We start from the raw sequence: 57671 nt of genomic DNA on the forward strand, positions 1-57671 counted from the left end.
CCCGGCGAGACCGACCTGCGCCAGCAGTTCCTGCGCCCGCTCACGGGCGAGTTTGCGGTCGATCTTCTTGACCAGCACCGGCCCGGACATGACGTTGTCCTCCGCGGTCATGTTCGGAAACAGATTGAACTGTTGGAACACCATGCCGACGCGGGAACGCTGCTCGGCCAGCCGTTGCGGGCGTACGGCGTGGTAGGCGTTGTCCTTCTCGACGTAGCCGAAGTCCTCGCCGTTGACCCGCAGCACGCCGCGGTCGACGGTCTCCAACCCGTTGACACACCGCAACAACGTCGACTTCCCGGACCCGCTCGGCCCGATGATGCACGAGATCTCGCCCGCCGCCACGGACAGGTCGATCCCGCGTAGGACCTCGTGACTTCCGAAGCTCTTGTGCAGCTTGCGGGCGACGATCGTTCCATCGGCCTTCACAGCAGCGACTCCTTCGTGGCGACGGCCACCGGGGCGGGCCTGCGGGTCGAGCGGGAGAAGCGGCGCTCGATCATGGACTGCGGCACGCTCAGCGCCATCGTCATGATCAGGTACCAGAGGCTGGCCACGATCAGCAGTGGAATGGTCTGGTAGGTGCGGGCGTAGATCGACTGCGCGCTGTTGAGCAGTTCGGCCACACCCAGCACGCTCACCAGCGACGTCTCCTTGAGCATTCCGATCACCTGGTTGCCGGTGGCGGGGATGATCGCGGGCATGGTCTGCGGGATGATCACGTGGCGGAGCCTGGTGAAACCGCTCATGCCCAGCGAGTCCGCGGCCTCGTGCTGGCCGCGGTTCACCGAGGCGAACCCACCGCGGATGATCTCCGCCATGTACGCGGCCTGGTTCAGCGTGAGTCCCACGATGGCCGCGGTCAGCGGGGTCATCAGGGCGTTCACGTCCACCGGGGTGGAGATGTCGGTGAAGGGGATGCCGATGGAGACGTTGGGGTACAGCGCGGCGATGTTGAACCAGAAGATCAGCTGTACGAGTACCGGAGTGCCGCGGAAGAACGTGATGTAGAGCCGGGCCAGACCGGAGATCGGTGCCTGGTGCGACATCCGCATGACCGCGAGCACCAATCCAAGGAGCGTGCCCAGCACCATGCTGGCCGCCGTCAGCACCAAGGTGAGTACCAGACCGTCCAGGATGGACTCGGTGGTGAAGTAGCTGAACACCACCGGCCACTGGTAGTTCTCGTTGGTCACCGTCGTGTGGACGAGACCGCCGACGATCGCGAGCGCGACAGCCCAGCAGAGATAGTCGCGCGGACGCTTCGGCGTGATCCGCTTCTTCTCTTCCGGCAACAGTTCAGGCACCGGCCGACTCCTTGTAGGTGAACCGATCGTCTTGGTGGACATCATCACCCCAGTGGGACGGCCGGCGCCGCGGTCTCGATGCCCAGGCCCTGGAAGCCCCAGCGGTCAAGCGCTTCGGCGTACTTCGGACTGTCGATGATGGACTGAATGGCTGCCTGGATCGCGGGCGTCAGCGGAGAACCCTTGGGCAGCGCCACGTTCACCTTCGTGGTGACGACCCGCTCCTGCAGGACCTCCAGCACGTTCGGCTGCCGCTTGGCCGCCCACGACAGCCCGGTGAAGTCGGACATCACCGCGTCGAGACGCTTGGAGGACAGCTGGGTCAGCGCGTCGTTGACACTCGGCAGGGTCACACCGGTGATGGCGGGCTTGCCCTGGCTCGTGCAGTCCTTCTCGGACAGCTGCGGCAGCCACTTGATCTCCTGCGTGCTGCCGGACTGCACGCCGACCCGACGCCCGCACAGCTCGTGCACGGCCAGCTTCTGCGGGTTGCCCTTGGGGACCGCGACGCCGGTGCCGTTCTGGAAGTAGTTGATCATGTCGAGCACCTTGAGGCGTTCCGCGGTGGCACCCATGGTGGACGCGGTGAAGTCGAACCGGCCGCCCTGCAGACCCGGAATGATCGTGTCGAACTTGACGTTGTTGATCTGCAGCTTCACCCCGAGCTTCGCCGCGATCAACCGCGCCATGTCCGGGTTGAAACCGATCGGCGTCTTGTTGTCCGTCGCCATGAACGTCGTGGGCGCACTCGTCAGGTCCATCGGCACCGACAGCGTGCCCTTGGCCTTCACGGCTTCCGGCAGCAGCTTCACCGCGGCGGGATCAGGCTGCACACCGGCTGAGATGTCATCGGTGTGCTCGACCTGCTGGCCGGAACCGCTGATCTGCGGAGCGCTCTGAGGAGCGCCAGTCGACCCGCAAGCGGCGAGCGCGACCGCCAAGGCCGTCGTGACCATCGTTACGCTCAAGCTTCTGCTGACTCGCATGGGTTTGCTCCTACTCAAAGGAAAAGCACGCCGGGGCGGGCGTGATGTCTGTCAATCGCGGGGGGTGGCGATGGCGGCGAGGTGCGTGCCGGGGCGAACGGACAGCCCGTTCATGTGGTAGATGACCGTTCCCGAGGAGACGGCGGCGATCTTGTGCTCGGCGCCGTCGACCGGGTTGACGACGCGGCCGATGGTCTGGCCCTCGGTCACCTCGTCGCCCGTGACGGCGTCCGGGTACCAGAGGCCGGTAACGGAAGACTCGACTTCGCCGGTCCAGATCCAGTCGCGCGGCGGCACGGTCACCGGTGCGAGGTCCTGCGGCGCCTCTACGACGCCGAGGTGGTGCAGGAGCCGGTACAGGCCGTCGAGCAGCCTGCGCACGGTGGCGGGCTCCCGGTCGCCGAGTTGCCCGGTCTCGATCAGGATCGCGGGGACACCCTGCCGGTTCGCCGCGGCGTGGCTGTTGCCGCCGTCCGGGTTGGTGCCGAAGATGACCCGCTCGTAGCCGACCGCGTGGGCCATTCCCCTGATCTTCGCGTTCAGCTCGTCGTCGGAGGTCACGCGATACCCCACGAAGTCGAGCAGGTACTGGTCGATGCCGCCGCTGTGCAGGTCCGCGTAGGCGTCGGCGCCGTCGATCAGGTGCTCGAACAGCCAGGCCGCCATCCGGTCGGTGGGGCCACCGTTCTCGTCTCCTGGGAAGACGCGGTTGATGTTGACGCCGTCCAGTGGAGAGATGTTGAGCCGCCCCCCGTACACGGCCGGCGGATTGGCCACGGGGCAGATCACCACCTGACCGGCGACGTCGTCCGGTTCCAGCAGCCCGGCGAGGCGGGTGGTGGCGTCGAGGGGGATGAACTCGCCGCCGTGGACACCAGCGGTGAGCACGACCCTGGGGCCGGGACGGGAGCCGTTGATGAGGATCAGGGGAACGTCCACCGTCGTGGTGCCGAGGTCGGCCGTCAGACTCCCGCGGGTCTTCTGGCCGGGCTCGGCACTCAGCGGACCGATGGTCAGATTCATGTCTCGCTTACCTCGTTCGGGCTCAGGCCACGGTGCGGGCGTGGGTGGTGACGAAGTCGATCGGCTGGGAGGTGCGGCCCTGCAGGACGAGGTCCGCGGCGATGTCGCCCATGGCGGGCGCGAGCTTGAAGCCCTGGCCGGAGAAACCGGCGAGCAGGACGATGTCGTCGCAGCCCGGCAGGGGGCCGACCAGCGGCAGGTTGGTCTCGGTGTAGCCCTCCATGAACACGGACACGCGCACCGGGTCGGGGTTCAGCCCGGGCAGGTGTCGCCGCACGACCGCCGTGAACGTCTCCAGTTCCTCCGGTGCGACGGTCCGGTTCAGCCGGTTCGGGTCGTCGACCGGCTGGTGATGGGCCTGGGACAGGCCGAGTTTCACGGCCAGGCCGTCCGGGGACGGGATGCCGTAGAAAGGTGTGTCCCCGCAGCGGATGAAGGCGGGACGCTCGGCGTCTGCCGGAGGATCCTCGTGGGGCAGGAACCAGGCGCTGATCGCGCGGTAGACGCTCACTTCCCACGGCAGGCCGGGCAACAGGTCACCCGCCCACGGGCCGGGAGTGACAACCGCGGCGTCGAAGCGCTCGGTGCCGGTGTCGGTGCGGATCTCCACTCCTCCCCCGGCGACGGGAACGACCTCCCGCACCGGGGTGTAGCGGCGGATCCGGGCCCCCAGCTCCTCGGCACGCCGGGCCGCGGTCTGGACCGCCAGCTCCGGTCGGATGAAGCCCGCGCGGCGATCGAGGATCACCAGCTCACCGTCGTCGACGCGGAACTGCGGGAACCGCTTGGTCATCGCCTCGGCGTCGATCACCTCGTGGTCGAGGCCGTGCCCGGCGATGCCGTCCACGACGGTGCGCATCTGGGGGTCGTCGGCCGGCCCCATGACCAAGGCTCCAGTCAGGCGGCGCAGTTCCCGCCCGGTCTCCGCCTGCAGCTGCTCCCAGAGGACGTCGGCGTGCCGGACGAGCGGCACGTACCGGCTGTCGTGGGTCTGCAAGCTGCGGAAGACCCTGGTCTCTCCACCTGCGGCACTGCGGTCGTGACCGGGAGCGAACCGGTCATAGCCGACCACCTCTGCACCCCGTGCAGCCAGCCGCCAGGCTGCCTGGCTGCCCACCGTGCCCGTACCGACGACGGCGACTCGTTTCTTGCTGGCCATGTCGTTTCCTTGTCGGATGGCGGGTGCGGGAGAACTCAGGCCGCGACGCGGTCGGCGGTCGAGATGAAGTCGATGGGCTGAGACGAGGAGCCGTTCAGCGCCAGGTCCGCGGCGATGTCGCCGAAGGCCGGGGAGAGCTTGAAGCCGTGGCCGGAGAAACCGGCGAGCAGGATCACGTTCTCGTTGCCCGGCAGCGGACCGACCAGCGGGCGGCTGCTCTCGGTGTAGCCCTCCATGTAGACGGCCAGGCGGGTCGGGTCGGGGCACAGGTCGGGCAGGTAGCGGCCGATCAGGTCGCGGTAGATCTCCAGCTCCGACGGCTGCACCGTCCGGTCCAGCTGGTTCGGGTCGTCCGCGAGGCGGTGCAGGGCCTGGGAGAGGCCGAGCTTGACCGACACACCGTCCGGGGAGGGCAGGCCGTAGCAGTGGGTGGGTGACGTGCGGATGAAGGCGGGGCGCTCCTCGCCGAACCAGGCGTCGGGGGCGGTGGACATGAACCAGGCGCTGATCACCCGGCGGACGTCCACCTGCCACGGCAGGTCGGGCAGGAGGTCGTTGACCCAGGGACCGGGGGTGACGACGGCCGCGTCGAAGTGCTCGCTGCCGGCGTCGGTGCGGATCTCCACGCCGTTCGCGACGGGGACGATCTCGCGGACCGCGGTGTAGCGGTGGATCACCGCCCCCAGCTGTTCCGCGCGGCGGGCGGCGGTCTGGATGGTCAGTTCGGGGCGGATGAAGCCGGCGCGCCGATCCAGCACGACGGCGTCACCGTCGTCGAGCCGGTGCTGCGGGAAGCGCTTGGCCAGGGACTCGGCGTCCAGGACGTCGTGGTCGAGGCCGTGCTCGGCGATGGAGTCGAGGACGGTGGCCATCTGCTCCCCCTCGGGGGATCCCATGAGCAGGCATCCGGTCAGCCGGCGCAGCTCACGGCCGGTCTCCTGCTGCAGCTGCTCCCAGAGGGCGTCGGCGTGCTGGAGCAGCGGCACGTACCGGGTGTCCTCGAAGTGCGCGCTGCGGAAGATGCGGGTCTCGCCGCCGGCGGCACTGCGGTCGTGGCCGGGGGCGAACCGGTCGTAGCCGACGACCTCGGCGCCGCGGACGGCGAGCCGCCAGGCGGCCTGACTGCCCATCGTTCCCACGCCGACGACCGCGACGCGTTTCTTGGCAGCTGACACAGGAGCTTTCCTTTCGTGTCGCCGGGCCCAGCCGGCCCGAGCGTGAAGCTCTTCGACTCGCGGCCCCCGGAGAGGGTCCGTGCCACAATGTAGAACGGCGTGCTAGGATCTGGCACAGAACGATGACAGTGGCACCGAGGGGAGTCAAGAGGGTGTTCACAGGAAATTCAGAGAGTTAATGGGGGTAACAGCATGGAGATGAAGAGCGTCACCAGGTCGTTGCGTGTCCTGGAGGCGGTCGCCCAGCATCAGCCGGTCACCGTCGGGGAGCTGACGAAGCTCTTCGGCCTGCCGAAGTCGACCGTGCAGCGCACCCTGGTCACCCTGGCGGAAGCCGGATGGCTGCGAGCCAGCCGCAAGGACACCACCCGCTGGGAGATCGGCGCCCGCGTCCTGGCGGTACGGCCCGCCGCACTGCAGGGCTCCAGCCTGCTCGCGGTCACGCACGAGCCGATGGTCCGCCTGCGCGACGCACTGAACGAGACGATCCACCTGTCGGTGCCGGACGTCCTGCAGAGCATGGTCGTGGTGGACCGCGTCGATTGCGACCACCCGGTGCGAACCTTCCACGCCATCGGCGACACCTCGCCACTGCACGCCACCGCAGCAGGACGCGCCGTCCTCGCCCATCTGCCGGCGTCCGAAGTGGACGAGTTCATCGCGCACGGGCTGGAGCGCTTCACCGACACGACCCCGACCGACCCCGACGAGCTGTGCGCGGAGCTCGACCGGATCCGCGCCGACGGCTACGCGGTCAACCACAACCAGTACCGACCCGGCATCTGCGCTGTCGCCGCGCCCGTCCTGGACGAGGACGGCACGCCACTCGCCGCCGTCGCGGTCTCCATGCCCGACTCCCGCTTCGACCCGAACCTGCTTGCCGAGTGGGGCCGCCTGGTCGCCAACGCGGCCAAGGACGCCACGGAACGCCGGAGCGCCTGAACGTCACCCACACGGCAAGGGCCGGCCCTTCACACACACCAACAAGAAGGGCCGGCCCTTGTGCACGTCGCCACTCCACACCGAGCCGACCTTGAACTGGTGTGACACGTGCCCCCTTGACCTCTTTGGACTCCATTGCCACCATGATGTGCCAGATTCCGGAACATCGTTGCACAATGTGGCACGACCCTCGGGATTTCGACGAAGTTGAGGAGCACACCGTGAAACCCACCTGCCTGCTGCTCGACCTCGACGGCACGCTGGTGGACTCCGCGGACGGCATCACCGCCAGCGTCGCCGCCACGTTGACGCTGATCGGCGTGCCCGTGCCCGACACCGACACCTTGCGCAGCTTCGTCGGCCCACCGATGTACCTGACGTTCCGGGAGGTCCTCGGCCTGGACGTGCCGACCGCCGAACACGCTCTGCGGCTGTACCGAGCGGACTACGCGGAGAAACACGCGCTGAACAGCCGGGTCTTCGACGGGGTTCCCGGCCTGTTGGAGACACTGGCCGCGGCCGGTTTTCCCATGGGCGTGGCGACATCGAAAGTCGAGGACCAGGCTGAGCGGATCGCCGAACATCACGGCCTGGCCGCACATCTGGTGACCGTGTGCGGCACATCCGACGCGGAGGGCCGAGCCACCAAGCGTGATGTCATCCGCGAGTGCCTGCGGCGCATGCGGGAGCACGGCGTCGACGTCTCGCGGCCCCTGATGGTGGGTGACCGCGGCTACGACGTACTGAGCGCCGCAGCCGAAGGCATCCCCGCAGTCCGCGTGTTGTGGGGCTGCGGAACCCCCGCCGAGTCGGTCAATGCCCACGCGACCGTCGACTCGCCACAGGCATTGGCCCGGCTGTTGATGCCGTCGGGCCGGCCGGAGGAGGACCTCCTGTCTCGCACCCTTTCCTGACCTGCTCTGGTCATCATCGCGGAGGATTCCGTCCACCATGGACAGTGTCGATGAGAAGATCATCGCTGAGCTCACCCGCAACGCCCGCATCTCGCACGCCGAGCTGGCCGGCCGGGTCCTGCTGTCCCGCAACGCGGTGCGCCAGCGCATCGAACGGCTGGAGCGCCAGGGACACATCGCCGGGTACACCATCGTCCGCGCCGGCGACGACTCCGGCGATGTCGTCTCGGCGCTCGTACTCGTCCACCGCCAGGACCGCATGCGCGGCGGCGACGTTCTGGCCGCGCTCAAACGCATCCCGGAGGTCGTGATCTGCGAGGTCCTCAGCGGCGACTTCGACATCATGGTGCGTCTGGAGGCCGCGACGCTGCAACGGCTGCGGGACATCTGGGAGGACATCGCGGAGATGCCCGGCGTACGTGACACCGTCACGGCACTCACCCTGTCCGCGGTGGTCAACCGCACGCGAGCCGGAAGGGGGGCTTCGGCCGCACCGGGGTGAGCGGCGACGCCACGGCCGCCCAGGTCGCCCACACCGTCGGATACACCAGCGCCACCCAGTTCAGCCGCGAACACCGGGCCTTCTGCGGACTCCCCCTGGTCCAGGACATCACCCGCCTGCGCGCCAACTCCACGCCGACCGCCCGGCACTTCGACCAGGCCGACCGAGGCGATCAACGGACGCCTCGAACACCTTCGTGAATCCGCCCTCAAATCCCGCAATCCGACCGACCAAAGCTCACAACGCGATCGTCTGTCCGCGTATGCGTTTCGAACAGACGGCACGTCGTTGACGCGATGCGGACCATGGCGCAAACCTTCAGGACAGACAAGTCGCGGTCATCGCGAAACGCTGTCACGACACACCGCCGAGGTGGTTGACGCACACGACCTTGGGCTGGGTCATCTCCTCGAAGGCGAAGCGCACGCCCTCGCGGCCCATGCTGCCGTACTTGAACCCGCCGAACGGCATGGCGTCGAACCGGTAGTCGGACGAGTCGTTGATCATCACGCCACCTGCTTCCAGCAGCCTGGCCGCGGTCAGAGCTCGGTCCAGGCGCGCGGTGAAGATGCCCGCGTGCAGGCTGTAGTCGATGGCGTTGGCCCGCTCGATGGCGTCCTCGAAGGACTCGACCGGCTGCAGCACCACGACCGGCGCGAACGCCTCGTCCTGCCAGATCGAACTGGTGCTCGGAACACCCTCCAGCACGGCAGGCGTGTACACCGAGCCGGTGACCTCGTTGCCGCACAACAGGATCGCGCCCCGCTCCACCGCCGCGTCCACCTTCACTTGAACGGCGAGCGCGGCCTGCCTGGTGATCATCGGGCCGACGTCGGTGCCCTCGTCGAGTGGGTCGCCGACGCGCAGCAGTTTCGTTCGAGCGACGAAGGCGTCGCGGAAGCGCTCGTAGACCTGGTGGGCGATCAGGATTCGCTGGGTGCCGATGCAGTTCTGGCCCGCGGCCCAGAACGCGCCGGACACGCAGGACTGCACTGCCTCGTCGAGGTCGGCGTCGTCCATCACGATGACCGGGGCGTTGCCGCCCAGATCCATGGCGAGCTTCTTCAGGCCGGCCGTGCGGGCGATGGCCTCGCCGGTGGCGAATCCCCCGGTGAAGGACACCATGCGCACGTCGGGGGCGGAGACGAGCGCTGCGGCGATGTCGGCATCGCCGTTGACGACGGTGACGACCTCGTCGGGCAGGCCGGCCTCGACGAGGGTGTCGACCAGGCGCAGCGCGGACAGTGGTGTCAGGGCGGACGGTTTGAGGATGACCGCGTTGCCGCCCGCGATGGCCGGTCCGAGCTTGTGGGCGACCAGGTTGAGCGGGTCGTTGAACGGGGTGATCGCGGCGATGATGCCCAGCGGTTCACGCGTGAACCAGCCCTGCCGGTTCTCCGAGCCCTCGTACGAGTCGAACGGGACGACCTCACCGGCGTTGCGCCGGGCCTCGGCCGCGGACAGCGAGAGGGTGTTGACCGCGCGGGCGACCTCCTTGCGGGCCTGGGTGATGGTCTTGCCGGCCTCGCTCACGATCAGCCGCGCGAAGGACTCCGCGCGCTGCTCGACCAGACGGGAGGCACCTTCCAGGGCCGACGCCCGAGCAGCACGGGACAACGCGGCCGCGATACGCCGCCCGCACCTGGCCTGCCGCAGGACGCTGCCGATGGCGGTGGCATCGACGGTGGGGACCGAGGCGATGATCTCGCCGGTGTAAGGGTTGCGCACGGGCGCCATCTCGGCTCCGATCTCGACGCCGGCGTGCGTGATGGTGTCAGACAAGGTGGGTCTCCTGGAGGACGCGGCCCGTGGCGGTGGCGTGACGCTGGTGGATGGCGATGATGTCCGAGAGCAGGGCGTAGGCGGTTTCGATGCGGCCGGCACCAGGGCCGGACACCGTAACGGTGCCGAGGAGGTCGGTGTGGAACGCAACCGCGTTGACCGGGCCTGAGATGCCGGCGAGCGGGTGGTGGGAGGGCAGGGCGAGCGGGGCGACGCGGGCGTCGACGCTCCCGTCCTCGTTGCGGGTGGCGGAGCCCACGAGCTTCCAGCGCAACCCCTCCGAGGCGGCGTCCCGCACCTGGTCCGGTGTGATCGCGGAGATGCCCTCACAGAAGATGTCCTCGCGGCGCAGGTCGGCGCCGAGGACCTCGTTCGCCAGGATCATGACCTTGAGTTGGACGTCGTGACCCTCGATGTCGGCGGTGGGGTCGGCTTCGGCGTATCCCAGTTCCTGCGCTTCCGCGATGGCCGCCGGCAGATCGACGCCTTCCTCGAGCCGGCCGAGGACGTAGTTCGACGTGCCGTTCATGACGCCTTGGAGGCCGGTGATCTCCAGCCCGCCGAACAGGCTCTGGGCGGTGCGCAGGACAGGGGTGCCGCTGAGCACCGAGCCCTCGAACTCGAAACTGACACCGTGCTCGGCGGCCAGCGCCTTGAGCGCCTGGCCGGCGAGGGCCACCGGCCCCTTGTTCGTGGTGCACACGTGTTTGCCGGATTCGAGGGCCCAGCGCACGTGAGAGAGGGCGGGCTCACCGTCGGTGGGATTGGTGAACGTCGCCTCCACGACGACGTCGGACGGCACGTGGCGGATCACCCACTCGTTGCGTGGATCGGCGCTTCCACCCGGCAGACCCGCGAAGTCCAGTTCCCCTGGCTCGGCGGCCAGCAGCGGCGCCAGATCGATGCCGTCGGTGTCCACCAGGGAACCGGCCCGCAAATCGGTGATCGCCACGACGCGCAGGGCGAAGCCCAAGTCCTCGGCGAGGCGGCCCCCGCGCTGGGACACCAGCTCGGCGAGCGCGCGGTTCACGCCGCCGAAGCCGATGAGGGCGAGGTCGTATCGGCTCATGTGAAAGGCTCCTTCGCGATCCACCGCATCCCACTGCGGTGCGGATGCTCAAAGCCTCGCCGCCAGACCCGTCACCTGCTCCATGCCACAACGCTCAGAGAGCATGCCGATGTGCGCCGGACTGATGACAATTCGCGCAGCACGGCGCAGTCATAAAGCCGTGTGACCCCCGTCCACGGGGAGAACGACCACGTCGGCGGTTCTCCAGCGGTCCGCCGCCTTGGCGCCGAGCTCGGCAACGAACGCCTCCCGGCGGAAGTGAGAGGTGACCGCCTGGCCGATTCCGCTCGATGCCCCGGTGATCACGGCGTTGACGTGCTGCAGTCTCATGAAGCACATATCCCACTATGTGGCACACCGTGCTAATTTATGGCATGACTATCCCCACCCCCGGAAGGGGTGGTCAAGAGCTGTGAGAAGAGAATGCAGAAGACCAACAGGGGGTAACGCGTGGAGATGAAGAGCGTGACCAGGTCGCTGCGCATTCTGGAGGCGGTTGCGCAGCACCAGCCGGTCACGGTGGGAGAGCTGACCAAGCTCTTCGGACTGCCCAAGTCGACTGTGCAACGCACGCTCGTCACGCTGCACGAGGCAGGATGGTTGCGCGCCAACCGGAAGGACACGACGCGCTGGGAGATCGGCGCGCGCGTGCTCGCCGTGCGTCCGGCGGCACTGCAGGGCTCCAGCCTGCTCGCGGCGGCCCGTGACCCGATGATCCGGTTGCGGGACAAGGTGAACGAGACGATCCACCTGTCCGTGCCCGATGCATTGGACTGCATGGTGGTGGTCGACCGCATCGACTCGTCGCACGCGGTGCGCACGTTCCACGAGATCGGCGACATCTCACCATTGCACGCCACGGCGGGTGGGCGGGCGGTACTGGCCAACACGGGCAAGTCCGATCTCGACGACGTTCTCGCCAGGCCGCTGGAGAGCTACAGCGAGATCACCCTCACCGATCCGCAGCAGCTCAGGGCGGAGCTGGAGCAGGTGTCGGCGAACGGCTACGCCATCAACCGCAACCAGTTCCGGCCCGGTGTGTGCGCGATCGCCTCGGCGATCCTGGACTCCGACGGCTCACCGCTGGCCGCGGTGGTGATCTCCATGCCGGACTCCCGCTTCGAGGAGGCCCGGCTCCCAGAACTGGGGCGCCTGGTCGCGGAAACCGCCAAGGAAATCTCCGCCCGCAGACTGGGTTCCTGACGTCGACGGGGAGCTTTCCCGACGTGGAAGGCTCCCCGTCGATCTCTCGGTCAGGAAACCGGCACGGCGACGTACTTGTAGTCCAGGAACTCGTCGATGCCGACGCGGCCGCCCTCGCGGCCCAGGCCGGACTGCTTCACGCCACCGAACGGGGCGGCGGGGTTGGAGACGAGGCCGGTGTTGAGGCCGACCATGCCCGCCTCCAGCCGTTCGCTCACCCGCAGCGCCCGGTCCAGCGACTCGGTGAACACGTAGCCCACTAGACCCCATTCGGTGTCGTTGGCTTGGCGCACCACCTCGTCCTCGTCGTCGAACGTCAGGATCGCCGCGACCGGACCGAAGATCTCCGTGCTCATCAAGTCGCTGTCCGGCGACACCCGGCTCAGCACCGTCGGCGGGTAGAAGCTGCCCGGACCGTCCGGAGTCCGGCCGCCGGCGAGGACTCGCGCACCACGTTGAACCGCGTCCTCGACCAGGCGCTCGACCTTGCGGCGGCCGTTCCGGTCGATCAACGGACCGACGTCGACCCCCGGCTCGGTGCCGGGACCGACGTTGAGCGCGCTCATGCGTGCAGACAGCCGCACGGCGAACTCCTCCGCCACATCGCGGTGCACGAAGAACCGGTTGGCCGCGGTGCAGGCCTCGCCCATGTTGCGCATCTTGGCGACCATCGCGCCGTCGACCGCCTTGTCCAGGTCGGCGTCGTCGAACACGATGAACGGCGCGTTGCCACCCAGCTCCATCGACGTGCGCACCACCTGCTCGGCCGACTGCTCCAGCAGCAGCTTGCCCACGCCCGTGGACCCGGTGAACGACAGCTTGCGGATGCGCCCGCCGCGCAGCAGCGGTTCGACGACCTCGCCCGGCTTGGACGTGGTGACCACGTTCAGCACGCCGTCCGGCAAGCCCGCCTCGCGCAGGATCTCCGCGAGGACGAGGCTGGACAACGGGGTCTGCGGCGCGGGCTTGAGCACCATCGTGCAGCCGGCCGCGATCGCCGGGCCGATCTTGCGGGTACCCATTGCCAGCGGGAAGTTCCACGGCGTGATCAACAGACACGGCCCCACCGGCCGCCGCATCAACAGCATCCGGTTGCGGCCGTCGGGCAGCGTGCCGAAACCACCCTCGATCCGCACCGCCTCCTCCGAGAACCACCGGAAGAACTCGGCCGCGTAGGCCACCTCTCCCCTGGCCTCGGCCAGCGGCTTGCCCATCTCCGTGGTCATGAGGTGAGCAAGCTCGTCCGTGCGCTCGATGATGATGTCGTAAGCACGGCGCAGGATTTCGCTGCGCTTGCGTGGTGCGGTGGCGGCCCACTCCTCCTGGACCCGCACCGCCGCGTCCACCGCCAGCTGCGCGTCCTTGGCTCCCGCGTCCGCGACATGACAGACGACCTCACCGGTCGCCGGGTTGTCGACGGGCATCGTGGCGCCGTCCGCGGCGTCCACCCACGTACCGCCGATGAACAACTGCTTCGGAACGTCGATCATGGGTTACCTCCTGGGTCGAGCAGCTCTGCCAGGTGCACGGCGCGAACGCCGAGGTGGTCGACCTGGGTGGCGCAGCTGAAACCGTCCGCCACGACGACGGCATCGGGGTTTTCTTCCAGTCGTGGCCGCAGGGCGAGGTCCGCCACGGCCATCGACGTGTCGTAGTGCTGTTCCTCGAAACCGAAGTTGCCCGCGAGCCCGCAGCAACCTTCGGCCTCGGTCACCTTCCGCACACCGAGCTTGCGCAGCAGGTCACGCGGACCGCCGAAGGTGGCGTACTCGTGGCAATGCGTTTGCAGCACCACGGAATCCGGTACGGCCGGTTTCCAGTCCGAAGTGGACAGTTCGGTGAGCGCGCCGGTGAGGGTGTGCACGCGCGCGGCGACCCGCCGGGCGGCGTCGGTGTCCAGCAGTTCGGGCACGTCGCGCTTCAACGCCGCCGCACAACTCGGTTCCGTCACCACGATCGGCAGGTCGCGATGCGGGCCACGGTCGAGCCGGGTGATGGTGCGGGCCATCACCCGGCGTGCCACCGAAAGCTGACCGGTGCTGACCCACGTGAGGCCGCAGCACAGTCCGCTGCTCGGTGTGCAGGGCACCCCGGCGGCGCCGAGCACGCGTGCGGCGGCACCGGCGACGTGCGGGCGGAAGGCGCGCGTGAAGCTGTCGACGAACAGCACCGCGGCCGGTCTGTCGACCGCCGTGCGCAGAACGGACTTCAGCGCACGGCGGGACGCGAAGGCAGGGATGGCCCGGTGCCGGGTGACACCGCCCAGCCAGGCGGCGACCTTGCCCAGCGGCCCGCGCAGGACCGCGTTGAGCGGCCGTGCGACGTACGCCGCGAGCTTGGACGTCGCGGGCAACCATCCCAGCGAGTAGTGCGAGCGCGGCCGGACCCGGCCGCGGTAGTGCTGGTGCAGGAACTCGGCTTTGTAGGTGGCCATGTCCACGCCGGTCGGGCAGTCGGTGGAACACGCCTTGCACGACAGGCAGAGGTCCAGCGCGTCCTTCACCTCGGTGGAGCGCCAGCCGTCCCGCACGACGTCGCCGCGCAGCATCTCCTGCAGCATCCGGGCACGGCCGCGGGTGGAGTGGTTCTCCTCCCCCGTCGCGCGGTAGCTGGGGCACATCACGCCACCGGAGTTGCTGCGGCAACGGCCGACACCGACACAACGCCGGACCGCGCCCGCGAAGCCGTCTTTGTCGTGGGGGAAAGTGAAAAGCGTTGTGCGCCCCTGCGGCTGCGCGGCGTCGAACGCGAGACCGACATCGCCGCGGCGGAACAGGGATAGCGTTGGGCGGCCCTGTGGATGTGGGGTGTCCGACGCGAGATCGGTGCCGTCGCGGCGGAACAGCGCCCGACGCCCCTGTGGCATGTCCAACGCGAGGTCCGCGTCCACCGCCGCCGGCGCCACGATCACGCCGGGGTTCAGCAGACCGTCCGGGTCGAAAACCCGCTTGAACCCCTCGAACGCCCCGATGACCGCCGGGCTGTACATGACCTCCAGCAGCTCACTGCGCGCCCGCCCGTCCCCGTGCTCGCCGGACAACGTGCCGCCGTGCCGCACGACGACCTCGGCCGCCTCGCGCAGGAACCGGCGAGTGGCGGCCCTGCCCTCCTCGCTCGCGAGGTCGAAGTCGATCCGCACGTGCACGCACCCCGCACCGAAGTGTCCATAGAGGACTCCGGTGAGCCGGTGCGCGGCCAGCAGCGCGCGGAAGTCGCGCAGGTAGCCCGCCAGGTTCTCGGGCGCCACCGCCGCGTCCTCCCAGCCCGGCCACGACTCGCCGCCGTCGACCAGCCGGGCGGCGAGCCCCGCGCCGTCCTCGCGCACCCGCCACAACGAACGGCGCTGCGCCTCGCTGTCGACCACCCGGCCGTCGAGCATGCGGCCGCGGGCCTTCAGCGTGTCGAGCAGCTGCCCGGCGCGGACCGCGACCTCGCCCGAGTCGTCGCCGTCCAGTTCGACGTACAGCCAGGCGCGGCCGTCCGGCAGGCCGGTGACCGAGCCCGGGCCGCGCCGGGCGCGCATCGTGGCGACGATCGCGGAGTCCATGCCCTCCACCGCGGTGGGGTTCCACCGCAGGATCTCCGGCACGTCCTCGGCGGCGTCCACGACGTCGTCGTAGCCCAGCGCCAGCAACGTCGCCGCCGGCGCCGTCGCCACGAGCCGGACGGTCGCCGCCACGACCACGGCGCACGTGCCCTCGGTGCCGACCAGGGCGCGGGCGAGGTCGAAACCGTTCTCCGGCAGGAGGTGGTGCAGCTGGTAGCCGGAGACCTGGCGCGGGATGCGGCCCAGTTCGGTGCGGATCGGGGCGAGGTTCTCGCCGATCAGCCGGCGCAGTGCCGCCTCCAGCTCGGCGGCCGCGCCGTAGTCGGACGGGTCGGCGGGGCGCAGGCCCTTGTGGTCGGCGATCGCGTGCAGACCGTCGATGGTGACGATCTCCAGCGACTCGACGTGGCCGCTGGTGCGCCCGTGCCGCACCGAACGGTTGCCACAGGCGTCGTTGCCGATCATGCCGCCGATCGTGCAGCGGCTGTGGGAGGACGGGTCGGGGCCGAAGGTGAGGCCGTGCGGTGCGACCGCGTCGCGCAGGTCGTCCAGCACCACACCGGCCTCGACTCGAGCGGTACGACCGATCGGGTCGATGCCGAGGATCCGGTTCATGCCGCGGGAGAAATCGAGCACGAGACCCGGCCCGACGGCGTTGCCCGCCATGCTCGTGCCGCCTCCCCGCGCCGTGACCGCCACCCCGAGCTCCCGGCAGGCCCGCAGCGCCGCGGACACCTCCTCGGGAGAACGGGGGAAGGCCACGGCGCGAGGCGCCACCCGGTAGTTGGAGGCGTCGTAGGCGAAGGGCGCAGTTCCTCCGGCCTCCGACTCCACCCGCAGTCCGGGGGCGGTCTCGGCGAGCAGTCGCACCAGCGGGTCGGCACTCATCGCGCCGACACTCCTGCTTCCACAGCGGCGGACCAGGCCCGCAGCCCTTCGTCGACGGCGTTCTCGTCGATCACGAGGGCGGGGATCATCCGCACGACCTGGTTCCACGCGCCGCACAGCAGCAGGAGCAGGCCCTGGTCCACGGCGGCGCGCTGGACCCGGCCCGCGGTCTCCGGGTCGGGGCGCCCGTCCTCGGTGACGAACTCAGAAGCGAGCATGAGCCCGGCACCCCGCACGTCGCCGATGCCCGGCGTCCTCGCGGCCACGGCCTCCAACCCGGCCCGCAGTCGTGCGCCCATCAGCTCGGCGTTCTGCACGAGCTTCTCCTCCTCGACGACCTCCAGCGTGGCGACGGCCGCGGCACACGCGACGGCGTTCGCGCCGTAGGTGCCGCCTTGCGAGCCCGGCCAGGCCTTGCTCATCAGCTCCTCGCTCGCCGCGATGCCGGACAGGGTGAAGCCGCTGGCCAGGCCCTTCGCGGTGACGAGGATGTCCGGCGTGACACCGGAGTGCTCGTGGCCCCAGAACCGGCCGGTGCGTCCGACGCCGGTCTGCACCTCGTCGAGGATCAGCAGGAAGCCGTGCCGGTCGGCCCGCTCGCGCAGCCCCTCCAGGAACGCGCGGGGCGCCGGCACGTAGCCGCCCTCACCCAGCACCGGCTCCACGATGAGCGCCGCGGTGTCGGCGGGCGAGGAGATCGTCTGCAGCACGTAGTCCAGCTCCTGCAGGGCGAACCTCGTCGCGGTCTCCTCGTCCCAGCCGTAGCGGTAGGCCGTCGGGAACGGCGTGACCACGACCCCGCTCATCAACGGGGAGAAGCCCGAGCGGAACCGTGTGCCGGACGTGGTCATGGAGGCGGCGGCGACGGTGCGGCCGTGGAAGCCGCCGTGGCAGACCAGGATGTTGGGCCTGCCGGTGGCCTGCCGGGCGAGGCGCATCGCCGACTCGACCGCCTCGCTGCCGGAGTTGACGAAGAACAGGCTGTCGAGGCCCTGCGGCAGCACCTCGCCGAGCTTGTCGACGAGCCGGCGCAGCGGCTGGTGCATGACCGTCGTGTACTGGCCGTGGATCAGCGTCGCGACCTGCTCCTGGGCGGCGGCGACGACCTTGGGGTGGCAGTGCCCGGTGCTGGTGACGCCGATGCCCGCGGTGAAGTCGAGGTACCGCCGGCCGTCCTCTCCGTACAGGTGCACGCCCTCACCGCGGACCGCGACGACGGGGGTGGCTTGGCGCAGGTGCGGCGACAGAGCGGTCATCTTCATCTCCCGTGCGGAGTAGTTCTTCGTCCGGTCACCTGAGCGTTGCCCCGCGGACGCACGCCGACAACGCGTGTTCTGTCCGGCTGAGAGCCGTTGTTTGGACGTTTTGTCAACCGCGGGCCACCGACGTCGCCGCCGCGCGTTCTCCCAAAGCCTGTGATCCGCGCTTGCGCAGGTGAGGACCGCTTGTCAAAGTGGCGCCGTGCCCCAGCAGCAAGGTCTCACCGTCGCGGACGTGCTGGCACTGCCCGTGCTCGCCGCCGGCCGCCCCGAGGTCGTGGCCGGTGAGCAGGGCCTGGACCGGCTCGTCCGCTGGGTGCACATCACCGAGCTGACCGACCCGGCGTCGTTCCTCAAGGGCGGCGAACTGGTCCTCACGACCGGCGTGCCGCTGCCCGGTGACGCCTCCCAGGTGCGCCGCTACGTCGACGAGCTCGCCGACGTCGGTGCCGCCGCACTGGTCCTCGAGCTGGTCCGCCGGTTCCACCGCGCGCCGGAACCGTTGATCCGCGCGTGCCGTGCCCGCGGTCTGCCGCTGGTCACGCTGGCGCGGGACGTGAACTTCCTGGAGGTGACCCAGGTCGTGCACACGCTGATCCTGGGCAGCCAGACCGAGGTGCTGCGCCGGACCCAGCAGATCCACGACGCCTTCACGGCGCTGACCCTGCGCGGCGCGGGGCCGGAGGAGGTGGTGCGGGCGGCGGTCGAGATGAGCCGCCGCACCGTGGTGCTGGAGAACCTCGCCCACCAGGCGGTGATCTGCGAGCCCGCCGGGGTCGACGCCGAGGTCGCGCTGGCGCACTGGGAACGGCGGTCGCGGGCCACCCCGTCCGAGGAGGGCTGGCTGACCACACCGGTCGAGTTCCAGGGCGAGCGCTGGGGCCGGGTCGTCATGCTGCCGGACGGCAGGTCGTTCAGCGCCGAAGACGTCACCGTCCTCGAGCGAGCCGCCATGACGCTCACGATCGCCCGGCTCATCCACTCCACGGCGTGGGAACGTCGCGCGCACCGCACCGTGCTGCACGACATCGCCGAACAGCGCTACCGCTCCCCCGGCGAAGCACGCGCCCGCGCCGCCGCTCTCGGGTTACCCGTCACCGACGCCTCTTTCCTGGCCGTCCTGGTGGACTCGAACGCCGGAGAGGTGGAAACCGCGCTGTCGGCGACGCTGGAGCGGACAGCTCTGGTGGGCACGCTCGCTGAAGGACGCGTGGGCGTGCTGGTGTTCCTGCGCAAAGGGCAGCCGTGGCAGTCCACAGTGGAACAGCTCAGCCGCACCGCACGGGAACAGGACGAGGACGCCGTGGTGAGCATCGGGAGCGAGGTCGCGGACATCACCCACGTCGCGCGTTCCTTCCGCGAGGCGGGACGCGTGGCCGAAGCCGTGCTCCCCGGTTCCGGCCTGCTCTTCCACCAGCTGTCCGACATCGGCCTGCGGCACCTGCTGCACACCCTGCGCGACGACGTCCGGGTCCAGGACTACGTGGAACGGCAGCTCAGCCGGCTGGTCGAGCACGACGCCCGCAACGGCACCGAACTGCTGCCCACCCTGCGCCACTACCTCGACGCCGCGGGCAACAAGACCATCGCCGCACGCCGCGGCGGCATCTCCCGGCAGACGCTCTACGAACGCCTGCGCGCGCTGGAACGCCTGCTGGACCGCGATCTCGAAGTGGGCGAGCACCGCACCGAGCTGCACGTCGCCCTCCTCACGCTCGACGTGCTGCGCGGCTGACCCCGCCGATCGGCTGATCACCGGCAGCCGGTCGGCGGGGTGTTCGGGCCGGGTCACCGGTGTTCGCGGATGGTGGCCCACGCCGATCATGGTGGTGAGAGAAGGAGCTCACCATGGACCACCAAGACCGCGAACTGATCCTCGGCCTGGCGAACCGGCTGCGGCAGGCGCCACCGGTGCCGCAGGACCCGCAGGCCGCCGAGTTGATCGCGCAGGAGATCGCGGCCCAGCCGAACTCGGTCTACCTGCTCGTCCAGGCCGTGCTGGTGCAGGAGGACGAGCTGCGGCAGGCCCAGGCGCGGATCGCCGCGATGGCTCAGCAGAGCCCCGGCCCCACGTCGAACCCGGCCTTCACAACGCAGGCCGGCCACACGTCCAGCCCCACCTTCACGCCCAATCCCGCGTTCACGACGCAGCCCGGCTACGCACTCCAGCCCGGCCACGGCCACCACGCCGCCCACGGTTACGACCCCCACACGGGTCAGTCGGCCCGCGGCGGGTTCATGTCCCGCATGTTCGGGCGGGACAGGGACGACCTGCACCCGCAGCACGGACAGCAGCCAGGGGCCGGTGGCGGCTTCGTGAAGACCGCGGCCGCCGCAGCGGCGGGTGTCGCCGGTGGTGCGCTGCTCGTGGCGGGTGCGAACGAGCTGTTCAGCGACGCCCCGGCGAACCAGGCACAGGGCCAGGACGGGGACGGATTCAGCGTGATGGACCTGTTCTGACACAGCGCAGCACGGCCTCCGCCACCGCCTCAGGACAGTCGAGCTGCATCAGATGCCCCGAGCCCGGCACGATGCGGTGCACTCCATGCGATGCGAGTGCTGCCATCGCCCCGTGGTCGCCGAGGATCCGGCGGGCGGAACTCGCGCCGCCCAGCGTTCCTCCCGCCGTGAGCACCCACCACGGCACGTCGGGCAACGGGTGTGCGCCGCGCAACGCGTCCACCTCGGCGACCAGATCCGCGTACCCGGCGAACTCCGCCACCACGGCGGCGCGGGCGGGCGGCCTGCCTGCCAGGCGCAACAGCGGACTCGCACAGCGCGCCGCCAGACCAGCCAGGCCGAGCCGGACGACGGCGGTCGCGAGCACCGCACCGGCGTCGAACGGCCGGCCGATCCCCGGTGGCGCGAGGCTCGGGTCCACGAGCACCGCGCCACGAACGCGTGCGGGACGCAACCGCGCAAAAGCCTCCACGTGCAGGCCGGCGAGCGAATGTCCGACGAGGACGGCCGGAGCACCCGCGACGTCCAGCACCTCGTCCAGCACGGCCACCTCGCGCCGCGCCGACGGTGCCTTCGGCGACGGTGCGTTCGCGCCGATCCCCGGCCGGTCGAACCGCAGCACCCGCACCGAGGGGGCGAGCAACCGGGCGAGCGGGTCCCAGTCGGAGAGCGCACCCGCGAGCCCCGAGGTGAGCACGACCGGCGGCCCGTCCAGCGGTCCGTCCTCGATCAGGTGTAAACCGGAGCCCAGCACGTGAATCACGACGACCAGCATGCCGGAAGCAGGTGAGAGGAACGTGACGGCCGCAGTGGAAACCCGCAACCGGCCGGAAGTGTGGCTGGCCGCCGCAGCCCTGCTGTACTCGTGCTGGCTCCTCGAACTGGTGCTGCCGACCGGCCTGTCCCTCGTGGACAGTTACGTGAGCGAGCTGCTCGCCGACGACCAGCCGTTCCGGTGGGTGTTCCGCGTCACCGACCTGCTGGCCGCCACCTGCGTCCTGCTCGCCGCCCGCAGGCTGCGCACCCGCGTGATCGCCGTTCCGCTGCTGGTCTTCGCGGTCGCCACGATCGCCGACACGGTGCTGTCGCTCGACTGCGCGGCGAGCGTCGACGCGCTGTGCCGGTACCGCGAGAACGCCGGCGCCGTGTCGCTCGGGCACCGGGCGCACCAGGTCACGAGCGTCCTGACGTTCATCAGCGCGCTGATCGCCGCTGTGGGCCTGGCCCGTTACACCCGCCGGTGGGACGCCTGGCTGGTGGTCGGTCTGCTGGCCACGACGGGAGTGCTGTCCGGCGTGCTGGCGAACCAGCCGGGCGCCGGCGTGGTGCAACGCGTCCAGCTGCTCACCGTCGCGGCAGGACTCCTGCTCGGAGCGCGCCGAAGACGGTGGCCTCCTTCGACGTCTGCCGAATCCCGTTGGGGCCGTTGAAGAACCGCTCACCCCACGGCGTGAGACGGGCCGGGTCGAACGACGTCACCAGGTCGAGGTACTCGACGCCGCCGCCGTTGCCGCTCCACGACCAGCCGAGGTAGCCCAGGCCGCGTTCCTGCGCCTGGGCCATGATCGCGTTCTCGTCCGGGTCGCCGTCCGAGTGCCTGTCCCCGAACTCCCCCACCACGAGCGGGAGGCCGGCGGTCCGGAACGCGTCGAAGTAGGCGCTGACCTTCGCCGGGGTGTTGTAGACCCCGTACATGTGGACGGAGAACACCGTGTTGCGCTGCGGGTCGGCCTTGAGCACCGAGGCCGCGTTGCCGCGCATGATGTTCGCCCAGTCCTGACCCCACATCGGTGCGTCCACCATCAGCAGGTGCCGCAACCCCGCCGCCCGCAGCCGGGAGATCGCCTTGTTCGTGGCACTCGCCCAGAACGGAGCCACCAGCAGGTTGCTGCCGAACGGCTCGTTGCCGAGGTTGATCACGACGTGGTTCTCCTGGCCCCGCAACGCCGACGCCACCCCGATCCACCAGGTGGCCGCCTGGTCCAGGCTCGCGGCACCGAACTGGTCGCCGTAGCCGGTGGTGTCGTGCACTTCCAGCACGCAGATCAACCGCGACCGCTTGCACAACGAGATGACCTCGCTGACCTCCGCGGCCGACGTCGGCCCCCACCGCTGCCCGCTGCCCAGCACGACCCGGACGGTGTTGGCGCCGAAGGACTTGATGTGCGCGAACGAGCTGGTCCGCTCCGGGAACCACACGTGCGGATGGTTCACCCCGCGCATCACGAACGCGGCACCGTTCGCCTCGACCACCCGCGTGCCGTCGACGTGCAGGCCGACCGCGGTGGCGGCCGAAGCGGGCGAGACACCGGCGACGATGAGCAAGCCGGCCAGCAGTGCGCGAATCCAGGTCACAGCGGCGCACTGTATCGACTTGATCACCGGTGATCACTCCGCCGGACGGCCGCTCATTCGTCCCTAGGACGTGCCCCTCGGCCGCGACTATCGCGGACGAGACTCGCAGGACACGGCCTAGGCGCCGACGCAGACGAACCCGTTCGGTTCGCCGAGTTCGTGCTGAGCCTCGGCAAGTGCCTGCGCCGGCGGCACTTCGTCGCGCAACCGGCGGTGCACGGCGATCATCAGTTCCTTGGTCGCGGCGTCCGGGACGGGGACGACCGACGCGATCAGCTGCGAGGTGCCGCGTTCGAGGAACGTGGCCGCGAGCCCGAGAAGTTCGTTGCCGGACACGACGACCGAGCGGCCGACGTCGCACGCGGCCATGATCACGGTCTCCGGCACCTGGTCGAGCCGCTGGACGTCGTGGACCAGGAGCGGTCCGTCGTGCAACGACAACGCCGAGAACAACGGGTTGTCCGGGTTGAGCCGGCCGTGGGCCGCGAGGTGCACCGTGCCTGCCGTGCCGAGCGCCTTCAGAACGTCGTCGACCGTCGCCTCGGCAGGGTTGGCGGTCTGGTGGATGTCCGCCACCGCTGCCGCTTCCGCTTCCGCGCCCGGCAGACCCGGACCGCTGGCTACCGCGAAGGTCCGCGCACGGGCAGGACGGTTCGCGGCGGTGTGCCACAGCGTCGCCGACGGCGCGACGACGACCGGTTTGCCCTGGCACGACGGCAAAGTCGACCACGGGACGTCGTGCAGCACGCCGGTGGGCACGACGACCAGCGGCCGGTCATCGCGTGGCAGCAGCAGCGAGTCGAGCTGCGCGGCGGTCGACCGCAACAGCCTGCTGATCTCCGGACGTGGCCGCTTCGCCAGGTGCCGCAACGCGAACGGCACCCGGTCGAGGAGATCGCCGACCTCGCGGACCGGACCGACGGTCCGCAGGTCCAGCCGGCCGTCGGCGAGCCGCAACGCCAGCAACGTGCCGTCGATCTCGATGTACTGGACCAGCACGCGGTCACCGAGGTCCAGTTCGGACGGACGAACCGGATCGGCCGGGCCGCCGCCGGTCGCTCGGAGCAGGCGGCTGCGGTTCTTGATCTGCCGCTCCAGCTCCACCTGCCGGTGCCGCAGCTTCGGCGTGGGACTGCTCTCCAGCTCGAGCACCGTGGCGCGCAGCAACGGCAGGAGCGAGGCCAGTTCGGGATCGTCGGGCGGGCGCACTGAGCGCGGCAGGAAACGGCTCGCGCGGCCGCGTTCGGCCCACTCGAACACGTCCATGGGCTTGCCGGCCTTCAACGCGACCCGAAGGCCCAAGCACGCCAGGGAAGCGCGGTGCATGGCCGAATGAGCACGAAGATCGCTGGCTCCGAGAGCGGCGTGGTTCTCGTCCAGCACACGCAACCCTCGCCGTGCGGCGGCCGCTGCGGCACGAGGCTCAGCATCCTCCAGCAGCAACGCTTCGGCGTACCAACCGCGCGCCCGCAGGGCAGCAGGTCCGCTCTTTCGCGCCTCGCGCGCGATGGTCAGGTGCTCGGCCACGCGGGTGGACTGTCTTCGCCGTTCTGCCAGCAGAGCGAGGTCGAGGTGCGCCTCGACGACGGCGGCCGGGTGCCCGCGCAACGCCGTCACCAAGGCCTCTGGATCGCTGATCCGGCACGGCTTTCCCGCCCTCAACGCGGCCCGCAGCACCGTCGCACGAGCCAGCGCCGCGTGGTGGGCACGCCCCTGCCGGACGAACTGGGCGAGCGCGGCGCGCGCGTGCTGCCCGGCGGCGGCCCAGTCGGAGGCCAGCAGAGCGGCGTCGGCGAGCAGCAGTCGCGTCTCGGGAACCTTGAGCTGGCGCCCCTCGGCGCGGTACGCGGCAACGGCCTGCGAGGCGTGCTCCCGCGCTTCGCCAACCAGCCCAACGGACAGCAGCAGCTCCGCGCGGTCCTGCAGCACGGGCGCGAGCTGACCGCCGTGCCGGCCGATGATCTCCTCGGCCCGGTCCAGGTGGGCCAGGGCGGCCGGGACGTCACCGCGGCGGCCCTCCACGAAACCCAGGTTCTCGGCGATGATCCCGACGACGAGGTCGCGGCCGAGCGCACGGGCCAGCCGTTCGGCTTCGCGCAGGTCCTGCACCGCGGCGGCGAAGTTCTGGCGCTCGGCCTGCAGGATCCCCCGGTTGACCAGGATCCGTTGCAACGCGAGCTGGTCACCGCCTCGGCGCAGTGTGCGCTCGGCGGTCTGGTAGTCGGCAAACGCCTCGTCGAGCCGCCCGAGGTGGTAGAGGATCACCGCCCGTTGGCCCCGAGCGCGCGCACCCAGCAGCGGAACCGCCAGGTCGACCTCACGCAGGGCCGACGCGACCCGCCCCTGCTGGCCGAGCGCGAACGCGAGCTTCATCCGGCTCTCCGCTGCCGCCTTGCCCGCCCCCAGCCGGACCGCGCGCCGCAGGTGCCGGACGGCCTCCGCGACCTGCCCGGTCTGGAACAGCGCGTATCCCCACGCCTGCTCGGCCAGCGCCTGAGCCGCGGCGTCCCCGGCGGCGTCCCGGACGACGAGCGCGGCGAACGGGATGGCGCGCGCCGGGTCGAGGTCGGCGAGCCGCATCGCCTCACGTGCGGCCTGTAACGCGGATCCCGGCGCCATGATGACAAATGTGCCAGGTATCAGGGCCGGGCGCGGCGGCATCGGTTCGGCATGAGCTCACTGCGGAGGTTGACCGTGCGGAAGAACGAAGACCACGCCGAACCCGACGCACTCGTCGTGGACCTCACCGAGGTCGACGCCGTCGAGTCGGTGCTGGACGACCTCGGGATCTTCGTCGCGGAGCGGAGCGAGGTCGAGAAGTTCGATCTCGCGCTGCTCAAGCTCACGCTGGGCGGCGAGGCGCTGGACGACATCGACCCGGTGCTCGCCGAGCTGCGCGCCCGGTTCGCGGGGCGCGCCGCCGGCTGGTCGCCGCTCATCGGCAAGAACCGCAGGATGGCGAGCGTGTTCGGCGCGTATCCGCAGACCAAGAGCATGAACCTGTGGGACCCGAAGCCGAAGACCGAGGCGGAGCCGACACCGTCTTTCACCGGTGACGCCGGGCGCGGCGTGCGGATCGGACTGCTCGACACCAGGATCTACGACCACCCGGCCCTCGCCGGGTGCGACATCGACACCCCCGACCCCGCCACCAGGTTCGGCAAGGACGACAAGCCGCAGTGCACCGTCGAGGACGGGCACGGCGTGTTCACCGCGGGCCTCATCCTGCAGCAGGCGCCGGGCGCCACCCTCGTCGCCAGGCACGTGCTGGGATCCGACGGCAAGGCCTACGCGTGGGACGTGGTGACCATGCTCGCCGAGTTCCTCGAGGACGAACACCGCGTCGACGTCCTGGTGCTCGCGAGCGGCTGCCGCAACACCCTCGACGGCCGCCCGCCGCTGATCATCGAGCGCGCGGTCGAACGGCTCAGCGGCCACATGATGGTCGTGGCCGCCGCCGGCAACCACGGGATCGTCGAGGGCATGTCGCCCGACGTCCACACCACCCGCAACTCGGCGACGTGGCCGGCCGCGCTCCCCCGCGTCGTCGCCGCCGGGGTGGCGGGCGCGGACTACAGCCCGAACCTCCCGTGGGTCGACTGCGTCGTCGACATCGGACCGGACGCGCGGTTCATCAGCACGTACCTCGAACACAACGACGTGACGATGCTCGACGAGACCTCCGACTCCGACTTCTCCGGCGGCTACGCGTCCTGGGTGGGCACGTCGTGCGCCGCCGCCTACGTCGGCGGTGCCGTCGCCGCGAAGATGGCGGCGCTCGGGAAGAAGTCGGCCTACGACGTGATGCAGGACGTTCTCGACAGCTCGGCGGTGAAGAACTTCGTGTGGACGTACCAGAAGGACGAGTGACAGCGCATACTCGGCCGATGGAACCAACCGGCCGGTTGGCCGCGCTCCGGGCCGCCGCGCTCGACGGGCCCGGTGTCACGGACCTCGACCTGCGCCGTGCGGCGGCCGCGGGCGCCGCGCCCGGCGAGTGGGCCGACTACGTCCGATCTGTGCGCGAAACCTCCTACCGGGTGTCCGAAGAGGACATCACGGCGTTGAAAGCCGAGGGGATCGACGAAGAGGAGATCTTCGAGATCACCGTCGCCACGGCCGTGGGCGCCGCGTTCGACCGACTCCAGGCCGGTCTACGGGCACTGGCGGAGTCATGAGGCTCGACGTCCTGGAGCACGGGCACGGCCGGTTCGCCCGGTGGTTCCAACGGATCGTGGTCGCACTCATGGGGCACGAGGTGGACGACGTCGTCAAGACGTCGATGCACCGGCCTGAGTTCTTCGGCCGGCATTTCCTCGCCTACGTGCGGGAAGTTCTGCGCGGACCGTCGTTCTGGACGGTGGCCGAGCGCGAGCACCTCGGCGCGGTGTCCTCCGAGCTCAACGAATGCCCGTTCTGCGTGCGGGTGCACACCGAGACCGCGCGCCTCGCCGGACATCGGGACGTGCGGCCGGAACTGGCCGCCGTGCTCACCTTCGTCACGCTGCTCAACCGCGGCGAGGTCACGCCGGCCGACGTGGCGGCGGTGCGCGCGGCCGGGGTGCCCGAGGCTGCCTTGGTCGAGGCGTTGCACGTCAACGCGGTGTTCAACATCGTCAACCGGCTGGGCAACGCGTTCGGCTGGAGCTGGGACTCCGACGAGCACGTGCGCGCCGCGGCACGGGTGATCCAGCGAACCCGCTATCGGTTGCCAGGACTCGTGTTGCGGTGACGACGAGCAGTCGTCCGATCACGACCTGCCACCGTTGGGCCGAACAGGTAGGGCCGAAAGGCTCGTCAATGTAACGCCCGATCGGCGTAGCGTCGGCTGGTCTTGCGTCGACCACGCACGCCCCGGAGGAACGCAATGAAGCGGTCCACGACAATTTTGTCCGCACTGGCCCTCGTCGCCGGCGGCGTGGCGGCGTCACCCGCCCAAGCCGCGCCGCCCCACGATCCGCTCGACGTCTACGTCGCCGAGGTGACGTCCCAGCAGGCGGGTGAGCTCTCCAGACAAGGCTTCGACGTCGCCGGCAGCAGAACGGCCGGCGACAAGGTCGAGATCGAGCTCGTCCTCAGCACCGCCCAGCAGCAGGACCTGGCCAAGCGTGGCGTCAACGCGCAGGTCAAGAAGACCAAGGACGGCAAGACCACCCGACAGCTCGCCGCCGAGCAGGCCGCGAACGGCTTCACGGTGTGGCGGTCCTACGACGAACCCGGCGGGATCCGCGACCAGATGTACGCGCTGGCCCGCGACAACCGCAACCTCGTCAAGCTCACGGTGCTCGGCAAGACCGGGCAGGGACGCGAGATCATCGCGCTGAAGGTGACTCAGGGCGCCGCCGGCATCAAGGACGGCGCACGTCCGGCGGTGCTGTACTCGTCGACGCAGCACGCGCGAGAGTGGATCAGCACCGAGGTGAACCGCAGGCTGCTCAACCACTACGTGGACCGCTTCAAGGCCGACGACGCGGAGATCAAGGAGCTGCTGAAGCAGACCGAGCTGTGGTTCGTGCTGGTCGCCAACCCGGACGGCTACCAGTACTCGTTCGACGTGGAACGGTTGTGGCGCAAGAATCTGCGGGACAACGACGGCAACGGCCAGATCACCGTCGGCGACGGCGTTGACCCGAACCGCAACTTCGACGAGCACTGGAACTACGACAACGAGGGCTCGTCCTCCGCGACCGCCAGCGAGACCTACCGCGGCCCGAGTGCGGCGTCCGAGCCCGAGACCAAGGCCATGCAGGGGCTGCTGGACCGGATCAAGCCGAAGTTCCAGTCCAACTGGCACTCCGCCGGGCAGTGGATCCTCTACCCGCAGGGCTGGCAGACCGGCTCACCCGAGGCGGACAACCCGATCTACGTCGCGTTGGCCGGCACCGACGCCACACCGGCGATTCCTGGGTTCGACCCCGGCATCAGCTCCGACGAGCTGTACGTGACCAACGGCGAGACCACCGACTACGCCGACAGCCGCAACGGCACCGTGGCGTTCACCCCTGAGCTCAGCGAGGGCTGCGACGGCTGCGGCTTCGTCTTCCCGGACGACGAGGCGCTCGTCCAGCAGGAGTTCCTGAACACACTGCCGTTCTCGCTGTCGCTGGCCAAGTCCGCGCCGGACCCGGCCAACCCGAAGTCGGCCGTCGGCATCCAGACCAAGCCGTTCTACCTCGACCAGGCCGAGCTGGACCAGGAGAACACGCCACTGTCCATGTTGGACTTCACGTTCGACAAGTCCTACGGCGACCCGCAGGAAGTCCGCGTGCTGGCGAAGAAGTCGCTCGGCGCGGTGACCGCGAAGTGGCAGATCGGCAACGGCCCGGTGCAAAGCGCGCCGACGACCGTGTGGAACGGTGGCGAGCGGTACAGCGCGGGCAACGCGAACTACTACCACGTCGTGCGCGGCACGGTGACCGGTACGAACCCCGGTGACCAGGTCAAGGTGTGGTTCGAAGGCGGTGGGCAGACGAGCAGCTCGTTCACCTACACCGCCGTTTCCGAGTCCGGTGACAAGGTGCTCGTCCTGGCCGCCGAGGACTACACCGGCGCCTCACCCAACCAGGGTGTGACCGCGCCGAAGTACCTCTCGTACTACACCGACGCGCTCAACGCGAACGCGGTCGCGCACGACGTGTACGACGTGGATGCCAACGGCCGCAAGGCACCCGACGCGCTCGGCGTGCTGAGCCACTACCAGGCCGTCATCTGGTACACGGGCGATGACGTCGTCACCCGTGAACCCGGTTGGGGTCCTGGCAACGCGTCCAGCCTGGCGCACACGGAGCTGATGGAGATCCGCGACTACCTCAACGAGGGCGGCAAGGTGCTCTACACCGGGCAGTTCGCCGGGCACCAGTACACCGGCGCGCTCGGCACGCAGCTCTACGACCCGTTCGAGAACAAGCAGTGCGGCACGTTGCCCGACGCGGCGCTGCGGTGCCGTCCGCTCGACGGTTCCGGCGACGGCGTGAACGACGTCCTCACCTACTGGTTCGGCGCGGCGGTCCTCAACAGCGGAGCCGGGCAGAACCCGGAGACCGGCGACACGTTCCCGATCACCGGTGTCTCGAACCCGCTGACCGGCCTCTCGTTGGGCCTCAACGGGACCGACAGCGCCAACAACCAGGCCAACACGGCGTCGTTCATCACGACGAGCGGCCTGTTGCCGGTCACCGAGTACCCGCAGTTCGCGAGCGACGTCTCGGCGGTCTGGGAGCGCCCAGGCGGCCCGTTCAAGCCGCACGCCGGCGAGTACTACGTGTACTCCCAGATCAGTGATGTGTCGTACAAGCGGCTGACCCGCACGATCAACGTCCCGGCCGGCGGCGCGCAGCTGTCGTTCTGGACGTCCTTCGACACCGAAATCGACTGGGACCACGTGTTCGTCGAGGCCCGCACCGCCGGTGGCACCAACTGGACGACGTTGCCCGACACCAACGGGCACACCACGACCAGCACGGGGTTGAGCTGTCCGGAGGGCTGGCGCGACCTGCACCCGCACCTCGACCACTACCAGACGATCAACCCCGACGGCACCTGCTCGCCGACCGGCTCGTCCGGCAGCTGGCACGCGGCGTCCGGCTCGTCCGGCGGCTGGCAGCAGTGGAACGTCGACCTGACTCCCTACGCGAACAGTCAGGTCGAGATCTCCATCGCCTACGCGAGTGACTGGGCCACGCAGGGTCTCGGCGTGTTCCTCGACGACATCGCCGTCACCACCGGTGAGGGCACCACGTCGTTCGAGTCCGGTTTGGACGGTTGGGCCATCAGCGGCCCGCCGCCGGGCAGCGGGGTGAACAGCAACAACTTCATCCGCACCACCGCCGCCGGGTTCCCGGAGGGCGCCGTGGTGAAGACCGCCGACACGCTGTACTTCGGGTTCGGCTTCGAGGGCATCACCGGTGTGGCCGCCCGCAACACGGTGATGGACCGGGCGATGGACTACCTGCTCGGTGGTTGACCTGGGTGGGGGCGGCGCGGTCCGCTGACCGCGCCGCCCTCGCTGATCAGGCCTAACATGGAGCCATGGGTACCACGCTGGAGCTGACAGAGGAGGAGCTCGTCCTCCTGCGGCACGCACTGCGCCACTACCTCTCGGAGTTCGGTCACGAAGAAGCCGACATCGTGCGAAAAGCCCGCGCGTTGCTCGCCAAGCTGCCCGCACCGGTCACCAAGTAGCCGTCGCGGTCACCGACATCGCCGGGGCCCGGCGAGCGATGACGCCTGGCCTGGATCGCGCACCAGCCGAGAAACGCGAGTGCCAGCCACACGTAGCTGTTGCCGATCAGGTGCTGCCACCACGTCCACGCGAGCTCCTTGTCACCCGCCGTGGGCAGGAACCAGTGCGGGCCGACCGCGAACACGGCCGCGACCCACACCGGGTTCTTGAGCAGCAGCAGTGCGGGCGCGATCCACAGCCAGTGGTGCGACCAGGACACCGGCGAGATCAGCAACCCGGTGGCGGCGACCGCGCTGACGGCGGTGAGGTCGTCCCTGAGCCGCGGCAACAGGAAGAGCGTCGTGGCCAGCACGACCGCGCAGAGCACCAGCCAGACCGGTTCGGGTGCGCCGAGCCGGAACAGCAGTCCCTTCAGCGACTGGTTCGCGCTGTAGGCGAGACCGCCGACGCGGCCTGGGTCGAGCATGGCGTGAAACCAGAACTGCTGCGACTGCGCCGGCGCGAGCACCCAGCCGACCATCCCGGCCGCGGCGAACGTGCCGACCGCGGTCAGCGCGGGCCGCCATCGCCCGCGGGCGAGGAAGAACAGCACGAAGATCGCCGGCGTCAGCTTGATCGCGGCCGCGAGTCCGACGAGCACGCCCCTCGGCCACGGCGTGCGCGGTAGCAGGCAGTCGGCCACCACGAGCCCGATCAGCACCATGTTGATCTGCCCGAGGCCGATGCTCCCGCGCAGGGGTTCGAGCAGCAGGCACACGGCGGCCAGACCGAAGCCGGCCCACGGCACGGTCGTTTTGCCGAGTGCGGCTGTGTGGCACGCCGCCGTGAACAGCGCGATGCCGGCCGCCGTGAAGAGCACCGCGCTGACGGGCAACGGCAGCGGGGTGAGGCCGCTGAACAGCAGTGCCGCGAACGGCGGGTAGGTGAACGGCAACCCTCCCGGCCCCTGGAAGTCCGGGCCGTAGAGGTCGGCCCCGGACCGCCACGTCCGGCCGCCTTCGAGGTAGACGCCCAGGTCGAGCAGGCCGGGGCCGGCGCTGCGCACGCTCACGAAGACCAGGACGCCGGCCGCGACCACGGCCCACACCCACCGTAAGTGGACCTTGGTCACGCGCTGTCCCACCGAGATACCCGCCAGCACCTGATCCAGCACAGGAAACCCCTTCGTCCACCCGGAAGTCCGATGTGAACGAGCCTGCTGCCGGGCTGAGGGCTCTCGGATCAGCCCGGCAGCCCGGAGATCATGGCCAATGGGCCATCAGCGCAGCGCGAGCGTCAGCCGTTCGGCCGAGATCAAGCCCGCACCTCCAGCGGCAGCTCGGCCGTGACCAGCCAGCCCTCCCCCGTTGCGCCGGCGAAGAACCGCCCACCCAGCTCCTGGACCCGTTCCTGCATGCCCACCAGGCCGAATCCGCCCGAATGCGCCGGCCGTGACATTCCGTTGTCCACAACGGACAACAACACCGCGGACGCCGTGAGCCGCACGTCGACCTCGACGCTCGTGGCATCCGACGCGTGCTTGCGGCTGTTCGTCAACGCTTCCTGCACCAGCCGCAAGACCGACCGGCCGAGCTCCGGACGCACGTCCGACGGCAGCTCGATGGTCGTGCGCACCGGCAGTCCCGACTTCTCGACCAGCTGGTGCAGATCAGCCGTGAGATCGCTGGTAGCGGTCGCGGTTCCGTTGTCCCGCAACGTCCGCACCATCGCGCGCATCGCACCCAGCGCGTCCGTGCCGCCGTCGACGATGCCGGGCAACATCTCGTAGGCCCTGGCCCGGTCCCCTTCACCCACGACGAGCGCGGCCTGCGCCTGCACCAGCATGCCGGTGACGTGGTGCGCCACGACGTCGTGCAGCTCGCGCGCCATGTCGAGCCGTTCGTCGCGTCGCGCCCGTTCCTCCGCCGCGGCCGCCAGCGCGATCCGCGACCGGTCGCGCATCCGCAGCAGCACACCGGAGCCGACGGCGAGGACGCCGAGGAACACGACGAGCAGAAGGACTTCGAGGCGGCGCTCGACGAAGTAGCTCGGCCGGATGACTGCGGCATGAATGCTGATCAGCGCCAACGCCGTGACGCACACCGCGGCGAGCTGCGGCGGAGCCTTCTTGGCCAGCAGGAAGGCGAGGCACAGCACCACTGCGACCTCGGCGAGCCGGACCGGCGCCAGCTCGAGCAGCGGCGGCGTCCAGACGCCGTGTCCGTCGCCCAGCCGGAAGGCCCGGTCGAACCCGCTGATCATGCCAGACAGCGTGAACACGCCCGCACACACGACGGCCGTGGCTCCCAGCCACCGCTGCAGCTGCGACATACCGCGAAATACCCGCACGGGCCGGGATGGTACGAGTCGCGCGACCGACTGACCTCAACCGTCCGGCCGACCCGAGTGGTCAACTGGTCAGGCGGCGACCCCGATCGCCTCGTCGAGGATGCTCAGTCCCAACGCCAGCTCCTCTTCGGACGCGGTGAGCGGCGGCGCGATCCGGAACACCCCGCCCATCCCGGGAATCTGCACGATGTTCATGTGCAGCCCCAGCTCCAGGCACTTCTGCGTGATCGGCGCGCTCAGCGACTCGTCCGCGATCTCCAACCCCACCAGCAACCCACGCCCGCGCACATCGGACACCAGCGAATGCCGAGCCGCGATGTCGTCCAACCCGTTGCGCAGGAACGTCCCGAGCTTCGCGGCCCGCTCGTCCAGCCGTTCCTCGACCAGCACGTCCAGCACCGCGTTGCCCACTGCGGCAACGAGCGGATCTGACACGTGCGTGGTGAAGAACAGGTAGCCGCGAGCGTGCGCCTCCTCCTCGATCTCGGCGGAGGTGATCACGGCGGCGAGCGGCAGCCCGGCGCCCAGGGTCTTCGACAACGTCAGGATGTCCGGCACCACGCCGTCGCGCTCGAACGCGTACCAGGTTCCGGTGCGGCACAAGCCGGTCTGCGCCTCGTCGAGGATCAGCAGCATCCCGCGTTCACGACACTTCTGCAGCAGGGCGGCGAAGTAGCCCAACGGCGGCTCGAGAATCCCGCCGGAGCTGAGGATCGGCTCGACGATGCACGCGGCCAGCGAGCCGGACGACTGCGCGTCGATCAGCTCGAACGCCAGATCCAGCTGCGTCTGCCAGTCGCCGGAAGGCGCCGGAATCGCGAAGTTGCCGGGAACCACAGGCCCGTAACCCTTGCGGCCGGCGCTGTAGGTCGCGGCCGCCGCTGCCGCCGTCATGCCGTGCCACGACCGGGCGAACGACACGACCTCGTGCTTGCCGGTCACCAGCTTCGCCATCCGCAGCGCGGCCTCGTTCGACTCGGCGCCGGTCGTGAGCAGCTGCACCTTCGACAGCGACGGCGGCAAGGTCTCGGCGAGGCGCCGCGCCAGGTCGACGACCGGGCGGCTGAGCATGCCGCTGAACAGGTGGTCCAGGTTCGCGATCTGCCGCTGCACGGTCGCGACGATGCGCGGGTGCGAGTGGCCGAGGATCGCGCTCATCTGGCCGGACGTGAAGTCCAGGATCCGGCGGCCGTCCTCGGTGAACAGGAAGCTGCCCGACGCGCTGTCGATGATCGCTCGCGTGAACGTGCCGCCGTAGCGGACCAGGTGCCGGTCGACGTCCTCCCAGAAACTGTCCATGCCTGAAAGCTACGAGCGGCCGAGCGTCGGGTCCATCTCACATTTCCGCGCCTGCTGTTCGGAGATACTTAACAGCGTGACGCTCAACCCGTGGCGCCTGCGCCTGCTCAGCCAGCTCGACGCGCTGGGCACCGTGCGGGCGGTGGCACAGGCCGCGAACCTGAGTGCGTCGAGCGTGTCGCAGCAGCTCGCGGTGCTCGAGAGCGAGACGCGCACGCAGCTCATCGAACGAACCGGGCGCCGCGTCCGGCTGACGTCGGCCGGGCTGATCCTGGCGCGGCGGGCGCGGTCGATCCTCGACCAGATGGACGCCGTCGAGGCCGAACTGCGCGGGCTCAACGAGGAACCGTCCGGCCGCGTCCGGCTCGGCGCGTTCCAGAGCGCGATCCACACCCTGGTCGTGCCCGCTGTCCAGCACCTCGACCACCCGCACCTCGACGTGGAGATCGTCGAGCTGGAGCCGCACGCCAGCATGCCGGCGCTGCTGACCGGCGAGGTCGACGTGATCATCACGACCACGGACTTCGTGGAGCTGCCGGTCCCACCGGACATCGACGTCGTGCCGCTCGCCGAGGACCCGATCGTGCTGCTCAGCCCGCCCGGCCAGCCGAAGACCGACCTCAAGGCCTGCAAGGACGAGCCGTGGGCGTTCGACATCCCCGGCTCGTACATGGCGAACCTCGCGACGCGCCTGTGCCGGCAGGCGGGGTTCGAGCCTCGAGTGGTCGGCCGGTTCAGCAACTACATGCTGACCCTCAAGCATGTCGAGGCAGGTCTGGCGGTCGCGGTGCTGCCCGCGCTGGCCGTCGACCCGAGGTTCGACGTCGTCGCGAAGGAGCTGCCGGTGACCAGGAAGATCACCGCGGCCGTGCGGCGAGACTCGCGCGCCGCGATCACCGTCGTGCTCGACGCCCTGCATACTCCCCGGTGATGACCCAGAAGCTGACACAGAGGATCACGATCAACGACGTCGCGAGCGCCGCCGGGGTGTCGCGGCAGACTGTGTCGCGCGCGCTGAACGACAAGGGCGAGATCGACCGCGAGACCAAGCAACGCGTGCTCGACGCCGCGCGCGACCTGGGCTACCGGCCGAGCCGCTTCGCCCGCGGCCTGGTGCGGCCGGACACCACCTCGATCGGGCTCGTGATCCCGGACCTGCTCAACCCGTTCTTCACCGAGGTCGCCGCCGCCGCGCTGGAGGCCGCACGAGCCCGCGGCTGGCACGTCGTCGTGTACGACACGGCCGACAGCCTCGAGGAGGAACGCGGCACGTTGCAGGTCATCGGCACGCAGGTGGACGCGGTGGTCGGCTACTTCAGCCTGTCCGAAGCCGAGCTCGACGAGCACACGCGGGGCATGCCGGTGGTCCTGATCGGCCGCCAGTCGCCGCGGTTCAGCTCGATCCGGATCGAGGGCGCGGCCGGCGTTCGCTCGGCCGTCGATCACCTCGTCAGCGCTGGTCATCGCCGCATCGGCATGCTCGACTACGCCAACCGGGCCGATCCGAGCGACCGGCACGCGTGGTTCTGCGCTGCGATGGCCACACACGGGCTCGCCACCGACGCGGTCACGACCGCGGCGCAGTCGGTCGCCGGAGGTGCCGAGGCGCTGGTCGAGTTGCTCGACCGGCATCCGGACGTCACCGCGGTCTTCACCTTCAACGACATCATCGCGATCGGAGCGCTGCGGACGGTGCGCCGGCTCGGCCGAGAGCTGGCGGTGATCGGGTTCGACGGGCTGCAGCTCGGCACCGTGGTCGATCCGGAGCTGACCAGCGTCGCGCTCGACACCCGGCGGATCGGGGCGCTCGCCGTCGAGCAGGCTGCCCGGTTGCTGGCCGGCGCGGAGCCGCTGGCGGGTGACGATCTCGTGGTGCAGGCGGTTCTGCTGCTGCGCGAGTCCGCCTGACCTGCCATTTCATTCCTCGGGGCTTGACACCTCTTCCTCGTCCGCCGCATGCTTCGGAGCATGCCGTGAACGTTCACGGGAGCGTTCACGGACGCCGCCGCCGGCGCGTTGAAAGGCTGAGTTTTGTACCTCGAAGACATGGGTCCTGGGACCGGAGCACTGCCGCCCCGCGCCTACTTCACCTCGGACGCGGCTTCGTTGTCGCTCGACGGGACGTGGCGCTTCCGCCTGTCACCGCACGCCGACGCGCCGCTCGGGCCGGAGCAGGACGACTTCGACGACAGCGGCTGGTCGGACATCGCCGTGCCCGGTCACTGGCAGCTGCAGGGCCACGGCTCGCCCGCCTACACCAACGTCGTGTACCCCTTCCCGGTCGAGCCGCCGTACGTGCCGTCCGAGAACCCGACCGGCGACCACCGGCTGACGTTCGACCTGCCGGCCGAGTGGCCCGCGGACGAACCGGCCGTGCTCCGGTTCGACGGCATCGACTCGTGCGGACGGATCTGGCTCAACGGCACCGAACTCGGCGTCACGCGCGGCAGCCGGCTGCCGTCCGAGTTCGAGGTCGGCCCCCTGCTCCGTCCACAGCGGAACGTCCTGGTGGTGCGCGTGCACCAGTGGTCGTCCGGCAGCTACCTCGAAGACCAGGACATGTGGTGGATGTCCGGCATCTTCCGCTCCGTCAAGCTGTTGTCCCGGCCGCGTGGCGGTGTCGCGGACTACCAGCTGAACGCTTCCTACGACCACGTTTCCGGCCTCGGCACGCTGTCCGTCGACGGCGCGATGGTCACCGTGCCGGAGCTGGGCATCACCGATCTCCAGCCGGGCCGGCCGGTCTCGGTGCCGGTCGAGCCGTGGAGCGCGGAAAGCCCGCGCCTGTACGACGGCTTCGTCCACACCGCGGTCGAATGGGTGCCGGTGCGCATCGGCTTCCGCACCGTCGCGATCACCGACGGCGTGCTCACGATCAACGGCTCGCGCGTGGTGTTCCGCGGCGTGAACCGGCACGAGCACCACCCCGAGTTCGGCCGCGCGGTGCCACGCGAGTTCGCCCTCGCCGACATCCTGTTGATGAAGCGGCACAACGTCAACGCCGTCCGCACCAGCCACTACCCGCCGGACCCGCACTTCCTGTCGCTGTGCGACGAGTACGGCCTCTGGGTGATCGACGAGTGCGACCTGGAGACGCACGGCTTCGGCGAGCTGAACTGGGCCGACAACCCGAGCGACGACCCGCGCTGGGCCGAGTCCTATGTGGACCGCATGCGGCGGATGGTCGAGCGGGACAAGAACCACGCGTCCGTGGTGATCTGGTCGCTGGGCAACGAGTCTCACACCGGCCGCAACCTCGCGGCCATGGCCGCGTGGACCCGCGACCGCGACCCGTCCCGTCCGGTGCACTACGAGGGCGACTTCGACTGCGAGTACGTCGACGTCTACAGCCGCATGTATGCCTCTCAAGAAGAAGTCGACGAGATCGGCCGCACGCACCGCCACGGCCTGCCGTTCGTGCTGTGCGAGTTCGCGCACGCGATGGGCAACGGGCCGGGCGGGATGCTCGAGTACCGCGAGCTGTTCGAGCGGCACCGGACCGTCCAGGGCGGGTTCATCTGGGAGTGGATCGACCACGGGCTCGCGGCGGACGGGCACTACGCGTACGGCGGCGACTTCGGCGAGACGATCCACGACGGCAACTTCGTGATCGACGGGCTGGTGTTCCCCGACCGGACGCCGTCACCGGGGCTGGTGGAGTTCGCCAAGGTGTTCGAGCCGGTGCGGATCACCGCGAACGGGCAGGGCATCCGGATCGCGAGCCTCTACGACCACGTGTCGTTGGACCACTTGCGGTTCGACTGGGTGTACGAGGTCGACGGGGTGGAGGTGGCTGCGGGTTCACTGGAGGTGCCCTCCATCGCCGTTGGAGAGCACGCCGACGTTCCGCTGCCTGGCCTGCCTTCTTCAACCGCAGGTGAGGGCTGGCTGACCGTCCGCGCGTCGCTGGCGTCCGAAACGTCCTGGGCCGGGGCGGGCCACGTGATCGCCTGGGGCCAGCTCGCCATCACCGAGCCCACCCCCGTCACCCCCGTGACCGCCACCGAACTGGTCGGCGTCGGCGATGTCCTCTGGCTCGGCCCTGGCGAGTTCGACCCGGCCACCGGCCTCCTCACCCGCCTCGGCGAACTCAAGGTCGAAGGCCCCCGCCTGGACCTCTGGCGCGCTCCCACCGACAACGACCGCGGCTCCGACCACCCCGAGGAACGAGCCTGGCGCGCAGCAGGCCTGCACCGCCTGCAGCACCGCGTCATCGAGGTCGACGCCCGGGAAACCACCCTGATCGTCCGCACGAGGGTGGCACCACCGGCCCAGAGCTTCGGCGTGCTCGCCGACTACCACTGGACCGCCGACGGCGACCGGCTCAGGCTCCAGGTCGACATCACCCCGGACGGCGAATGGCCGGGCACGCTCCCCCGCCTCGGCCTCTGGCTCGCACTGCCCGGCACCACCGACACCGTCGAATGGTTCGGTGCAGGCCCCGGCGAGGCGTACCCGGACAGCCGGCAAGCAGCACGCATCGGCCGGTTCGAGTCCACTGTGGACGCGCTGCAGACGCCGTACGTCTTCCCGCAGGAGAACGGCAACCGCGCCGACGCCCGCTGGCTGCGGCTCGGCGGCATCCAGGTCACCGGCGAGCCGGTGTTCGACTTCACCGCCCGGCGCTGGACCACCGAGGACCTCGACGCGGCCCGGCACACGGACGACCTGAAGGCGCGCGACCAGGTGTACCTGAACCTGGACCTGGCCCAGCACGGGCTGGGCACGGCGTCGTGCGGGCCGGGTGTGCTGCCGCAGTACCGGCTGCACGCGCAGAAGGCGAGCTTCTCGCTCACCTTCCAGCCGGTCTGATTCCAGCATGTGGACTTGGTTGAGACGTCACCTAGGCTCGGAGGGGAGGACACTGAAGGAGGGCTCCGGTGCCGCGGAAGTCAGAGACGTTGCGAAAGCTCGGTTTTCTCACCATCGGGCTGTTCGACGAGCACGATCCGGGGCCCGGCCACCGCAGCACCCTCGAGATCATCGAGCTGGGCGAGGAACTCGGGTTCGACAGCGCGTGGGTACGGCACCGGCACCTCCAGTTCGGCATCTCCTCGCCCGTCGCGATCCTCGCCGCGGCCTCCCAGCGCACCAGCCGGATCAGCCTCGGCACCGCCGTGATCCCGCTGGGCTGGGAGAACCCGCTGCGGCTCGCCGAGGACCTGGCGACGGTCGACGTCCTGTCCGGTGGCAGGCTCAATCCGGGCGTGAGCGTCGGGCCGCCGATGTACTACGACGACGTCAAGCACGCGCTGTACCCGGAGACCGCTGAGGTCGAGAACTTCAGCTACGACCGCGTGCAGCGCCTGCTGGACTTCGTGCAAGGCGAGAAGGTCACGGACTTCAGCGGCACCAGGGGCATCGAGCAGTTCTCCGACCGCGTGCAGCCGCATTCGGCCGGGCTGCGCGAGCGGACGTGGTACGGCGGCGGCAGCCTGCGGTCGGCGCGGTGGGCGGGCGAGCACGGGCTGAACCTGTTGTGCAGCAACGTGGTCCAGGCCGAGGAGTCCGAGAACTTCGCCGAGATCCAGCTGTCGCACATCCAGACGTTCCGCGAGCACGGCAGCGGGCGGGTGTCGCAGGGACTCGTGGTGATCCCGACCGACTCCGCGACCCCCGAACAACGCGCGAAGTACCAGGACTACGTGGACCAGCGCACGGCCCGCACGGAGACGCCGTTCGGGCCGCGCCGGTTCATGTTCGCCCGTGACCTGATCGGCACCTCCGCGGAGATCGCCGAGCAGCTCTACGCGCACCTCGCCTTCCAGGAGGTCGACGAGGTGGCGTTCGCGCTGCCGTTCAGCTTCGAGCACGAGGACTACGTGCAGATCCTCACCGACATCGCGACGAAGCTGGGCCCGGAACTGGGCTGGCAGCCTGCCTAGAGCGCCCACCAGGTGTCGATGCGCGGCACGACCGAAAAGTCACCCCGCGCGACGCGACCGGCGTGGAACAGGAACCCGGCGATCCCCGCCGCGCCCTGCATCCAGTCGAGGCGGGCCGGCAGCAGCGGTTCGTCGGCGCGGTGCTCGATGAACCGCCAGCACACGCCGTCGACAGCACGCTCGACGAGCACGTCGGCGAGATGCAGCGCGAAGTCGATGTGCTCGCCCGCGTCGAGCAGCCGGTCGCCGACGCCCGCGGTGCCGCAGCACCGGCCGTCGTTGTCCCAGAAGCCCGGATACCGGCGTTCGGGCAGTCCGGAGACGCGGACGCTGTGCAGGCACCGGTTGTGCCAGTCGGTGACCGACGAACCGGCCACCTCGGTGACGCCCGCGTGGCCCAACGCGGGCCACAGCAACGAAGTTCCGGTCGGGCCGTGACACCAGCCGTAGGCGAACGGCTCCATGTCCTCCAACTGCGGAATGCGCTGCGGGACCCGGAAACCGCCATCGCTCGTGTCGCCCAGCGACACGAGGTGGCGAGCGCCCGAAGCAGCGGCCTCGACGAGGTCCTGGCGCCCGAACTCGGCACCTGCCAGCGCGATCGCCGTCGCGATGCCCGCGAGGCCGTGCGAGAAGTTGGGCACTTCCCGTTGCACGACGGACTGGCGCACCGGCACAGCCCGCCAGTTGAGGCCGGTCGGCACCTCTTCGCGTTCGGCCAGCAGGATCTCGGCCGCCTTTTCCGCGAGTTCCTTGTTCCCCGCAACGCCGTGCCGTCGCGCCCACACCGCGGCCAGCAGCACACCGGCCGTGCCCGCCGTCAGGTCGTGGGAGCGGGCGCCTTCCACGAATCGCGGCGGGCCGAAGTAGTCGAGCGCCCACCCGCCCGGTGTGGACAGCTCGAGCAGTCGGGCCACCGCTTCGTCGGCGCCTGGTGCGCCCAGCAAGGTCAGCGCCTCGATCGTGCCCACGAGGCCGCTGAAGAACGTGAAGTCGACGGCGGTACCGATGCCCGCCCGGAGCTGCGCGGCGATGAGGTCCGCCAGGCGTTGCTCCTCCGCGGTCCACGAGCGGACCAGACGGACCTCGGCCAGCACGTGCGCGAGCCCGGCGACGCCCGCGTACATGCCGTCGCGTGCCTCCGGTTCCAGCACGCCGCCGGCCGGCAACGGGATCCACACTCCATCGTCGTCGTAATGCACCTGATCGAGCACCCACCGCCAGGCTGCCTCGGCGGTCCCCCAGTACGTGTTCACCCGACGATCATTACATTGCCGATGTGACGGTGGAGCAGATCCTGGCCGCAGCCGACCTGACCGAGTTCACCGTGCGACCGCTGGGTGGCGGCACGTACAACGACGTGTACCGGGTGACGTCACCGGAAGGCGACTTCGTGCTCAAGGTCTCGCCGCCTGACCAGCCAGGACTCACCTACGAACGCCACCTGATGCGCACGGAGGCGATGTTCTGCACGCTCGGCCGCGCGGTCGCACCCGTGCCGGAGGTCGTGCACACCGACTTCTCCCGCACCCTGGTCAGAGGCGACGCTCTCCTCACCACATGCCTGCCAGGCGAGCCGCTCTTCGGACGCGCAGACGTCGACCGGCCGTTGATCCGACGTCAGCTGGGCACGGCAGTGGCGGCGTTGCACGAGATCACCGGGCCCGGCTTCGGCTATCCGCAGCTCGGTCTGCACGAGTCGTGGACCGAGGCGTTCTTCGCGATGTTCGACGCGGTCAAGGCCGACGCGGCGCGGTTCGGCGTGCCGCTGCCGGTGATCCCCTTGCCCAAGGCGGTGTTCGACGAGGTCGAGCGGCCGTCGCTGGTGCACTTCGACCTCTGGGACGGCAACATCCTGAGCGGGTCCGGACTGACCGGCCTGGTCGACGGCGAGCGGGCGTTCTGGGGCGATCCGGTGGCCGAGTTCGTGTCGCTGGCGCTGTTCGGGTCGATCGAGGACGACGTGGACTTCCTCACCGGTTACGGCTTCCGCTTCACCGACTCCGCCCGCGTGCGCCTCGCCGCCTACCAGGCGTACCTGTACTCGATCATGCTGGTCGAACGCGTGCCGCGCGGCAGCGCCGACCCCGAGTTCGAGAACCTGATCACCGCCGCGCTCACGCGGGCACTCGACGTTCTCCGCTGATCGCCACAGCTGATCTGGAAAGCTGGACGTGTGCGCGTGGCATTGCTGGGCCCGACGACGGTCGAGGCCGACGATGGCACACCGGTCGACATCGGTGGTGCCCGCGTCCGCATGCTCCTCGCCCGCCTCGCGCTCGACCCCGGCCGGCCGGTACCGACGACGACGCTGATCGACGACCTGTGGGGCGAACAACCTCCCGCGGACGCGTCGAACGCCCTGCAGTCGCTGGTGTCACGGCTGCGCAAGGTCTGCCCGGACGTGACGCTGGAGCCGGGCGGCTACCGGCTCGCGATCGCCCAGGACGACGTCGACGTGTTCCGGTTCGAACGGCTGCGCGCGGCCGGGCAGCTGGACGAGGCGCTCGGGTTGTGGCGCGGCGAGGCGTTGGCCGACGTGCGGGATGCGCCGTTCGCCCAGCCTGCGGCCGCACGGCTCGACGAAGCCCGGCTCACCGCCGAGGAAGAACGCGGCGAGCTGGACGCCGCCGCGCTGACCGCGTTGCACGAGAAGCACCCGTTGCGGGAGCGCCTGGCCGGGTTGCTGATGCGGGCGTTGTGCGCGCAGGGCCGGCAGTCGGACGCGTTGCGCGTCTACGAGAAGGTTCGCCGGCGCCTCGCCGACGAGCTGGGCGTCGACCCGTCGCAGGAGCTCCAGGACGTCCACCTCGCGGCGCTGCGCGGAGAGCTCACGCCGCGGGCCGCGGTCGACCGGTTGCCCGTGCGGCTCACGAGCTTCGTCGGCCGCGACGAGGAGCTCGCCCAGATCACCGCCCAGCTGGGTGCCGCGCGGCTGGTGACGCTGGTCGGTCCGGGCGGCGCGGGCAAGACTCGGCTCGCCACCGAGGCCGCGGCACGGCATCCGTTGCACACCAAGGGACGCGTGTGGTTCGCGGCGCTGGCGGGCGTGCGCGTCCAGGAGGACCTGGCCGGTGCGGTGCTGGCCGCGTTCGACCTGACGTTCGGCGGGGATCCGTTGCGGCGCAGGTCAGAGGGCATGAACCGGATCGCCGAGGTGCTGAGCGCCGGCGACTCGTTGCTGGTGCTGGACAACTGCGAGCACCTCATCGGCGCGGCCGCGGAGTTCGCCGGTGATCTGCTGCGCAGGGTGCCGAACCTGCGCATCCTCGCGACCAGCCGCGAGCCGCTCGCGATCGACGGCGAGTCGCTGTGCCAGGTGGGGCCGCTCGCGGTGCCCAACGGGCAGACCGACATCGCCGGGTTCGGCGCGGTGCGGCTGTTCCTGGACCGGGCCAGCGCGGTGAAGCCGGGGTTCGTGCTCGACGAGTCCACTGTGGACGACGTGAAGCAGATCTGCCGCCGGCTCGACGGCATGCCGCTCGCACTGGAGCTGGCGGCGGCGCGGTTGCGGTCCATGACGGTCCGGCAGATCACCCAGCGGCTCGACGACAGGTTCCGGTTGCTGACCTCGGGCAGCCGCACCGCCCTCCCGCGGCAGCGCACGTTGCGAGCGGTCGTGGAGTGGAGCTGGGACCTGCTGACCGAGGAGGAGCTCCAGCTCGCGCGCCGGCTCTCGGTGTTCCCGGCGGGAGCCGACCTCGCCGCGATCGAGCAGATCTGCCACGACGACGCGTTGTACGTGCTCACGTCGCTGGTCGAGAAGTCCATTGTCGACGTCTTCGAGCTGGACGGCGAGCCGCGCTACCGGATGCTGGAGACTATCCGGGTGTACGCGGCGGAACAGCTCGACGCGTCCGGGGAGCAGCGGGAGATTCTCGGCCGGTTCCGGCGGTACTACCGGGACCTGACCTACCAGTGGGAACCGCACATCCGCACCTCCCGCCAGATCGAGGCGATCGGGATCTACGAGGCAGAACAGGACAACATCGTCGCCGCGTTGCGCGGCGCGATGGACGACCGGGAGGTCGAGCTGGCGGCCGACCTGCTCGGCGGCGTTGCCTGGTACTGGCTGGTCAAGGGCGACAACGAACGCGCGGAACTGTCGGTGCGCGAGATCCTGTCCTTCGGCGACGCCCTGCCGGAGGACCTGTCCGCCATGTTCCGGGTGATGCAGCTGCTCATGGCCGCGGTGCCCGGCCTGCCGGAAAAGCACGTCGCCGCGACCATCATCGAGGACTGCGTGCGCACCGGCGCCACCCAGAAGTACCCGTCGCTGGCGATCGCGCTGCCGATGCTCGCGTTCCTCACCCAGAACCGGGAGCTGGCCCGCCGTGAGGTGGCACGGGCGGCGGCGAGCGAGGACCCGTGGGCGCGGGCGGCAGCCGACTGGGCGTTGAGCTTCATCTTCGCCGACGACGGTGATCTCGACAGCGCCGAACTGGCGCGTGACCGCGCGTACGACCAGTTCGTGGCCGTGGGCGACCGGTGGGGTTCGGCGATGACGCTCGGTATGAAGGCCGCGTTCGTCTCGCACACCGGCGACAACGAAGCCGCGATCGCGTTGTACCAACGGGGTCTCGCGGTGGCGTTGGAACTGCGGTCCCAGGACGACGCGGTGCAGCAAAGGTGGCGGCTCGCGGTCGAGTACGCCCGGCTCGGCGACCACGAGACCGCTGCCCGCGAGGTGGCCGAAGCCGAGAAGTACGTCCAGGACATCGGCAACGACCAGATGTCCATCATGATCGGCTACGCGAAGGCCGAGGTCGTGCTGCGCGCCGGCCGGACAGCCGAGGCACGGGAGCTGAGCGCGCGCTTCAAGGAACAGGCCACTCGCTCGGTCTTGCTCGGGTCGTTCGTCACCGAGTGGTCGGCACTGCTCGACGGCCGCATCGCGGTCGCGGACGGCGCCCCGGACGAGGCGGAGGCGTGCGCCGCCGTGGCGATCGGTTCGACGTCCGAGCGGGGCGACATGCCGGACCTGGCCACGGCGGCCGAACTCCTGGCGCTGGTCCGGCACGCGCAGGGCCGCGACGACACCGCGTACCGGCTGCTCGGGCTCGCCCAGGTGATCCGCGGCCGGATCGACCTGGGCGACCCCGATCTGCGGCGCCTCGTCTCGTTGGTCGGTGAGCCGGAACGTCCGTCGCTCACCAAAGCCGAGGCGCTGCGGGAGATCCGTGCGGAGGCAGCTCAAACCCGCTTGCGGTAGGCCCACATCGCGAGCGGGAAGAACACCGCGACCGCCGCGACCATCCAGATCAGCGACCCGGTGAGCGGCCCCGCGATCGGACCGCCGTTGAGCAGCCCGCGCACCGTGTCCGCGAGCAGGCTCACCGGACTGATGTCCGCCCACGCCTTCAGCCAGCCCGGCATCGTGGAGGTGCCCACGAACACGTTGCTGCCGAACGTCAACGGCATGATCAGCACGAACATCAGGCCCTGCACCGCCTGCGGCGTCTTGAGCAGCATGCCCACGAACACCGATGCCCAGCAGAAGCACAGCCCGAACGCCAGCGCCAGGCCCACCGCGACCAGCAGCTCCACCGGCCCGGTCTGCACCCGGAAGCCCATGATGGTGGCGACCACCAACAGCACCAGGATGCACACGACGTACCGCACGATGTCCGCCAGCACCGCCCCGATGAGCGGTGCGGAACGGGCGATCGGCATGGCGCGGAACCGGTCGAACACGCCCTTGGACACGTCCGTGTTGAGCTGCACGCCCGCCGTCATGCTGGCCTGCAGGATGTTCATCACCAGGATGCCCGGCACGAGCATCTGCAGGTACGCGTCGGTGTTGCCGGCGAGCGCGCCACCGAACAGGTAGGTGAACATCACCAGGAAGACGATCGGTGCGATCGTCACGTCGGCGAGCTGCTCGGGGTTCTTGCGGATCTTGAGGATGCCGCGCCAGGCCAGCGAAAGCCCGTGCCGCGCACCCCGATCGAGTGCGATGGTGGTCATGCCAGGCTCCCTTCGGGCTCGCGCTTTCCGGTCAGCGCCAGGAACACCTCGTCGAGCGAGGGCAGCCGCAGCGCCAGCTCGTCCGCGGTGATCCCGGCCTCGTCCAGCTTGCGGACCAAAGTGGACAGCAACACCGGATCGTTGACCGGGGCGGTGAGCAGGCCCGAGTCGTCGTTCCTCGTCGGCCTCGTTCCGGTGAGGTCACCGAGAATCCGTTGCACCACATCGAGATCGCGGGCTGATGTGGGTCGCACCTGCAACGTTTGGCCGCCCACGCGGCGTTTCAGCTCGTCCGGCCTGCCTTCGGCTACCACGCGGCCGTGGTCGAACACCGTGATCGTGTCCGCCAGTTGGTCCGCTTCCTCCAGGTACTGCGTGGTCAACAGGACCGTCACCCCGTTCGCGACGAGCTTGCGCACCACGGCCCACACCTCGTTGCGGGCGTGCGGGTCCAAGCCGGTCGTCGGCTCGTCCAGGTAGAGCACCGACGGGTTGCCGACCAGGCTCGCCGCGAGGTCCAGCCGGCGGCGCATACCGCCGGAATAGGTCTTGGCGGCTCGTCCCGCCGCGTCGGTCAGCTCGAACTGCTCCAGGAGCTCGGCTGCCTTGGCGCGTGCGCCGGCGCGGCTGAAGTCGAGCAGCCGGGCCAGCAGGACGAGGTTCTCCGTGCCCGAGAGGTCTTCGTCCACCGAGGCGTATTGGCCGGTCAGGCCGATCAACGACCGGACCGCACGCGGGTTCTTCACCACGTCATGACCCCCGACTGTGGCGTGTCCCGCGTCCGGGCGCAGCAACGTGGCCAGCACCCGCACCGCCGTGGTCTTGCCCGCGCCGTTCGGGCCGAGCACTCCCACGACCTTTCCTTCCGGCACCTCCAGGTCCACCCCGTCCAGGGCCTTGGTCTCCCCGTAGTGCTTGACCAGGCCTTCTGCCCTGATCGCCAGCGACATCGTTCGTTCCTCCCTGTGTCGAGGCGAAGTGTGCGCGGAGGCGCTGGCAGGTCGCGCACAGCGCGCTGTCAGCGGCTGACAGCCGAGATCCATCGGCTACCTTGGTGCCATGGAGATCTACGACATCCCGGTCACCACTCTCGCGGGCGAGCCAGGCGACCTGAGCGCGTTGCGGGGCAAGGTGGCGCTCATCGTCAACGTCGCGTCGCGCTGCGGCCTCACCCCGCAGTACGCGGGCCTGGAGCGGCTCCAGGAGAAGTACGGCGCGGACGGTTTCACCGTGGCCGGCTTCCCGTGCAACCAGTTCGCCGGTCAGGAACCGGGCACCTCCGAGGAGATCGCCACGTTCTGCTCCGCGACCTACGGGGTGTCATTCCCGCTCTACGAGAAGGTCGACGTCAACGGGCCCGACCAGCACCCGCTCTACCAGGAGTTGGTGCGTCACCCCGACGCGGACGGAGCCACCGGCGACGTGCAGTGGAACTTCGAGAAGTTCCTGGTGTCACGCGACGGACAGGTGCTCGGCCGGTTCCGTCCGAGGGTCGAGCCGGAAGACCTGACGATCACCGAGGCGATCGAGGCCGCCCTGCGCTAGCCTGCCCCGCCGGGCCGCGCAGTCACGTTGTGCGCGGTGATCTCCTCACCGCAACACCGGCAGGCCAGGTAAGCCTCCCCCACCTGCCCGCACGCGCTGTGCTCCAACACCACCGCCGGCCCGTCGGGATCGGGAACGTACCGGTCCCCCCACTTCATCAGGATCACGATCGCCGGGAACAACTCCAGCCCGGCCGCAGTGAGCCGGTACTCCTCACGATCCTCCGCGTACGGCGCTCGCTGCAACAACCCGGCGTCCACAAGCGACTTGAGCCGAGCCGACAGCGTGGGCCGCGGGATGTTCAGGTTGCGCACGAACTGCCCGTACCGGCGCACACCGAAGAAGGCCTCGCGCAGGATCAGCAGCGTCCACCGCTCCCCCACCAGATCGAGCGCCCGCCCGACGGACTCACCACGAAACCGGCGGTCCAGAGAGTCGGTCATGTCAGCCCCTTCGTCAGCAGCGGGGAGAGCGTGGTCAGCAGCTGCCGTCCTGCCGGGTCCGACGCGGTCACCGGCACCAGACCGACGTGCGAAGCACCAGCCGAGAAGTACGCGGAAACGCGGCGGCAGATGTCGGAAGCCGAACCGATCGCGCCAACGGCTTCGAGGAGCGACAACGGGATGTCCGAAGCGAGGGAAGCACGGGACTCACCGGCTCGGGCGCGCTCGACGAGTGCACCGTGGCCGAGCGCGGTGAACATCTCGCCGTAGCCGGGCGGCGCGAGGTAGATGGCCAGCTGTGACCGCATCTGCTGCAGCGCAGCCGCATCAGGGTCGAGGGCCGCAGGGATCCACACCGCGATCGGCGGCGGCACACGCACCAGCGACCCGAGCGACCGGCTCACCTCAGCGACGTGGTCCGCGCTCACCAGGTTGAGCACCACTTCGTCGCCCTCAGCGGCAGCCACGCGCATCATCGCCGGCCCGAACGCCGCGACAGAGATCGACGTGCCGGGAACCGGTTGCTGCAAGCGAAAACCGTGCAGCCGGTTGCCGTTCAACAGCGCCCGCGTCTCCCGCACGCACGAGCGCATCTGAAGAACAGGCTCGAACGGCCGGCCGTGCCACTCCGACACGATCCGCGGACTCGAAGCACCCAGTGCCAGACTGGCTCGCCGTCCGGTAACCGCGACCACAGTGGACAGTCCGAGCGCCAGCGCCACCGGACTGCGCACACCGACGGCCAGCGGGCCGACCCGGAGCGAGATGCTGGAGGTGCGCATACCAACGGCGACCGCCAAGGCGAACGCGTCGAACGTCGCCATCTCGCCGATCCACAGCGCGCCGAACCCGGCCTCGTCCGCGGCGACCGCGATGTCGAGCGCTTCGGCAGGTGGGCGGTCCAGCCAGAACGGCGTCACCACGCCGACAGAGGTCACAGCTGTTCCGTCCGCGCGGGCAGGCCCAGCAACACCTTTCCAGGCACCTCGTACGAAACCAGGTTCACCTGGAAGTGCGCTGTGGCCGTGTGCGCGTCACGGAACCGCCGTTGCAGCGCCGCCCCGTCGTAGATCGCACCTCCACCCGACAGGTCGTAGAGCGAAGAGACCACCGATCGGGCCGTCCGCGTCGCGAAAGTGGCGGCCAGGCGCAACTCCGTCCGAGCCGACACCGAGACCGGCGAAGAACCCTGTGCCTCCTCCCAAGCGGCGGACACCGCCGAGTAGAAGAACGCGCGGGCAGCCTTCAGGGAAGCCGATGCCTCGGCAACCGCGGCTTGTACGGCCGAGCGCTCGGCCAACGTCCGACTCGATCCGAACGGACTCCGCTCAACCGCCAACGCGAGGAAGTCGTCCAGCGCACCGAAAGCGTTCCCGAGCGCCGCAGAGGCAACGGACAGCGCGAAGAACCCGAACACCGGAAAACGGTACAGCGCAGACGCATCACCCAACGGACCGTCCATAACGGACAGAACACGGTGCGGAGGAACGAACACGGACCGAGCCACCGAGTCGTGACTGCCGGTCCCGCGCAACCCCGTCGTGTGCCAGGTGTCGAGCACCTCCAGCGACGACTTCGGCAGCGCCGCCACCTTCATCGCCCCGGCCGAGTCGACGAACCCGGCGAACAACCAGGAAGCGTGCTGAATCCCCGAGCAGAACGACCACTGCCCGGAGATCTCGACACCACCGGGGACGTCGACACCACGTCCCTTCGGCGCCCACACCCCGGCCGCCACCGAGCGCGGGTCTCCGAACACTTCCGAAGCACCCTCAGCGAGCAGGTAGGCACCGAGCAGACCGCTCGTGGCCGCGATCGCCACGCACCAACCGGCGGACGCGTCACCTCGGGCGATGGTCTCCGCGACAGCCAGCGTCTCGGCCGGCGGACGTTCGCCGCCACCCAGTGCACGCGGAACACCCAGCCAGAAGATCTGCTCCTCGTGCAACGCGTCCAGCAGCTCGGGAGCGAGCGCCCGCCCCGCTTCCGTGCGAGGAGCGACCTCGCGGGCGAGATCGGCCACGGTCTGCGCGGCAGCCGGCACAGTTCCTCCCCTGGGTTCAGTTTTCTTACCGGTTCAGTTTCGTTACCGTAGCCACCGAACCCAGGGGTCTGCAAGAACTGTCAGGCGAACGGCAACTTGTCGACGCCGCACGTCTTCTGCGTGGGCAGAACGCCGGTGAAGAGGTACTCCCGCTTCACCTTCTCCGCGCACGCACTGCGCACGTACATGGACGTGTGCCCGTAGCCCTCCACCGTCAGGAACCCGGTGCGCGACATCTCGGCCGCACCGTCCCGAGCACCGTGCAGCGGCGTCGACGGGTCGAACCTGCTGTTGATGAACAGGATCGGCGCCGACGTCCAGCGGTTCCACGGACCGGTGTAGCGGTCGTCGTCCCGACCCTGCCAGAACGCGCAGGCCATCATGTCGTAGACCACCGGACGGCCCCAGTACGGCACGCGCTCGTCCTCGCTCTGGCCGTACCTGGTGTAGGTCGCGGTGTCGCGCGGGAAGTCGCTGTCCGAGCACTGCACCGCGTTGAAACCCTCGAACCGGTTGGTGACGTAGTCGGCAGCGGCCGCGCGGAACGTTGCCGGCGCCTCCCACACGCCCTGCAGCACCCGAGCCGTGTCCTGCCAGGTTTCCGGCTGTGCCAACGCATCCCAGACGGTGCTGATCAGCGTGACGCGGTCGAAGCGGCCGTCCGGCGTGGTGACCGGAGCTGCCGTCACCTTGGCGACGAGGTCCGCCCACTTCTGCCGGAGATCGCCACCCGCGAACGCGCACTTCGCGCCCGGAGCCGCGCACAGCTGCAAGAACTGGTCGAACGTCTCCGCGACCCCGCGCGGCACGTCCTGGCGCGTGTCCAGCGGCACGGTCGTGCCCTGGTCGCCGTGTCCGGTCGCGTTGCCGATGAAGTCGAGCGCACCGTCGAACGCCAAAGCGCGCACCTTGTCCGGGAACATGTTCGCGTAGATCGCGCCCAGGTGCGTGCCGTACGAAATGCCGTGGTACGTCAGCTTCTTGTCGCCGACCGCCTTGCGCAGCAGGTCGAGGTCACGCGCTGTGTTGGCGGACGACACGTGGTCCAGCAGGTCGCCGGACTTCGCCTCACACCGCCGGACGAACTCCCGGTACCCCTCGTAGAACGCCGGTTCCTCCGCGGCGGTGTTCGGGTAGACCGGAATCGAGTTGAGGAACGACTGCTGCTCCTCAACGCTGTCGAAGCACCGGACCGTGGCCGAACGGCCGATGCCGCGCGGATCCCACGACACCACGTCGAACCGCGCGCGCAGCTCCGGCGAGAACAGCCACTCCCACTTGCCGCGCCCCCGCAACCGGTCGACCCCGGACGCGCCCGGCCCGCCGAAGTTCACGAACAGCGAGCCGATCCGCTTGGCCGGGTCGGTCGCCGGCAGCCGGATGACCGCGAGGTCGATCTTCGTGCCGCGCGGCTGGTCGTAGTCGAGCGGCACCTTGGCGGTCGCGCACTGGAACCCGTCCTGACAGTCCTGCCACGTCAGGACGGGCGTCTGCGCCTCTTCCGCAGCGACGGCCGCCGGTGCCAACCCGATCAGCAGCGCGGCCGTCACCAGTATTGACTTCACAATGAGCTCCCCAGGTCTGACCTCTCGATCACGAGACGCCAGAGTTGCCCCAGGGGTTGCACGAGAACTTCAGGTCAGCGGATGTCGAAGCACGGCGCGCCGCGCAGTACGTATCCGGTGCCCGTGTACTCCCAGAGATTCGCGCAGAACCTCGTGCCGATGGGCACGTACTTCTCGACGGTCGTGTCGCGAGAGCCCAGGAGCCAGATGTCGCCCGACCACGGCTCGTTGCGGATGTGTCCGGAGCTGTCGCGGAACTCCCAGTGCCCGGTCATGCCGATCCCGCGGGTCATGGTCACCCGCACCCCGCCGATGAAGTTGCCGCACTTGAACCGCTCCAACTTGGCCGACCCGTGCGAACTGCTGCCGCACGCCTGGGCGCCCACGTCGGACGCCGAGGCCGAGCCGACCCCCAGCAAGACACCCGTGAACGCCACGATCGCACCGATTGCTGCTGTTTTGCGCATGTGCTGTCTTCCTCCCCAGTAGAAGTAACCGCAACGCTAGGCAGCAGAAGTTGATTCGGTTCGATCTGCGGCACGTGAACAACAACCGGTGACCAATTCAGCGGCACGGTGGCCGGAAGTCCAGGCCGGGGAAGTACTTCTCCCACTCCTGAGGTGTGATCACCGGATGAGCTCGCGCACAGATCCGCTCGGCCACGCGCGAAGGATCCACCTCCCACAGCCGAGCCACGTGATCCTGACCCCCAGTGCTCAACACCCGGCCGTCCGGACTGAACGCGACGGAGTGCACCCGGTCCTCGTGCCCGGTCAGCACGGCGGACAGCGCAGGCGCGGAAAGATTCGCCACATCCCAAAGCCGTGCCGTGCGATCGAAACTAGCCGTCGCGAGCGTGCGGCCATCCGGGCTGAACGTCACGGACCAGATCGCGTCGAGGTGCCCGGAAGCGGTCGACAGTTGCCGTGGCGAACCGGGATCGCTGATGTCCCACAACCTTGCGGTGAGGTCGATTCCGGCCGTGGCGAGCGTGCGGCCGTCCGGGGCGAACGACATCGAGTAGACGCGGTCGGTGTGACCGCGCGCCTCGCCGAGCCTGCGCGGGTGCGCCGGATCCACGACGTCGTACAGCCGCACGAGATCGCTCATGGCCACGGCGAGCAGCCGCCCGTCCGGACTGAACTGCACCATGCGGATGTAGTCGGTGAAGTCCTCGATCACCGCGACCGGCGTGGAGGTGTTCGAGAGGTCCCACAACCGCACGGCGTGTTCGGTGCCCGCACCCGCGATCGTCTTGCCGTCCGGGCTCACCGACACCGTGCGCAACGGTGCCTTGTGGCGCAGCACGGCTTGGCGGCTCCCCCACAGCCGGACGGTCTCGTCGATGCTCGCGGTGGCGAGGAAGGAACCGCTGAACGCCACCATCTTCACCGCTTGCTCGTGGCCGGCGAACGTGTCGCGCGCGATCGGGTGGAACGGGTCGCTGACGTCCCAAGTGCGTGCGGTGTAGTCCTCGCTGCCGGTCGCGATCGTCTTGCCGTCCGGGCTGAACGGCGACGACCACACCGCCCCGGTGTGCCCGGCCAGCACCGGTCCCGGCAGGTCGGTGACGAGCACCGTGCGGTCGGCGCTCGCGGTCGCCAGGCTGCGGCTGTCCGGGCTGAACGCCACGCTCCAGATCATGTTCGTGTGTCCCCGGACGCGGTTGACCTTGACCGGTTTGCGCGGGTCGCTGACGTCCCAGACCACCGCGAGGTGGTCCCAGCCCGCGGTCGCGAGCATCCGGCCGTCGGGGCTGAACGCCAGCGACTGCACGGGTTGTTCGTGCCCCTCCAGCACCGCCAGCGGTTCGAGCGCGATGGTCCACAACCGCGCGGTGTGGTCGAAACCGGTGGTCGCCAGCTTGGTGCCGTCCGCGCTGAACGCCACGGACTCGACCGAGTCGGTGTGCGCGGTGATCACGCCGGTCTGCCGCGGGTTGCGCCAGTCCGTGATGTCCCACAGGCGTGCGGTGTCGTCGTCCCCACCCGTGGCGATCATGCGCCCGTCCGTGCTGATCGCCAGCGCCCCGACCGCGCCCGTGTGGCCGCGCAGTTCGGCCAGCGGCGCCGGTGCAGCCGGGTCGGCCAGGTCCCACAACCGGCCGAGACCATCCGCACCCACCGTCGCCAGGATCCGGATGTCCGGGCCGAACACGACCTTGTAGACGTCACCGTCGTGCGCGTTGATCTTCGCCAGCGGTCTCGGTGAGCGCCGATCCGCCAGGTCCCACAGGCGAACCTCGCTGCCCGACAACGCGGCGGCCATCCGCTGACCGTCCGGGCTGAACGCGACGGCGTTCACCACACCGCCCACGTCGGTCAGCACCGCGAGCTCGGCGAACGTCTTGGTGTCCACCAAACGGATCGACCTGTCCATGCCCGCGGTGGCCAGCACCTGGCCGTCCGGGCTGAACGTCGTTGTCAGCACCCAGCCGTCGTGCCCGCCCAACGGCGTGCGGTACGGCGTGGCGAACGCGCTCAGCAGGCTGCCGCGCGCCTCGGTCGTCGGACTCAACCGGTACGCGGCCAGGCTGAGCTGCGCGGCCAACGACGGGTTCACCGACCGCAGCGCGGCCGCCTGGGTCGCGACGTCACGGGACAGCGCGGCATTGCGTTGCTCGGTCGCGTTGCTCTCCGCACGCACCGCGTAAAGCGTCGCGGCGACCGCAGCCAGCAGCAGCACCGACAGCAACGCCACCAGCCGGCGCAACGTGCGCGCACGCAGGCGTTCGGCGGTGCGTTCCCGTTCCGCGGCAATCACACTCGCAGAGAGAAACCGTCGTTCGGTGGCGTTGAGCGCGTGGAAGTTGCGGTCGGCCCAGTCCTTGGCCAGCGCCAGCCTCGTCCCCCGGTACACCGAGCCGTCGTCCTCACCCACCGCCTCCCACGCCTGCGCGGCCGCCGTGAGCTGGCGGTGCACCCGCAGGCCCTCGCGGTCCTCGGCGATCCACTCGCGCAGCCTCGGCCAGGTCCTGATCAACGCCTCGTGCGAGATCTCCACCCCGGCCTCGTCGATCGTCACGAGCCGTGCGGCGGCGAGCCGGTCGAGAACGTCCGCCATGTCGGGGTCGAGCTCGGCGCGACGCACCCGCCGTTTGGTGTCCTCGGTGCCGTCGCCCGGTGCGGTCAGCCGCAGGAACACCTGTCTGGCCAGCAGGCGCTGCCGTTCGTCGAAGGCCTGGTAGGCGTCCTCGGCGGTCTTGGCCACCGCGCCCCTGATCCCGCCGGCGGCCTCGTAACCCAGCAACGTCAGGGTGTTCCCGCGCCGACGCCGCCACGTCTCCAGCAACGCGTGCGACACCAACGGCAGCACGCTCGCCTGGCCCGCGGCGTCAGCGGCAACCTGCGCCATCAACGCGGTTTCCACGGCCAGCCCGGCGCTGGTGGCCGGCCGCGTGACCGCCTGCCGCAGTTCCTCCGCCGTCATCGGGCCCACGGGCACCTGCGCCGCCAGCAGATCCGGATAAGCCAGGCAGTGCTGGTAGAAGTCGGCCCGCAGCCCGAGCACCACCCGGCGGCCGGTCGTCCGCAGCGACTCGACGTAGGAGTCCCGCTCGGCCTCGTCGTGGCACAGCGTGAAGATCTCCTCGAACTGGTCGACCACCACCAGGCCCTCGCCGTCGGGCACCGGCCGGTCCGGGGTGATCACCACGGCCGGACCGGCGAACCGCGGGATCAGCCCGGCCCGCAACAACGACGACTTGCCCGCACCGGACGCGCCGATCACGGTCACCAGCCGGTGCTCGGCGACCCGCGCCACGAGCTCGTCGACCAGGCGTTCGCGACCGAAGAACCGGTCCGCGTCCTCCTGCTGGAACGCCGACAGGCCCACGTACGGCGGGTCTTCGTCCGGCTCCGCGGGCTTCGTCGTCGCGGCGGACACCTCGTGCCAGCGCGCGGACCACTCGTCCTCGTCGCCCTCGCACACCCGCACGTAGGCGAGCGTCACCGCCAGGCTGGGCAGCTTCTGCCCGGCCGCGGCCTGCGACAGGCTCGCCGCCGAGTAGTGCGCCAGCCTGGACAGTTCCCGGTAGGTCGGATTTCCCGCCTTCTCCCGAAGTTTGCGCAGATCCGCCGCGAACCGCAGCAGGATCTCGTCGCCGGACACCAATGGACGCTCACGCCGTGCCATAAATCCCCCAGATAGTTCCCTACCCAGAAGACTACGAAGTCGCCCCGGTGATACCCGGCGTTCAGCTCAAGGCGTGCGTGGCCGTCGCCCCTCCGTCCACGACGAACTCGGCGCCGGTGCAGTACGCACTGTCGTCGCTGGCAAGGAAAAGCACCACGCCCGCGACGTCGTCCGGTTGCCCGACCCTGCGCAGCGCGACCTTCTTGCCGATCGGCGAGATGTCCACCGGACGGCCCAACGCCTCGCCGACCATCGGGGTGTTGATCGCACCGGGATGCACGGAGTTGACCCGGATGCCGTGCTGCCCGAGCTCCATCGCGGCCACCTTGGTCATGCCGCGGATGGCGAACTTGCTTGCCGTGTAAGCAGTCAGGTACGGCATGCCGCCCAGCCCCTCGACGGACGACACGTTCACGATCGAACCGCCGCCCGCCCGCGTCATCGACTCCACGACGGCGCGCATGCCGAGGAACGTGCCGACCTGGTTGATGCCGATCACCCGCTGGTAGTCGGCGAGTGTGGTGTCCGTCAACGCCGAGAAGTGCAGGATGCCGGCGTTGTTCACCAGCACCGTGATGTCGCCGAACGTGCTGATGGTGAACGCGATCGCCTCGGCCCACTCGTCCTCGTCCGACACGTCCAGGTGGCAGTACTCCGCGCCCAGCTCGGCCGCGAGCTCCTTGCCCTGGTCGTCGAGGACGTCGGTGAGCATCACCCGCGCGCCCTCCGCCACGAACCGGCGCGCCGCCGCCGCACCCTGACCACGGGCAGCACCCGTGATCAGAGCGATCTTGCCGTCCAGCCGCATCTACATCATCTCGTCGGTCAGCGGCATCATCACGGTCTTCAGCTCGGTGTAGGCCTCGTAGGCGCTCTGCCCGCCCTCACGACCCAGCCCGGACTGCTTGTACCCGCCGAACGGCACGTGCGGCTCGAGCTGGAACCCGTTGACGCCGACCATGCCGACCCGCAACCTCTTCGACACCCGGAACGCCCGGCGCACGTCGTTCGTGTAGACGCCCGCGCCCAGCCCGTACTCGGTGTCGTTCGCGAGCCGGATCGCTTCTTCCTCGTCGTCGAACGGCACGACGGTGAGCACCGGGCCGAAGATCTCGTCCCGCGCGATCGCCATGTCGTTGCGGGCATCGGCGAAAATCGTCGGTGCGACGAAGTTCCCGGAGGCGAGGTCGCCTTCCAGCCGGGTGCCGCCGGTCACCAGGCGAGCGCCGTCCTCCTGGCCGCGCTCGATGTAGCCGAGCACGCGGTCGAGCTGCTTGGCGTTGATCAACGGGCTGGCGAGCACGGCCGGGTCGAACGGGTCGCCGAACGTCACGGCGCTCGCGAGCATCTGCGCCATGTTCACGAACTCGTCCTGCACGTCCCGCTGGACCAGCGCCCGCGTGTGCGCGACGCAGGCCTGGCCGGACAGGCCCATGGTGACCATGCCCATGCAGGTCATCGCGGCGAGGCCGACGTTCGGCGCGTCCGCGAACACGAGTGCGGGCGACTTCCCGCCCAGCTCCAGGGAAACCCGCTTCATCGTGCCGGCCGAGGCCTCGACGATCCGGCGGCCGATCGCGCGGCTGCCGGTGAAGCTGATCTTGTCGACCGCCGGGTGCGTGATCAGCGCTTCGCCGGTCGGGTCGCCGGGGCCGGTGACGAGGTTGATCGCGCCCTCTGGCAGCCCGGCCTCGATCAGCAGCTCCAC

Annotated in this window: 47 protein-coding genes and 1 pseudogene (1 of these 48 only partly in view); 19 read left to right on the plus strand and 29 right to left on the minus strand. The window is 69.8% G+C overall.

Going from position 1 to position 57671, the window contains the following annotated elements; all coding sequences use genetic code 11:
* The 6 genes and pseudogenes from DI276_RS52235 to solA (DI276_RS21355) form a co-directional block, all read right to left on the minus strand.
* The coding region (locus DI276_RS52235) for an ATP-binding cassette domain-containing protein (RefSeq protein WP_408610567.1) at nt 1-429 on the minus strand (429 nt) is incomplete at its 3' end.
* On the minus strand, nt 426-1307 hold the full coding sequence (locus DI276_RS21335) for an amino acid ABC transporter permease (protein WP_198680793.1): 882 nt from the start codon (nt 1305-1307) through the stop codon (nt 426-428). The genes DI276_RS21335 and DI276_RS52235, both read right to left, overlap by 4 nt.
* A 44-nt stretch (nt 1308-1351) precedes the next feature.
* On the minus strand, nt 1352-2293 hold the full coding sequence (locus DI276_RS21340; RefSeq protein WP_112266028.1) for an ABC transporter substrate-binding protein: 942 nt from the start codon (nt 2291-2293) through the stop codon (nt 1352-1354).
* A 51-nt stretch (nt 2294-2344) separates the two neighbouring features.
* Nucleotides 2345-3316, minus strand: a complete 972-nt coding sequence (locus tag DI276_RS21345; RefSeq protein ID WP_112266030.1) for a succinylglutamate desuccinylase/aspartoacylase family protein — start codon at nt 3314-3316, stop codon at nt 2345-2347.
* 22 nt (nt 3317-3338) lie between these two features.
* Nucleotides 3339-4475: an N-methyl-L-tryptophan oxidase gene (solA, locus tag DI276_RS21350; protein ID WP_112266032.1), complete on the minus strand. Its 1137-nt coding sequence runs from the start codon at nt 4473-4475 to the stop codon at nt 3339-3341.
* A gap of 35 nt (nt 4476-4510) precedes the next feature.
* Nucleotides 4511-5677 (minus strand): annotated as a pseudogene (gene solA, locus DI276_RS21355) (N-methyl-L-tryptophan oxidase); the annotation flags it as partial.
* 165 nt (nt 5678-5842) lie between these two features.
* On the opposite strand from solA (DI276_RS21355), the gene DI276_RS21360 reads away from it, so the two are divergent.
* The 3 genes from DI276_RS21360 to DI276_RS21370 all read left to right on the plus strand — a co-directional run bounded on the left by DI276_RS21360 (nt 5843) and on the right by DI276_RS21370 (nt 8008).
* Entirely contained in the window at nt 5843-6592 is a 750-nt protein-coding gene (locus DI276_RS21360; protein WP_198680794.1) for an IclR family transcriptional regulator, read from the plus strand.
* 221 nt (nt 6593-6813) lie between these two features.
* Nucleotides 6814-7506 (plus strand): HAD hydrolase-like protein, encoded by a 693-nt coding sequence (locus DI276_RS21365; RefSeq protein WP_198680795.1) that lies wholly within the window; start codon nt 6814-6816, stop codon nt 7504-7506.
* A 37-nt stretch (nt 7507-7543) separates the two neighbouring features.
* Nucleotides 7544-8008 carry an Lrp/AsnC family transcriptional regulator gene (locus DI276_RS21370; RefSeq protein ID WP_112266038.1) on the plus strand — a complete coding sequence of 155 codons (465 nt, stop codon included), beginning with the start codon at nt 7544-7546 and terminating at the stop codon, nt 8006-8008.
* 354 nt (nt 8009-8362) lie between these two features.
* Here the strand turns inward: DI276_RS21370 and DI276_RS21380 are convergent, their stop codons facing one another.
* The 3 genes from DI276_RS21380 to DI276_RS51045 form a co-directional block, all read right to left on the minus strand.
* Complete coding sequence (locus DI276_RS21380; RefSeq protein ID WP_198680796.1) at nt 8363-9790, minus strand: aldehyde dehydrogenase family protein; 1428 nt, start codon at nt 9788-9790, stop codon at nt 8363-8365.
* Nucleotides 9783-10859, minus strand: a complete 1077-nt coding sequence (locus DI276_RS21385; protein ID WP_112266042.1) for a homoserine dehydrogenase — start codon at nt 10857-10859, stop codon at nt 9783-9785. Before DI276_RS21385 ends, DI276_RS21380 begins: the two co-directional genes overlap by 8 nt.
* A 150-nt stretch (nt 10860-11009) precedes the next feature.
* Nucleotides 11010-11189, minus strand: a complete 180-nt coding sequence (locus tag DI276_RS51045; protein ID WP_198680797.1) for a hypothetical protein — start codon at nt 11187-11189, stop codon at nt 11010-11012.
* A 126-nt stretch (nt 11190-11315) separates the two neighbouring features.
* Here DI276_RS51045 and DI276_RS21395 point away from each other — a divergent pair, with 126 nt between their 5' ends.
* Complete coding sequence (locus DI276_RS21395; RefSeq protein ID WP_112266044.1) at nt 11316-12062, plus strand: IclR family transcriptional regulator; 747 nt, start codon at nt 11316-11318, stop codon at nt 12060-12062.
* Nucleotides 12063-12112: 50 nt separating this feature from the next.
* On the opposite strand, the gene DI276_RS21400 is transcribed toward DI276_RS21395, so the two are convergent.
* Genes DI276_RS21400 through DI276_RS21410 form a run of 3 tightly spaced genes read right to left on the minus strand, consistent with a single transcriptional unit; the run spans nt 12113 to nt 17753 of the window.
* Nucleotides 12113-13552: an NAD-dependent succinate-semialdehyde dehydrogenase gene (locus DI276_RS21400; RefSeq protein ID WP_112266046.1), complete on the minus strand. Its 1440-nt coding sequence runs from the start codon at nt 13550-13552 to the stop codon at nt 12113-12115.
* Nucleotides 13549-16497, minus strand: coding sequence for an FAD-binding and (Fe-S)-binding domain-containing protein (locus DI276_RS21405; RefSeq protein WP_112266048.1), 2949 nt, complete (start codon nt 16495-16497; stop codon nt 13549-13551). Before DI276_RS21405 ends, DI276_RS21400 begins: the two co-directional genes overlap by 4 nt.
* Nucleotides 16494-17753 carry an aspartate aminotransferase family protein gene (locus tag DI276_RS21410; protein WP_112266153.1) on the minus strand — a complete coding sequence of 420 codons (1260 nt, stop codon included), beginning with the start codon at nt 17751-17753 and terminating at the stop codon, nt 16494-16496. The genes DI276_RS21405 and DI276_RS21410 overlap by 4 nt, the downstream gene beginning before the upstream one ends.
* Before the next feature lie 205 nt (nt 17754-17958).
* On the opposite strand from DI276_RS21410, the gene DI276_RS21415 reads away from it, so the two are divergent.
* Both DI276_RS21415 and DI276_RS21420 read left to right on the plus strand, forming a co-directional pair.
* Nucleotides 17959-19491, plus strand: coding sequence for a PucR family transcriptional regulator (locus DI276_RS21415; protein ID WP_198680799.1), 1533 nt, complete (start codon nt 17959-17961; stop codon nt 19489-19491).
* Between the two features lie 113 nt (nt 19492-19604).
* Nucleotides 19605-20216, plus strand: a complete 612-nt coding sequence (locus DI276_RS21420; protein WP_112266052.1) for a DUF2076 domain-containing protein — start codon at nt 19605-19607, stop codon at nt 20214-20216.
* On the opposite strand, the gene DI276_RS21425 is transcribed toward DI276_RS21420, so the two are convergent.
* On the minus strand, nt 20194-20979 hold the full coding sequence (locus DI276_RS21425; RefSeq protein ID WP_157984850.1) for an alpha/beta fold hydrolase: 786 nt from the start codon (nt 20977-20979) through the stop codon (nt 20194-20196). The two genes, DI276_RS21420 and DI276_RS21425, sit on opposite strands and share 23 nt — an antisense overlap.
* 34 nt (nt 20980-21013) lie before the next feature.
* On the opposite strand from DI276_RS21425, the gene DI276_RS21430 reads away from it, so the two are divergent.
* On the plus strand, nt 21014-21646 hold the full coding sequence (locus DI276_RS21430; RefSeq protein ID WP_157984851.1) for a DUF998 domain-containing protein: 633 nt from the start codon (nt 21014-21016) through the stop codon (nt 21644-21646).
* Here DI276_RS21430 and DI276_RS21435 read toward each other — a convergent pair.
* Together DI276_RS21435 and DI276_RS21440 are read right to left on the minus strand one after the other, a co-directional pair.
* Nucleotides 21561-22571 carry a glycoside hydrolase family 5 protein gene (locus tag DI276_RS21435; protein ID WP_198680800.1) on the minus strand — a complete coding sequence of 337 codons (1011 nt, stop codon included), beginning with the start codon at nt 22569-22571 and terminating at the stop codon, nt 21561-21563. The genes DI276_RS21430 and DI276_RS21435 overlap by 86 nt on opposite strands.
* A 117-nt stretch (nt 22572-22688) precedes the next feature.
* Nucleotides 22689-25190, minus strand: coding sequence for a CHAT domain-containing protein (locus DI276_RS21440; protein WP_157984852.1), 2502 nt, complete (start codon nt 25188-25190; stop codon nt 22689-22691).
* A 75-nt stretch (nt 25191-25265) separates the two neighbouring features.
* Here DI276_RS21440 and DI276_RS21445 point away from each other — a divergent pair, with 75 nt between their 5' ends.
* The 5 genes from DI276_RS21445 (at nt 25266) to DI276_RS50120 (ending at nt 30752) form a co-directional block, all read left to right on the plus strand.
* Nucleotides 25266-26441 (plus strand): S8/S53 family peptidase, encoded by a 1176-nt coding sequence (locus DI276_RS21445; RefSeq protein ID WP_157984853.1) that lies wholly within the window; start codon nt 25266-25268, stop codon nt 26439-26441.
* Nucleotides 26442-26458: 17 nt separating this feature from the next.
* The gene (locus DI276_RS21450; protein ID WP_112266064.1) at nt 26459-26749 is read left to right on the plus strand and encodes a carboxymuconolactone decarboxylase family protein; all 291 of its coding nucleotides are present in this window, start codon (nt 26459-26461) and stop codon (nt 26747-26749) included.
* Nucleotides 26746-27303, plus strand: coding sequence for a carboxymuconolactone decarboxylase family protein (locus DI276_RS21455; RefSeq protein WP_112266066.1), 558 nt, complete (start codon nt 26746-26748; stop codon nt 27301-27303). Before DI276_RS21450 ends, DI276_RS21455 begins: the two co-directional genes overlap by 4 nt.
* Before the next feature lie 135 nt (nt 27304-27438).
* Nucleotides 27439-30534, plus strand: a complete 3096-nt coding sequence (locus DI276_RS21460; RefSeq protein WP_198680801.1) for a M14 family metallopeptidase — start codon at nt 27439-27441, stop codon at nt 30532-30534.
* Between the two features lie 65 nt (nt 30535-30599).
* A complete protein-coding gene (locus DI276_RS50120) occupies nt 30600-30752 on the plus strand; it encodes a hypothetical protein (protein ID WP_157984854.1) in 153 nt (50 codons plus the stop codon).
* Here DI276_RS50120 and DI276_RS21465 read toward each other — a convergent pair.
* The 3 genes from DI276_RS21465 to DI276_RS21475 form a co-directional block, all read right to left on the minus strand.
* Nucleotides 30680-31906, minus strand: coding sequence for a glycosyltransferase 87 family protein (locus DI276_RS21465; protein WP_157984855.1), 1227 nt, complete (start codon nt 31904-31906; stop codon nt 30680-30682). The genes DI276_RS50120 and DI276_RS21465 overlap by 73 nt on opposite strands.
* 140 nt (nt 31907-32046) lie before the next feature.
* Nucleotides 32047-33081, minus strand: a complete 1035-nt coding sequence (locus tag DI276_RS21470) for a sensor histidine kinase (RefSeq protein ID WP_157984856.1) — start codon at nt 33079-33081, stop codon at nt 32047-32049.
* Between the two features lie 69 nt (nt 33082-33150).
* On the minus strand, nt 33151-34380 hold the full coding sequence (locus DI276_RS21475; protein WP_112266072.1) for an aspartate aminotransferase family protein: 1230 nt from the start codon (nt 34378-34380) through the stop codon (nt 33151-33153).
* Between the two features lie 76 nt (nt 34381-34456).
* Between DI276_RS21475 and DI276_RS21480 the strand changes: the two genes are divergently transcribed.
* From DI276_RS21480 to DI276_RS21495, 4 genes are all read left to right on the plus strand, one after another.
* On the plus strand, nt 34457-35311 hold the full coding sequence (locus DI276_RS21480; RefSeq protein WP_232836805.1) for a LysR family transcriptional regulator: 855 nt from the start codon (nt 34457-34459) through the stop codon (nt 35309-35311).
* Entirely contained in the window at nt 35311-36288 is a 978-nt protein-coding gene (locus DI276_RS21485; RefSeq protein WP_112266076.1) for a LacI family DNA-binding transcriptional regulator, read from the plus strand. The genes DI276_RS21480 and DI276_RS21485 overlap by 1 nt, the downstream gene beginning before the upstream one ends.
* A gap of 138 nt (nt 36289-36426) precedes the next feature.
* Complete coding sequence (locus DI276_RS21490) at nt 36427-39192, plus strand: glycoside hydrolase family 2 TIM barrel-domain containing protein (RefSeq protein ID WP_112266157.1); 2766 nt, start codon at nt 36427-36429, stop codon at nt 39190-39192.
* Between the two features lie 68 nt (nt 39193-39260).
* Entirely contained in the window at nt 39261-40265 is a 1005-nt protein-coding gene (locus DI276_RS21495; RefSeq protein WP_112266078.1) for an LLM class flavin-dependent oxidoreductase, read from the plus strand.
* Here the strand turns inward: DI276_RS21495 and DI276_RS21500 are convergent.
* A complete protein-coding gene (locus tag DI276_RS21500; RefSeq protein WP_232836806.1) occupies nt 40262-41521 on the minus strand; it encodes a lanthionine synthetase LanC family protein in 1260 nt (419 codons plus the stop codon). The two genes, DI276_RS21495 and DI276_RS21500, sit on opposite strands and share 4 nt — an antisense overlap.
* A gap of 23 nt (nt 41522-41544) precedes the next feature.
* Between DI276_RS21500 and DI276_RS21505 the strand changes: the two genes are divergently transcribed.
* On the plus strand, nt 41545-42411 hold the full coding sequence (locus tag DI276_RS21505; protein ID WP_157984857.1) for an aminoglycoside phosphotransferase family protein: 867 nt from the start codon (nt 41545-41547) through the stop codon (nt 42409-42411).
* A gap of 36 nt (nt 42412-42447) precedes the next feature.
* Nucleotides 42448-45477: a BTAD domain-containing putative transcriptional regulator gene (locus DI276_RS21510; protein ID WP_232836807.1), complete on the plus strand. Its 3030-nt coding sequence runs from the start codon at nt 42448-42450 to the stop codon at nt 45475-45477.
* On the opposite strand, the gene DI276_RS21515 is transcribed toward DI276_RS21510, so the two are convergent.
* The gene (locus DI276_RS21515; RefSeq protein WP_112266086.1) at nt 45459-46232 is read right to left on the minus strand and encodes an ABC transporter permease; all 774 of its coding nucleotides are present in this window, start codon (nt 46230-46232) and stop codon (nt 45459-45461) included. The two genes, DI276_RS21510 and DI276_RS21515, sit on opposite strands and share 19 nt — an antisense overlap.
* Nucleotides 46229-47182, minus strand: coding sequence for an ATP-binding cassette domain-containing protein (locus tag DI276_RS21520; protein WP_112266088.1), 954 nt, complete (start codon nt 47180-47182; stop codon nt 46229-46231). Before DI276_RS21520 ends, DI276_RS21515 begins: the two co-directional genes overlap by 4 nt.
* Before the next feature lie 109 nt (nt 47183-47291).
* On the opposite strand from DI276_RS21520, the gene DI276_RS21525 reads away from it, so the two are divergent.
* A complete protein-coding gene (locus DI276_RS21525) occupies nt 47292-47777 on the plus strand; it encodes a glutathione peroxidase (RefSeq protein ID WP_112266090.1) in 486 nt (161 codons plus the stop codon).
* Here DI276_RS21525 and DI276_RS21530 read toward each other — a convergent pair.
* From DI276_RS21530 to DI276_RS21565, 8 genes are all read right to left on the minus strand, one after another.
* On the minus strand, nt 47774-48220 hold the full coding sequence (locus DI276_RS21530) for a winged helix-turn-helix transcriptional regulator (protein ID WP_112266092.1): 447 nt from the start codon (nt 48218-48220) through the stop codon (nt 47774-47776). The two genes, DI276_RS21525 and DI276_RS21530, sit on opposite strands and share 4 nt — an antisense overlap.
* A complete protein-coding gene (locus DI276_RS21535) occupies nt 48217-49158 on the minus strand; it encodes an LLM class F420-dependent oxidoreductase (protein ID WP_112266094.1) in 942 nt (313 codons plus the stop codon). The genes DI276_RS21530 and DI276_RS21535 overlap by 4 nt, the downstream gene beginning before the upstream one ends.
* Complete coding sequence (locus DI276_RS21540) at nt 49155-50264, minus strand: acyl-CoA dehydrogenase family protein (protein ID WP_112266096.1); 1110 nt, start codon at nt 50262-50264, stop codon at nt 49155-49157. The genes DI276_RS21535 and DI276_RS21540 overlap by 4 nt, the downstream gene beginning before the upstream one ends.
* A gap of 80 nt (nt 50265-50344) precedes the next feature.
* Nucleotides 50345-51829, minus strand: coding sequence for an alpha/beta hydrolase (locus DI276_RS21545; protein WP_232836808.1), 1485 nt, complete (start codon nt 51827-51829; stop codon nt 50345-50347).
* A gap of 74 nt (nt 51830-51903) precedes the next feature.
* A complete protein-coding gene (locus DI276_RS21550; RefSeq protein ID WP_112266099.1) occupies nt 51904-52296 on the minus strand; it encodes a hypothetical protein in 393 nt (130 codons plus the stop codon).
* A 97-nt stretch (nt 52297-52393) separates the two neighbouring features.
* Entirely contained in the window at nt 52394-55963 is a 3570-nt protein-coding gene (locus DI276_RS21555; RefSeq protein ID WP_112266111.1) for a WD40 repeat domain-containing protein, read from the minus strand.
* Nucleotides 55964-56024: 61 nt separating this feature from the next.
* Complete coding sequence (locus DI276_RS21560; RefSeq protein ID WP_112266113.1) at nt 56025-56771, minus strand: glucose 1-dehydrogenase; 747 nt, start codon at nt 56769-56771, stop codon at nt 56025-56027.
* Nucleotides 56772-57671, minus strand: partial view of an aldehyde dehydrogenase family protein gene (locus tag DI276_RS21565; RefSeq protein WP_112266115.1) — the 3' portion only. It continues 606 nt past the right edge of the window; only the last 900 of its 1506 coding nucleotides appear in the window; the start codon falls outside the window, past its right edge; the stop codon is at nt 56772-56774.

Source organism: Lentzea terrae, assembly GCF_003265345.1.
GTDB lineage: Bacteria > Actinomycetota > Actinomycetes > Mycobacteriales > Pseudonocardiaceae > Lentzea > Lentzea terrae.

Coding starts and splice junctions, on each gene's coding strand:
- DI276_RS21525 (WP_112266090.1), top strand. CDS start 47,292: ATGGAGATCTACGACATCCCGGTCACCACTCTCGCGGGCGAGCCAGGC.
- DI276_RS21340 (WP_112266028.1), bottom strand. CDS start 2,293: ATGCGAGTCAGCAGAAGCTTGAGCGTAACGATGGTCACGACGGCCTTG.
- DI276_RS21490 (WP_112266157.1), top strand. CDS start 36,427: ATGGGTCCTGGGACCGGAGCACTGCCGCCCCGCGCCTACTTCACCTCG.
- DI276_RS50120 (WP_157984854.1), top strand. CDS start 30,600: ATGGGTACCACGCTGGAGCTGACAGAGGAGGAGCTCGTCCTCCTGCGG.
- DI276_RS51045 (WP_198680797.1), bottom strand. CDS start 11,189: ATGAGACTGCAGCACGTCAACGCCGTGATCACCGGGGCATCGAGCGGA.
- DI276_RS21345 (WP_112266030.1), bottom strand. CDS start 3,316: ATGAATCTGACCATCGGTCCGCTGAGTGCCGAGCCCGGCCAGAAGACC.
- DI276_RS21550 (WP_112266099.1), bottom strand. CDS start 52,296: ATGCGCAAAACAGCAGCAATCGGTGCGATCGTGGCGTTCACGGGTGTC.
- DI276_RS21385 (WP_112266042.1), bottom strand. CDS start 10,859: ATGAGCCGATACGACCTCGCCCTCATCGGCTTCGGCGGCGTGAACCGC.
- DI276_RS21520 (WP_112266088.1), bottom strand. CDS start 47,182: ATGTCGCTGGCGATCAGGGCAGAAGGCCTGGTCAAGCACTACGGGGAG.
- DI276_RS21395 (WP_112266044.1), top strand. CDS start 11,316: ATGAAGAGCGTGACCAGGTCGCTGCGCATTCTGGAGGCGGTTGCGCAG.
- DI276_RS21370 (WP_112266038.1), top strand. CDS start 7,544: ATGGACAGTGTCGATGAGAAGATCATCGCTGAGCTCACCCGCAACGCC.
- DI276_RS21410 (WP_112266153.1), bottom strand. CDS start 17,753: ATGACCGCTCTGTCGCCGCACCTGCGCCAAGCCACCCCCGTCGTCGCG.
- solA (WP_112266032.1), bottom strand. CDS start 4,475: ATGGCCAGCAAGAAACGAGTCGCCGTCGTCGGTACGGGCACGGTGGGC.
- DI276_RS21460 (WP_198680801.1), top strand. CDS start 27,439: ATGAAGCGGTCCACGACAATTTTGTCCGCACTGGCCCTCGTCGCCGGC.
- DI276_RS21485 (WP_112266076.1), top strand. CDS start 35,311: ATGACCCAGAAGCTGACACAGAGGATCACGATCAACGACGTCGCGAGC.
- DI276_RS21400 (WP_112266046.1), bottom strand. CDS start 13,552: ATGATCGACGTTCCGAAGCAGTTGTTCATCGGCGGTACGTGGGTGGAC.
- DI276_RS21555 (WP_112266111.1), bottom strand. CDS start 55,963: ATGGCACGGCGTGAGCGTCCATTGGTGTCCGGCGACGAGATCCTGCTG.
- DI276_RS21530 (WP_112266092.1), bottom strand. CDS start 48,220: ATGACCGACTCTCTGGACCGCCGGTTTCGTGGTGAGTCCGTCGGGCGG.
- DI276_RS21405 (WP_112266048.1), bottom strand. CDS start 16,497: ATGAGTGCCGACCCGCTGGTGCGACTGCTCGCCGAGACCGCCCCCGGA.
- DI276_RS21450 (WP_112266064.1), top strand. CDS start 26,459: ATGGAACCAACCGGCCGGTTGGCCGCGCTCCGGGCCGCCGCGCTCGAC.
- DI276_RS21560 (WP_112266113.1), bottom strand. CDS start 56,771: ATGCGGCTGGACGGCAAGATCGCTCTGATCACGGGTGCTGCCCGTGGT.
- DI276_RS21440 (WP_157984852.1), bottom strand. CDS start 25,190: ATGGCGCCGGGATCCGCGTTACAGGCCGCACGTGAGGCGATGCGGCTC.
- DI276_RS21360 (WP_198680794.1), top strand. CDS start 5,843: ATGGAGATGAAGAGCGTCACCAGGTCGTTGCGTGTCCTGGAGGCGGTC.
- DI276_RS21455 (WP_112266066.1), top strand. CDS start 26,746: ATGAGGCTCGACGTCCTGGAGCACGGGCACGGCCGGTTCGCCCGGTGG.
- DI276_RS21420 (WP_112266052.1), top strand. CDS start 19,605: ATGGACCACCAAGACCGCGAACTGATCCTCGGCCTGGCGAACCGGCTG.
- DI276_RS21475 (WP_112266072.1), bottom strand. CDS start 34,380: ATGGACAGTTTCTGGGAGGACGTCGACCGGCACCTGGTCCGCTACGGC.
- DI276_RS21515 (WP_112266086.1), bottom strand. CDS start 46,232: ATGACCACCATCGCACTCGATCGGGGTGCGCGGCACGGGCTTTCGCTG.